Source organism: Marseilla massiliensis, assembly GCF_023336985.1.
Classification (GTDB): Bacteria; Bacteroidota; Bacteroidia; order Bacteroidales; family Bacteroidaceae; genus Prevotella; species Prevotella intestinigallinarum.
Window position 1 is genome coordinate 1 of the sequence record NZ_JAMBLP010000023.1, and the last position, 52,157, is coordinate 52,157.

General features: G+C 55.2%; 34 protein-coding genes and 5 tRNA genes. 11 read left to right on the plus strand and 28 right to left on the minus strand.

All coding sequences use genetic code 11. The features are described from left to right. Positions 1 to 49: 49 nt before the first annotated feature. Positions 50 to 232, minus strand: a complete 183-nt coding sequence (locus M3089_RS12990; protein WP_249084527.1) for a hypothetical protein — start codon at positions 230 to 232, stop codon at positions 50 to 52. A 188-nt stretch (positions 233 to 420) separates the two neighbouring features. Here M3089_RS12990 and M3089_RS12995 point away from each other — a divergent pair, with 188 nt between their 5' ends. From M3089_RS12995 to M3089_RS13010, 4 genes are all read left to right on the plus strand, one after another. Beyond that, entirely contained in the window at positions 421 to 1,734 is a 1,314-nt protein-coding gene (locus tag M3089_RS12995; RefSeq protein ID WP_249084528.1) for a TolC family protein, read from the plus strand. Positions 1,735 to 2,144: 410 nt separating this feature from the next. Further along, the gene (locus M3089_RS13000) at positions 2,145 to 3,176 is read left to right on the plus strand and encodes an HlyD family secretion protein (protein ID WP_249084529.1); all 1,032 of its coding nucleotides are present in this window, start codon (positions 2,145 to 2,147) and stop codon (positions 3,174 to 3,176) included. Between the two features lies 1 nt (position 3,177). After that, positions 3,178 to 4,830: an efflux MFS transporter permease gene (locus M3089_RS13005; RefSeq protein WP_249084530.1), complete on the plus strand. Its 1,653-nt coding sequence runs from the start codon at positions 3,178 to 3,180 to the stop codon at positions 4,828 to 4,830. 216 nt (positions 4,831 to 5,046) lie between these two features. Further along, positions 5,047 to 6,192 (plus strand): DUF362 domain-containing protein, encoded by a 1,146-nt coding sequence (locus M3089_RS13010; RefSeq protein WP_249084531.1) that lies wholly within the window; start codon positions 5,047 to 5,049, stop codon positions 6,190 to 6,192. Positions 6,193 to 6,429: 237 nt separating this feature from the next. On the opposite strand, the gene M3089_RS13015 is transcribed toward M3089_RS13010, so the two are convergent. Beyond that, complete coding sequence (locus tag M3089_RS13015; RefSeq protein WP_205109532.1) at positions 6,430 to 6,759, minus strand: DUF3467 domain-containing protein; 330 nt, start codon at positions 6,757 to 6,759, stop codon at positions 6,430 to 6,432. A gap of 273 nt (positions 6,760 to 7,032) precedes the next feature. After that, positions 7,033 to 9,870, minus strand: a complete 2,838-nt coding sequence (locus M3089_RS13020) for a hypothetical protein (protein ID WP_249084533.1) — start codon at positions 9,868 to 9,870, stop codon at positions 7,033 to 7,035. 899 nt (positions 9,871 to 10,769) lie between these two features. Between M3089_RS13020 and M3089_RS13025 the strand changes: the two genes are divergently transcribed. Further along, entirely contained in the window at positions 10,770 to 11,312 is a 543-nt protein-coding gene (locus M3089_RS13025; RefSeq protein WP_205109528.1) for a hypothetical protein, read from the plus strand. 546 nt (positions 11,313 to 11,858) lie between these two features. Next, positions 11,859 to 12,302 (plus strand): tellurite resistance TerB family protein, encoded by a 444-nt coding sequence (locus M3089_RS13030; RefSeq protein ID WP_205109526.1) that lies wholly within the window; start codon positions 11,859 to 11,861, stop codon positions 12,300 to 12,302. Positions 12,303 to 12,490: 188 nt separating this feature from the next. On the opposite strand, the gene M3089_RS13035 is transcribed toward M3089_RS13030, so the two are convergent. Further along, positions 12,491 to 14,533: a leucine-rich repeat domain-containing protein gene (locus M3089_RS13035; RefSeq protein ID WP_249084534.1), complete on the minus strand. Its 2,043-nt coding sequence runs from the start codon at positions 14,531 to 14,533 to the stop codon at positions 12,491 to 12,493. 719 nt (positions 14,534 to 15,252) lie between these two features. Further along, entirely contained in the window at positions 15,253 to 16,869 is a 1,617-nt protein-coding gene (locus tag M3089_RS13040) for a leucine-rich repeat domain-containing protein (protein WP_249084536.1), read from the minus strand. Between the two features lie 806 nt (positions 16,870 to 17,675). Here M3089_RS13040 and M3089_RS13045 point away from each other — a divergent pair. The 3 genes from M3089_RS13045 to M3089_RS13055 all read left to right on the plus strand — a co-directional run bounded on the left by M3089_RS13045 (position 17,676) and on the right by M3089_RS13055 (position 20,100). Continuing rightward, positions 17,676 to 17,987 carry a hypothetical protein gene (locus tag M3089_RS13045; protein ID WP_249084537.1) on the plus strand — a complete coding sequence of 104 codons (312 nt, stop codon included), beginning with the start codon at positions 17,676 to 17,678 and terminating at the stop codon, positions 17,985 to 17,987. A 22-nt stretch (positions 17,988 to 18,009) separates the two neighbouring features. Then, the gene (locus M3089_RS13050) at positions 18,010 to 19,200 is read left to right on the plus strand and encodes a leucine-rich repeat domain-containing protein (RefSeq protein WP_249084539.1); all 1,191 of its coding nucleotides are present in this window, start codon (positions 18,010 to 18,012) and stop codon (positions 19,198 to 19,200) included. Between the two features lie 72 nt (positions 19,201 to 19,272). Beyond that, entirely contained in the window at positions 19,273 to 20,100 is an 828-nt protein-coding gene (locus M3089_RS13055; protein WP_249084541.1) for a DUF2971 domain-containing protein, read from the plus strand. A 209-nt stretch (positions 20,101 to 20,309) separates the two neighbouring features. Here the strand turns inward: M3089_RS13055 and rpoC are convergent, their stop codons facing one another. The 17 genes from rpoC to rpsU all read right to left on the minus strand — a co-directional run bounded on the left by rpoC (position 20,310) and on the right by rpsU (position 35,030). Continuing rightward, positions 20,310 to 24,680 carry a DNA-directed RNA polymerase subunit beta' gene (gene rpoC / locus M3089_RS13060; protein ID WP_249084543.1) on the minus strand — a complete coding sequence of 1,457 codons (4,371 nt, stop codon included), beginning with the start codon at positions 24,678 to 24,680 and terminating at the stop codon, positions 20,310 to 20,312. Between the two features lie 40 nt (positions 24,681 to 24,720). Further along, entirely contained in the window at positions 24,721 to 28,533 is a 3,813-nt protein-coding gene (rpoB, locus tag M3089_RS13065; RefSeq protein WP_249084545.1) for a DNA-directed RNA polymerase subunit beta, read from the minus strand. Between the two features lie 124 nt (positions 28,534 to 28,657). Then, complete coding sequence (gene rplL / locus M3089_RS13070; RefSeq protein WP_205109516.1) at positions 28,658 to 29,038, minus strand: 50S ribosomal protein L7/L12; 381 nt, start codon at positions 29,036 to 29,038, stop codon at positions 28,658 to 28,660. A 50-nt stretch (positions 29,039 to 29,088) separates the two neighbouring features. Then, the gene (gene rplJ, locus M3089_RS13075; protein ID WP_249084547.1) at positions 29,089 to 29,607 is read right to left on the minus strand and encodes a 50S ribosomal protein L10; all 519 of its coding nucleotides are present in this window, start codon (positions 29,605 to 29,607) and stop codon (positions 29,089 to 29,091) included. Positions 29,608 to 29,627: 20 nt separating this feature from the next. Continuing rightward, positions 29,628 to 30,320 (minus strand): 50S ribosomal protein L1, encoded by a 693-nt coding sequence (gene rplA / locus M3089_RS13080; protein ID WP_205109512.1) that lies wholly within the window; start codon positions 30,318 to 30,320, stop codon positions 29,628 to 29,630. A gap of 21 nt (positions 30,321 to 30,341) precedes the next feature. Beyond that, a complete protein-coding gene (gene rplK, locus M3089_RS13085) occupies positions 30,342 to 30,782 on the minus strand; it encodes a 50S ribosomal protein L11 (RefSeq protein ID WP_205109510.1) in 441 nt (146 codons plus the stop codon). Positions 30,783 to 30,876: 94 nt separating this feature from the next. After that, positions 30,877 to 31,422 (minus strand): transcription termination/antitermination protein NusG, encoded by a 546-nt coding sequence (gene nusG, locus M3089_RS13090; protein ID WP_205109508.1) that lies wholly within the window; start codon positions 31,420 to 31,422, stop codon positions 30,877 to 30,879. A gap of 23 nt (positions 31,423 to 31,445) precedes the next feature. Further along, positions 31,446 to 31,637 carry a preprotein translocase subunit SecE gene (gene secE / locus M3089_RS13095; RefSeq protein ID WP_205109506.1) on the minus strand — a complete coding sequence of 64 codons (192 nt, stop codon included), beginning with the start codon at positions 31,635 to 31,637 and terminating at the stop codon, positions 31,446 to 31,448. 18 nt (positions 31,638 to 31,655) lie between these two features. Beyond that, a tRNA-Trp gene (locus M3089_RS13100) sits at positions 31,656 to 31,728 on the minus strand. A gap of 56 nt (positions 31,729 to 31,784) precedes the next feature. Continuing rightward, the gene (gene tuf, locus M3089_RS13105) at positions 31,785 to 32,981 is read right to left on the minus strand and encodes an elongation factor Tu (RefSeq protein ID WP_249084549.1); all 1,197 of its coding nucleotides are present in this window, start codon (positions 32,979 to 32,981) and stop codon (positions 31,785 to 31,787) included. A 50-nt stretch (positions 32,982 to 33,031) separates the two neighbouring features. Then, positions 33,032 to 33,103: transfer RNA gene (locus tag M3089_RS13110), tRNA-Thr, on the minus strand. Positions 33,104 to 33,109: 6 nt separating this feature from the next. Then, a tRNA-Gly gene (locus M3089_RS13115) sits at positions 33,110 to 33,182 on the minus strand. Positions 33,183 to 33,200: 18 nt separating this feature from the next. Beyond that, positions 33,201 to 33,283: transfer RNA gene (locus M3089_RS13120), tRNA-Tyr, on the minus strand. An 88-nt stretch (positions 33,284 to 33,371) separates the two neighbouring features. Then, positions 33,372 to 33,445, minus strand: a tRNA-Thr gene (locus M3089_RS13125). Positions 33,446 to 33,545: 100 nt separating this feature from the next. Continuing rightward, a complete protein-coding gene (gene hpf / locus M3089_RS13130; RefSeq protein ID WP_205109502.1) occupies positions 33,546 to 33,845 on the minus strand; it encodes a ribosome hibernation-promoting factor, HPF/YfiA family in 300 nt (99 codons plus the stop codon). Between the two features lie 31 nt (positions 33,846 to 33,876). Then, positions 33,877 to 34,761, minus strand: a complete 885-nt coding sequence (locus M3089_RS13135; RefSeq protein WP_249084551.1) for a tyrosine-type recombinase/integrase — start codon at positions 34,759 to 34,761, stop codon at positions 33,877 to 33,879. 77 nt (positions 34,762 to 34,838) lie between these two features. Further along, positions 34,839 to 35,030: a 30S ribosomal protein S21 gene (rpsU, locus tag M3089_RS13140; protein ID WP_205109498.1), complete on the minus strand. Its 192-nt coding sequence runs from the start codon at positions 35,028 to 35,030 to the stop codon at positions 34,839 to 34,841. Between the two features lie 697 nt (positions 35,031 to 35,727). On the opposite strand from rpsU, the gene M3089_RS13145 reads away from it, so the two are divergent. Further along, a complete protein-coding gene (locus tag M3089_RS13145) occupies positions 35,728 to 36,177 on the plus strand; it encodes a cupin domain-containing protein (protein ID WP_249084552.1) in 450 nt (149 codons plus the stop codon). A gap of 681 nt (positions 36,178 to 36,858) precedes the next feature. Here M3089_RS13145 and M3089_RS13150 read toward each other — a convergent pair. Beyond that, positions 36,859 to 37,200, minus strand: a complete 342-nt coding sequence (locus M3089_RS13150; RefSeq protein ID WP_249084553.1) for a heavy-metal-associated domain-containing protein — start codon at positions 37,198 to 37,200, stop codon at positions 36,859 to 36,861. Positions 37,201 to 37,225: 25 nt separating this feature from the next. Continuing rightward, the gene (locus M3089_RS13155) at positions 37,226 to 39,442 is read right to left on the minus strand and encodes a TonB-dependent receptor (RefSeq protein WP_249084554.1); all 2,217 of its coding nucleotides are present in this window, start codon (positions 39,440 to 39,442) and stop codon (positions 37,226 to 37,228) included. A gap of 463 nt (positions 39,443 to 39,905) precedes the next feature. Here M3089_RS13155 and M3089_RS13160 point away from each other — a divergent pair, with 463 nt between their 5' ends. Then, positions 39,906 to 40,421 (plus strand): GNAT family N-acetyltransferase, encoded by a 516-nt coding sequence (locus M3089_RS13160; protein ID WP_249084555.1) that lies wholly within the window; start codon positions 39,906 to 39,908, stop codon positions 40,419 to 40,421. A 259-nt stretch (positions 40,422 to 40,680) separates the two neighbouring features. On the opposite strand, the gene M3089_RS13165 is transcribed toward M3089_RS13160, so the two are convergent. From M3089_RS13165 to M3089_RS13180, 4 genes are read right to left on the minus strand one after another with little or no spacing between them, the layout of a single operon-like run. After that, a complete protein-coding gene (locus M3089_RS13165; RefSeq protein WP_249084556.1) occupies positions 40,681 to 42,426 on the minus strand; it encodes a RagB/SusD family nutrient uptake outer membrane protein in 1,746 nt (581 codons plus the stop codon). A gap of 21 nt (positions 42,427 to 42,447) precedes the next feature. Next, positions 42,448 to 45,315 carry a SusC/RagA family TonB-linked outer membrane protein gene (locus M3089_RS13170; RefSeq protein ID WP_205109488.1) on the minus strand — a complete coding sequence of 956 codons (2,868 nt, stop codon included), beginning with the start codon at positions 45,313 to 45,315 and terminating at the stop codon, positions 42,448 to 42,450. Positions 45,316 to 45,374: 59 nt separating this feature from the next. Further along, on the minus strand, positions 45,375 to 47,393 hold the full coding sequence (locus tag M3089_RS13175; RefSeq protein ID WP_249084557.1) for a RagB/SusD family nutrient uptake outer membrane protein: 2,019 nt from the start codon (positions 47,391 to 47,393) through the stop codon (positions 45,375 to 45,377). Between the two features lie 36 nt (positions 47,394 to 47,429). Next, positions 47,430 to 50,585 (minus strand): SusC/RagA family TonB-linked outer membrane protein, encoded by a 3,156-nt coding sequence (locus M3089_RS13180; RefSeq protein WP_249084558.1) that lies wholly within the window; start codon positions 50,583 to 50,585, stop codon positions 47,430 to 47,432. Between the last annotated feature and the right edge of the window lie 1,572 nt (positions 50,586 to 52,157).

The window sequence follows — 52,157 nt, forward strand, 5'->3', positions numbered from 1 at the left end:
ATTACGTGAAAACAAGAAATCCGGAAGTTACGTCCTATCCTTATTTTTATTATTTTTGCAGCCTGAAAAATGGAATGACCGGCAAATGAGTGCTTATAAAATCATTTACAGAAACAAGATTCACAGTTTCCACTTCTGGGGCGTCGCCGCTCTGATTTAGCGACGCCGCACGGTCTTTCCAAACCATATCCACACCGTAAACATTAAGTAGGTGTTCAAAATTAATTGCCATCAAATTGTGCGCTATTTCGGAGATGCATGCCAAAGTCCGAAGAGAGAGCGTAGCGGGCTACGCGACCGATGAGACTTGGGTATGCGGCCCGAAAGAGCACACAAGATGGTGGCAAAGACATGGAAGACACCTGCTAGGTCAATTATCTCGGTTAATTTTGAACAGATACTTAACCAACATCTTTATTTATGAGCAAAACAAAAGGGCTCATAGTGCTGCTATGCTCTGCAGCACTGTGCAGCCATGACCTTCATGCCCAGCCGCGCACGATGGGCATCGACGAACTGTTGAGCCTGGCCGATGCCAACAGCCAAAGCATCAGGGCCTATACCACCGGAACGGAAGCGGCCGGCGAGGCCCTCAAAGCGGCCAAGGCAAACCGCCTGCCCGACATCAGCGCATCGGCATCGGCCAGCTACCTGGGCAACGGCAGGCTGTGGGACAGAGACTTCGGCAACGCGCTGACCATTGGCATGCCTCACTTCGGCAACAACTTCGCCATAGAGGCCCGCCAGACCATATATGCCGGAGGGGCCATCGACGGCAGCATACGCCTGGCAGAGCTGGGCCGGAGGCAGGCCGAACTGGACCGGGAGAAGAACCGGCAGGACACGCGCTTCGAACTGCTGGGATGCTACCTCGACCTGTACAAGCTGAACAACCAGGCCCGGGTGCTGGAAAACAACATTGAACTGGCCCAACGGGTGATTGCCGACATGAGGGCGAGGCGCGAGCAGGGCACGGCCCTGAAAAACGACATCACGCGCTACGAACTGCAGGTGGAGTGCCTAAGGCTGCAACTGACCAAGGTGACCGACGCCGCAACCATAGCAAACCACAAGCTGACCACCACGCTGCACCTGCCCGTGAGCACGCTGATTGTGCCGGACACGGCCATGGCAGGGGCTGAAGTGGCGGCAGAGGGCGAAGCCTACTGGCAGGCCATGGCCGACATGGGCAACATAGACATCAAACAGGCCGCCAACGACATAGAGGCCAACAGTCAGAAAGCCCGGCTCGAGAGGGCCGGGCGGCTGCCAAAGGTGGCCATGGTGGCTGCCGACCATCTGGACGGGCCCATAACAATCGAGGTGCCCGCGCTCGACAACAACTTCAACTACTGGTTTGTGGGGCTGAGCGTCAGCTATGACATTTCGTCGCTGTTCAAAAACACGGGCAGGCTGAAGCAGGCCCGGCTCAAGGTGAGGCAGGCGGCCGAAATGCACAGCCTGGCCCGCGAACGGGTGGAAAACGCCGTGCAGGCGGGATACACCAACTTCATGACGGCATTCAAGGAGGTGGACACCCATGAGAAGAATGTGCAACTGGCCGACGAAAACTACCATGTGACTAACAACAGATACCGCAACGGCCTGGCCTTGCTCACCGACTTGCTCGATGCGGCCAACGCTAAGCTGGGCGCCGACCTGGCACTGGCAGACGCCCGCATCAACGTGATTTTCAACTATTACCGCATGAGGTATCTTACGCATACGCTATGAGCCGAGGGAGGGATGGATTGGGAGGTAGAGGGAGTTATGAGAAGGCAAGAAGGAGTTAGAGGACATTTGACACGGACGGATGCCCGGGAGGTAGAGGGAGTTATGAGAAGGAAAGAAGGAGTTAGAGGACATTTGCCACGGCTGGATGCCCGGGAGGCAGAGGGAGTTATGAGAAGGCAAGGGGGAGTTAGAGGACATTTGCCACGGACGGGGGCCCGGGAGGCAGAGGGAGTTATGAGAAGGCAAGAAGGAGTTAGAGGACATTTGCCACGGACGGATGACCGGGAGGTAGAGGAGCTGGAAGAGCTGGCAGACAACTGCCTTAGCCGGATGCCTTGGGAAGACTGTAGAGGCGGAAAGCATATACTGAGCAATAACAAACATTAAACAACAATACAAATTGCATGACTATGATTTCAAGAAATACTAAAAAGAGAATATACAACACTGTGGTGATAGCACTCATTGTGGCAGGACTGGCGTATGTCTGCTCCCGGTTTGTGCACCCGGGAGTGGAATACACCGACAACGCGCAGGTGGGACGACACATCACACCGGTGAACTCGAGGGTGCAGGGCTTTGTCAAGAAGGTTTGCTTCGAGGAGTACCAAACTGTGCACAAGGGCGACACGCTGGTGATAATAGAAGACGCTGAGTTCCGCCTACGGCTGGCGCAGGCCGAGGCCGACCTGGCCAACGCCACCTCGGGCAGAAGGGCCACGACAACGGGCATTGCCACAACACGGAACAACCTGTGGGTGAGCGACGCCGGAATAGACGAGGCCAAGGTGCAGATGGACAACGCCGAGCGCGAATGGAAGCGGTACAGGCTGCTGCTGGCACACGACGCTGTGACGCAGCAGCAACATGACAATGTGAAGACGGCATACGAGTCGGCCAAGGCCCGCTACGAGGGGCTGACGAGGGCCAGGCACTCTACGGCCCTGGCCAAAGACGAACAGGGCCACAGGCTGGAACAGAACGAGGCGGCGGTGAGGGTGGCCGAGGCTGCCGTCGACCTGGCACGGCTAAACCTTTCGTACACGGTGATAGTGGCCAGCTGCGACGGAACGACCGGACGCAAGGGCATACACGAGGGCCAGCTGGTGCAACCGGGACAGACGATGGTTGAGATTGTGGACGATTCCGACCTGTGGGTGACGGCCAACTACCGCGAGACGCAACTCAACAACATCAGCGTGGGCGACGAGGCGGTGCTGACGGCCGACGCCGTGCCGGGCGTGACATACACAGGAAAGGTGGAGGCCATATCCGGCGCCACCGGCGCCGCCTACTCGCTCATACCGCAAGACAACGCCACGGGCAACTTTGTAAAGGTGGAGCAGCGCGTGCCGGTAAGGATAACCCTTGCGGGCAACGACGCCGACAAGCTGAAGCGGTTGCGCGCCGGCCTCAACGTGGAATGTAAAGTGAAGCACTGACATGGGAGCACCGGTAACCAACGGGCCGTTCGCCATGCCCATGATGCGCCGCGCTGTGCCGCGCAGGCTGCAACCGTGGCTTTACGTATTCATGGCCGTGACGTTCCAGCTGTCGGGCGGACTGTACCTCGGCACCATGGCCGAGATGATGGGCGAGACGGCCATGATGCGCGAAGACTTGCTCATGTGCCTCTACGCCAACCTGGCGGGAATGGCCGTCTACTTCCCTATTCTGTTCAGGATGAAGTTCAGGTTTACCAACAAGACGCTGCTCGCAGCGGCCGCCACGGGCGTGATGGCCTGCAACCTGGCCGCCCCGCACATATCGTTTCTGCCGCTGCTGTGGGCAGTGTGCTTCGTCGAGGGCGTGTGCAAGATACAGGGAACGTTTGAGTGCATGTCGACCATACAGCTGTGGATGACGCCCAACCGCGACTTCACTGTGTTTTTCCCCATGCTGCATATCGTGATATTGGGCAGCATGCAGGTGGCCGACATAGCCGCAACCACGCTGATGCACCACTACCACTGGACGGCGATGCACTGGCTGGTGGCAGGACTGATGATGGCCGACCTGCTCATAATAACGCTGTGCACCCGCCACTTCCGCATAGTGAAGAAGTTTCCGCTGGTAGGCATCGACTGGCTGGGGGCTCTGCTCTGGGCCCTGTTGCTGCTCGAAGTGGCCTACATGCTGGCCTACGGCGACTACCACGACTGGTGGGCCAGCCATGTGATGATGGCGGTGGCGGCCGCGGCGGCTGCGACCCTGGCGGCATGCGTGGGCCGTATGCTCCACATTCGCCACCCGTACATAGAGCCGCAGATGTGGACTTACAGGCACTTGGCGGCCATACTGCTGCTCATCACAGTGGTAGAGATGCTCATGGCGGCAGAGCGCTCGCTCGAGGAAGTGTTCTATGAGGGCGTCATGCACTACGACGCCACGGTGAGCATGAGGCTCGACTGGCCTGCGATGGGCGGCATAGTGGCAGGCTGCCTCTTCGCCTTCCGGTGGATGCACGTATGGCGGCTGGGCTACCTCAGGCTGCTGGCTGTGGGCATAGCCGTGCTGGCCTGCTACCTGGCGGGGTTCTATTTCACCCTGTCTGCCGACATCCACATATCACAGCTCTACCTGCCCGTGGCCTGCCGCGGATTTGCCTACGCCGTGCTCAGTGCCACATTCATGGTTTGCCTGGAGGAAACCATGACGTTCCGCCACTTCTTCCAGGCTCTGAGCGTGTTCAACATGCTGCACATGGTTGTTGGCGGCGTGACGGGGTCGGCCATTTACACCGAGGCCCTGCAGTATCTAACGGCCGACAACACGGCCCGCTACGGGGCGGCGATAGACCGAGTGGCGATGCCCGGAGGCACTGGGGCCGTGGCCCGGATGATGGCGGAGTTTGTGCCACGCACGCTGGAGGTGGGCCTGAAACAGATTTACGGCTGGTGCACCTACGCTTGCCTGGCGCTGCTGTTGCTCTTCATGCTATACGACGCACCCATGCGCCGTGAGCTGAAAAAGATGCCGAGCTGGAGGCGGCTGCGCCGTGAGGTGGCCGCCGAGGTGGCCGAATGTCACGGTGGCAACGCCCACGACGGCCACGCGGAAAGCAGGTCGCAAGCTAAGCCCATGGCCGGCGAATGAACAGGCGGACGCAGGGCCGCAGGCAAAATACCGACGGGATGGGGCAAGAAAAAGTAATGCGTCTACACAGATAACCACAGAAAAAGGTTAACTTTGCATTGTCTTTGAATAAGATTGGCGGCACCCGGGCAACAGGCGGGCAAGCCCGCAGTGGGCCCGTTTGCATTATCTCTGAACAAAATACTTTATGAACGAAAACGACAAGGAGCAAACACTATGAACGAAACTCTGACGAAAGACACATCAAAGGTGTTCTTCACCGACTTCCGCTGCCGCCCCGACGAAGGGCCGGCCGACAAGCTGAAAAGGCTAATCAAGGCCGCCGGCATTGGCAACATCGACATGGACGGCAAGTTTGTGGCAATAAAGATGCACTTCGGCGAGCTGGGCAACATGAGCTTCCTCAGGCCGAACTACGCCCGGGCGGTGGTCGACGTGGTGAAGGGCCTGGGCGGGAAACCGTTTCTCACCGACTGCAACACGCTGTATCCCGGCAGCCGCAAGAATGCCATCGAGCACCTGTACTGTGCGTGGGAGAACGGATTTACACCGCTCACCGTGGGCTGTCCGGTGATAATTGGCGACGGGCTGAAAGGCACCGACGACGTGGACGTGACTGTCAATGGCGGCGAATATGTCAAGGCGGCCAAGATTGGGCGCGCGGTGATGGATGCCGATGTGTTCATATCGCTGACCCACTTCAAGGGCCACGAGATGACGGGCTTCGGCGGAACCATCAAGAACATTGGCATGGGATGCGGCTCGCGGGCAGGAAAGAAGGAGCAACACTGCAACGGAAAGCCGCAGATTGACCCCGGAAAATGCAGGGGATGCAAGCGATGCATGGCGGAATGCGCCAACGACGGACTGCACTTTGACGGGCAGACGCGCAAGATGAGCGTGGTGACAGACAACTGCGTGGGCTGCGGAAGGTGCGTGGGGGCATGCAACTTCGACGCCATATCGTTTTCTAACGACGCTGCCGTGAAGGAGCTCAACTGCCGTATGGCTGAATACACCAAGGCGGTGGTGGACGGAAGGCCAAACTTCCACATATCCATTGTGTGCGACGTATCGCCAACGTGCGACTGCCATGCCGGCAACGACGCGCCCATACTGCCCGACGTTGGCATGTTTGCATCATTCGACCCCCTGGCCCTCGACCAGGCCTGCGCCGACGCTTGCCTCAGGCAGACGCCACTGCCAAACACTCAACTGACCGAAGCCATGGCGTCACCACACTTCCACGACCATCACGACCACTTCGACAACGCCAACCCCAACACTGAATACAAGACGTGCCTGGCGCATGCCGAGAAGATTGGACTGGGAAACAGGAAGTACGAAATAATCAAGAGGTAATAATTAAGAGTCAAAAACGGCTCACCAGATAAATCCAGGGTTTATCGGGTGGCCCTTAAAAATTAAGGGGTAAGAATTAAAAAATAAGAGTCAAGAGTTAATAGAAATAGTTTTGTGGTCTGCATTGCAGCATTCGTTAAGATATCTCTTTAAACTCTTAACTCTTATTTTTTAATTCTTAATTCGTCTCTCTTTCGCTGTTAATTCTCAATTTTTCAATTCTTAATCCTTAATTCTTCACGCTTCTCCCTTGCCCACGTTGAAGGGTGCAATGGTGCGTGGGCCGGCCTCCTGCTGTGAAGGTATCTTTATCTGTCCGAACTCGCGCTCGTAGCGAACGATGTTCTCCTGCAGGGCCATGAGCAGACGCTTTGCGTGCTCGGGGGCCAGGATGACGCGGCTCTTCACCTGTGCCTTGGGCACACCGGGAAGGATGCGCGCAAAGTCGAGCACGAAGTCGCTGCTTGAGTGGGTAATTATGGCAAAGTTGGCATATTCGCCCTGTGCCTTGTCTTGCGGCAGTTCAATCTGCAACTGCCCTTGCTGCTTGTTTTCGTTTTCGTTCATTGTTGTTCTGTTATTGTTTAAAGTTAAGTGTGTCAGTCTGTCGCATAAAGCAAGGCCATGCGGCTGGCATATAGAAAAAGCCTCCATAAAGCAAGCCCACCTTGCGTATGCATTGCAAAGGTAGCGATTTTTATCCATAAAGCCAAAGGCCAGCGGGTGTTTTTTTACACCATCCTACGCCGGGCACGACCAGCCATGCCTGGCTGGCCCTTTCCCCCCGACATCACGCAGGCCCTTGCTCGGGGGCACGGCAGCCGACAATGCACAGCCCCGTCATTCACCGACAACCATGGTCCCCGCAGGCGTGATGCCCTCGGCAGACACCGCAAGGCGCCTGCTGAAACCATTGTTGTGGAAGTGAAGCGTGGCCCGTCTGTCGCGGCCCACAACCACATTCGGGTTCCAGTATACAGTGCGGCGGCAATCGGTATGCTCCGGCAGCGGCGCATGGCTGTAGTCCGGGCAGTAGAACTCTACGGGGCGGTTGAACCCCGCGAAGTTGATGCGGTAACCCATGAACTCGGGCAGCGAACTGCCGTCGGCATAACGCCCATCGGTTATGAAGTCGAAAATGGAGGTTACCGGGTGGTCGTTCTCTTTGGGCATTGATGAGCCATGCTCCGGCAAACGTATGCGCCTGTAGGCCGACACGCGCTCTCCGAACCGGCCGGGGCTGTAGGCCAGGCGCCTGTTGTCGTTGTCGGCATAGATGCGCAGCAGCCTGAAATTCTCGTCATGAGGGAAGAACCGGTATCCCTCGGGCAGGTTGCCGGCAGAGCCAACGACCGCCCTGTAGCCCCTGTCGGGAGAGAGTCCGTTGACAAAAGCCCTGTGAGTGCCGTCAAGGCCGAAGATGTAGAGCAGCTCGTAGAGGCCGCTATAGAAAGGCGCGCTGAAGCTGTTGCTGTTGACCGACCTGCACTCGAGCCCGCCGAGGCCCCTGTACTGATTCCAGCGAAATGGCTGTATGTCGCCGAAGATGCCCGACAGCCACGCCATAAGGCCGTCGATGTCGGCCACGCACACCGGGCGCGCATCAAGGAAGTTTGTCCACCGGCGCCTTCTCACCTTGTCGATGCCAGCCATGACATAGCTCCCGCTCAGGCTGTCGTAAGCCACATACTTGCCGGGACGGCCGGTTGTGGCCATGAACGCCCGGCCGAATATGTTCTCGTCCCACGGGTCGGCCATTGCCGCCGTCTCGTAATAGCCGTAGTCCTTGGGCAGCGGCGACCATTGATTAAGCGGCTCTACATGCCTGCCCAACAGGTGGCCCGGACGCCTGTTGCGCCGCTTTGGGTAATTATGACCGGCTATGTCGCCCTTGTCTCCACCTGCGCTGTCTCGGTTGAGAGCCAACGACAGTCGGCCACTGCCGAAGAAAGGAGGGAACGACAGGGTAAACACGCCGTCGCTGCCCACACGGCACTCACCGCCGAAAATGCTGTCGGGCGAGAGCACCATCTCCGAAAACACCCACAGTTTCTTGCCGCCCACCGGCTTCCACAGCGTGCGGTCGCGCCACCCGCCGTCGTCGAGCACCCGCCCGCGGAACACGAGCGAGCGCTCGGCCATGGGCATTGGGCAAAGGCTGTCGCCCGACATCATGAGCTCGAAGTCGTAGCGCGTCCACCCCTGCACCATCATCAGCAGGTCGAGGGCCGAGCGGTGTTCGGCATCGTCGGCCTCGAAATAATATGCCGGATGGGGCACAAAGCCCTTTATCTCTGACGACAGCAACAGGTAGGTAAGCACGTTGCCAGTGTCGTAGGTGGCCTCACGGCTGTCGGCATCGGTCACAGCGAGCGAGAAAGTGAGCGAGTCGGGCAGCCCGCGGCCACCCACCGGCGCGACAGTGCAATCGAGCGTCACGGGAGCGTAGGGCAAAACGCCGGCCGAATCGCCCCGCACGGCCACGCGTAGTCGGCATCCGGCCATGTCGTGCTTGTTGACAAAGGCCATGCGCTGGGCCACCACACGTCCCGCGGAAGTATAGAGTGTGACCACGTTGACGCCCGTACGGAGCAGGGCGGTGTCTACAGACAGCACCGTGCCAAGCGACGAACGCAGGTCTACCACACCGGCATAGCCAGTCTGTCCGCGGCATGTCACGCTGAGCCCAAGCACCATGCCCTCTGTGCGGGCGTTGCGGGCAACGCTGATGCGCAACCCCTTTGCCGACGGGAACACAGCGAGCGAATAGCCGCGGCGGCGGGCCTTGGGCAGCGGGAAACGGTAATCGCGCCCGCCATAGGCCAGTTTCAGCTCAAGGCCGCTGACAAGCAGGTCGGCACTGTCGGCATCAGCCGTTGCCGAAAACATGCCCCGCCCGGCATAGTCGGTCTTGAAGCACCCTATGGAGTCGCCCCCACGCATCAGCGCCCCGGCCACATTGAGCGTGCGCCCAGCTTCGGTACGGGCCTGAAAGGCTATCCGCGTGGGCACACCGCTTACGAAATTGCCGCCCTCGGGATAGAAATCAACGTGCAACCCGTCGCCCGCCGTACGTGCAAGCGCCGACGTGGCCTTGGGCTGGCGCAACATGCGCCTCACTGAATAGCGGCAACTGTCTACCGGCTCGTATATGGGGAACACCCGACTGAACACACCGGCATTGCCGTTGAGATAGCGTTGGAAACGCTCACCGTAGTGTATGCGCGAATCGCGGCTGCGCAGGCGGCTCCACCCATGGCTGTCGCCGGGGGTGAAGTTGAGCATCCATGCCGTATATGCCCTTACCTCATAGAACCCGGCATTGATGGTATCCGACAGCTCAAACGACCCGTCGGCCTGACCGCCTCGCAGTGGCAGTTTCTGGGTCTCCACGGGATAGCCCATCGGGTTGAGCAACTCGACGTAAAGGATGCGGCTGAGCGGCGCGGCACGGAAGTCGCTCCCGCCAACCACGTATGCCTTGTACCAGATGCGCTCGCCCTTGTAATATGATGTGTTGTCGAAGTGGAGATATACGCGCTCCTGCGGATAGGCAGCGGCAAAGCGGTCGAAATTGGCCTGGCACACGGCCAACTTGAGCGAGTCAGCACCGCCGGCCCACGCTACCCCGGCTGATGTCAGGGCGAAGAGAAATACAAACAGAACTCGTAACGTCATAAGGCAAACACCGATTGGCAGGCGCCACATACAGCCATACCTGCATCGCAGAAAGCATGCAGGCCTGCCCGGGGGCTGTGGCAATGGCCATTTCTGCCATCGACGCACACCCGACACAAGGCAAGCTGCACGCCCGGCAGCAATGGCAAAGATACGTATTTTTGACGAAAGATGCAACTCCGTGGGGGCCTCAGTGTAGCCATCTGTCGGTTATTTTATCAATATCGGCTCATCGTTCCGCCGTATGCTTGCCCTGGCACCGACACAACACGTGGCAGACACCGCCCACCTATTGCCGCCGCGGCCATTTGCCGCCCCAGCCGTAACAACCTTTTGCTGCGGAATGATGGGGTCGGCATGCCGTCTTTTCAACTCAAGGCCGCTCGATGGCAGCACCCTGTCAAGGCACAGAATAAGCCCACACAACACTTGCAACGGCAACTAAAGCCATTCGACGGACATCAAACAGGGAAACTAATTATTCGGTTTCACGGCAGATTCTTGCGTTTAACAATTTTTGTACCGCATGAACAAACCGTGCTGTTTTAATGAATTACTTTTGTGAATGACATACAGACAGACATCAGCACACACTGCAAGGGGCAAGCCCATGGCGCTTAATACCATGGTGCTGAAGCCACAACGATAATGACCAATACCAACATTCAAGCCCAACAGGCAGGCGGCACCCTATACAAACCCATTGAATTGCCGTGCAGATTGGCCTGTGTCGCGGCCTAAGGGGCAACAGGTTCGGCTGCATCAGATGCACCCCCAAAAGGCACTGACGGGTATGGGGGAATCCGGAATAGAAGATATAAACGCAAACAACAACCCTTGTCGGCCTGACTACCGGCCGGGGGGCAATGCATAACAACAATAACTAAAAACTTCTTCGTATGAAAACCTACATTTGCACACTGCTGCTGAGCATGGCATTTGCCTTTGCACATGCACAGACTGAACCGGAATTTGAGTTGGAACCGTATGTGTTCAACCTGGCAGATTCGACACTGGCGTCGCCCCTACCCTGCGAAAGCGCCTACAGCAAGGCCAAGGCCGCTGCGTCATTGTATCTTACCGGCATCGGCAAGGTAAAGTCGTACTACTACATCAAAGGCGAAAGCTCGCCACTAACGATAGACAAAAAGAAAAGCAACATAATAATCAACACCGGGGGCACGTCGCCGCAACAGACGCTGAGCATCATCAAGCTTAGCAACATGGGCACAAAGAGAAGATGGAAGACAGGAGAGGCCGGCACGTTTACCGGAGCATCTGCAAACGAAGACGACGCCGTGGTGCTGAAATACAAGAGATACGGCAGCGAGTCTGTCATCATCAGCACGGCCGGCCTTGAGCCCGGCGAATATTGCCTGGCCATAACAAACATGATGACAAACACCAAGTCGGCCAAGGTGTATACATTCAGGATTGAATAAGAAACAGCTCATTGAACGATGGCTGCTTACCGCCAAGCCAACAGGATGGCGGCCATGGCTGCGCCAACGCCACATGGCGGCCGGGCCACAAAAAAAGCAAGACCGCCGGGCATGGCTTAAGCGCCCGTGTGATGACTGGCAAACGGCCCACCCTTTTTTACGCTCTTCATGCCTGCCGCCTTGTCTCTGAGCTACCCGTTACACAGAGACAAGGCGGCAGGTCAACCAACCCGACAACAAAACCAAACCGCTTTTGGCATATAAATGCCTAAGGCTGCTGCCATTGCAACAAAGGCAAAGGCAGCACAACTACACGTATATCTACAGCAAACCTACGCAATGCCACCGAAAGTGACACGCAAGCCATTGACGGAAAAAACCGATGAACGCATTGTTCAATACCATCCAAGCCCTTATTCTGTGTCACCGCAATATCCGTAAGTTAACGTTTTTTATCAATGGGGGGGGGGAATTATACAGAATATAACTAACTTGCAGCCGAATATTTGAATAAACATTATTACAAACACCTAAACATTTATCATCATGGGACTATTTGATAAACTTTTCCAGGCTGCGCCTGAACAGACAAAGCTGACGCAACAAGAAGCCTTCGCCGGTATAGCCGTAGCCATAGCCGGGGCCGACGGAAGCATAGCATCGAGCGAATGGGACGGAATAGTGAACTACATCCAGAGGTTGCGCATATACGACAACTTCTCAGACCAGGCTTTCAACAAGCTGTTTGACAAACTGTTCAGGATATTGAAGTCGCAAGGGGCGGGAGCGCTGGTGAAAGCTTCGGCCGAGGAGCTTTCAGAAGAACTCAGGCTTACGGCATTTGCCTGTGCGGTAGACATAGCACTGGCCGACGGCGTGCTCGAAGACAGCGAGAAAGACATCATCAACCAGCTGGCGTCAGCACTGGCCATCCCCGAGAATACGGCAGTGTCCATCATCGAGGTGATGCTGATAAAAAACAAGGTATAGCAAGGCTGTCCGGCAGCTGCACTCGGCAGCCACCAACAGTACTGGCTGCCGCTGCGCCAAGCCGGCGCCAAGCCAAGGTGGCAGAAATCATACGCAAGACAAAGACATCCATCCCGCCTGCTTTAGCCGGGATGGATGCCGCTTTTTAAAGACCATATACCAACGGAGGGGCGAGCCCTGCGCCACGGTTACCAGACCACCTTCTTGCCACGGCTGATTACAATGCCCTTGTAGCCGTTGCCAACCCTCACGCCGCCGAGGTTGTAAACGCCGTCGGGCTCATCCCGTTTCACATCGGTGGCTTTTATGCCGTCGGCCACATCGGCGGTGACCTCCCAGCCCTTGGCCACGGCAGAGGCCACATCTGCCGACGACGTGCCGGGCATGTCGCTGATGTTGAGCTTTCGGGCATAGGCCTTGTTGAACTCGTGTATTGTTACGCCTGTCACGTCGGGCAGCGAAAGTATCACAGCGTCTATCTGCTCTTTGCCCATAAGGTTGCCTTGCATTGACAGTCCTGTCAGCCCGGCGTTGCCGGTGATGTCGAGGTCGGCAAGCCTGTTGTTTTCAACCGCCAGCCACTCTATTTCGGAGTTTTGGGATATGTCGAGCACCGATAGCTCATTGCTTGCCAACTCCAGCTGGAAAAGATAAGGATAGCCGGCAAGGTCGATTGATGAAAGGCGGTTGCCGGAAAGCCCCAACTGCATCAGGTCGCTTGCGCCGATGGGCGGAAACTGTGCCAGCTTGTTGTTGTTGAGCGACAGAATGACGAGAGCATTGTTGTTAGACAGGTCTATCGACTCCAACTCATTGCCTGCGGCATGCAGTTCTTCGAGCGAGCCACAGTATGAAACGTCGAGCGAAGCCAGTTTGTTGCCATCGAGAGTGAGCCACGTGAGCAACGGCTGTATGCCCATTTCAACCGTGGCCAACTCGTTGCCGTCGGCATGCACCTCTTCCAGCGAGCCACAACCCGACATGTCTATCGACCTCAGCTTGTTGCCACGGACAGAAAGCAGCACCAGCGAGGGCTTGCCTTTAAGGTCCAAAGCCTGCAGCTCATTGTTGTCGGCATTAAGCTTTCTCAGTGCCCTGCAGCCCGACACGTCGAGCGCGCCGAGATTGTTGTTGTGCACATACAGCACCTCGAGCCCCGAAATGCCGCCCAAGTCGACCTGCGTCAACTCGTTGTTGTCGGTTATCAACGTCGTTAGCGCCCCACACCCGGACAAGTCTACGCTACGCAGCCTGTTGCCGGCAACATGGAGCGTGGACATCGCCGACTTGATGCCAAGCACCATCGACGACAGTTCGTTGTCGTAGGCAAACAGTGATTTAAGCGCTCCGCAATCCGACACGTCGAGCGTTTGCAACTTGTTGCCGTTCAGTCGAAGTGACTCGAGTGCCAATTTGGTGCCAAGGCTTATAGACGACAGCTCGTTGTTGGCGGCGTTCAGCTCCTTCAGGCCCGCGCTGGCCGACACGTCGAGCGAACTCAGACGGTTGTGCTCGACGAGAAGCGTCTCGAGCGCAGGGTTACCGCTCAAGTCTATCGACGACAACTCGTTGTCTTCGGCGCTCAGCACCTTAAGCGCCTCGCATCCAGACAAGTCGAGCCCGCCGATTTTGTTTTTCTCGACATAAATGCCCGTAAGCTTCGAGTTATTGCCGAGGCCAACCGAAGTCAGTTCGTTGTCAAAAGCAATCAGCATGTCAAGCGAACCACAGCCGGACACATCGATTGCAGACAGTTTGTTGCTGCCCACGGAAAGCACTTCGAGCAACATCTTGCTGCCCAACACAAGCGACCTCAGCCCGTTGTTGGCCACGTCGAGTATGCTAAGCGACGGACACATGGAAACGTCAAGGTCTGCCAGGTTGTTGTTGGGAACTTTTATCACGTCCATGTCGGGCTCGTTGTTGATGACAACACTGGTGAGGCTGCGTTTGTCGGCATGCAGCATCCTGATGTTGCTGCCATACACCCTCAGTGTGTCGTCCATTAGCGTGTTCGACAAATAGCCACCGTAGTCATAATCTCTCCTGACGCCATCTCCCCAATCCAACTGGAATGTCGAGGTGGAGGCTATGCCTATTTCAACATTATCGCCTACAAGGGTTTCTGGAAACACGAGCAACATATCGGGCTTATCCCTTTCTTGTGCATGAACCGAAAGGCATGCGGATGCCAAGGCACCAAGCAACACTGATTTAAACATTCTTTTCATAATTAGTATAATTTTAAATGAACATTGCAAATATATACAAAATAATGATTGACACATATATTATATAGGTGCTTTTATCGTCGAACAGAGTCTTTTTTATGTTTTTAACAATAATAAGACAAATGCCATAAGTAGGTGGTCAAAATTAATTGCCATCAAATTGTGCGCTATTTCGTAGATGCATGCCAAAGTCTGAAGAGAGAGCGCGGCGGGCTTCGCCACCGATGAGACTTTGGCATGAGGCCCGAAAGAGCACACAAGATGGTGGCAAAGACATAGATGACACCTGCAAGGTCAATTGTATCGGTCAATTTTGAACAGCTACCTATAAACCTGCAACGGCCTACATGCCGCATGAGGCGAGGCTTTTCGCTTTCATCATGCAGCAACGACGATTAGGCACAACCGCCGCCACCGGGGCAGCAAACCGGCCCCGGCGCTACCCGCCACGCCACGGCCACAGCCAGCAAGCCACAGGCCGGGCAACACCCCGAAAGCGCCCACCTGCGCAACAGACCCTCGAGGTGCCTGCGGAATTGCATCGGGCCACGGCTGCAGGAATGGCACTGAACGGCAGCGCCCCCCGTCTCATCTGTTCGATGATACGGGGGGCGCCCATAATCCAAAGCGTGGAACAGCCCGGCACGTAATGCCCTGCCGGGGGATAATGGCGCTGGCACCATGCACCGACGCACCGACGCCAAAGGCATGCAGCCCGATTACCTTACCACTTTCTTGCCGTTGCTGACCACAACTCCCTTGTAGTCGTCGCCAACCTTCATGCCGCGCAGGTCGTAGGCGTCGGCAGAAACCTCCGGCCGGACTCCGGCCGGGCGTATGCCGTCGGCCACATCGGCGGTGACCTCCCAGCCCTTGGCCAGGGCAGAGGCTACGTCGGCCGACGACGTGCCGGGCATGTTACTGATGTTCAGCTTACGGGCAAACGCCTTGTTGTTGTAGTTTATTTCCACACCGCTGACATCGGGAAGGGCAGATATGACCCCGTCTATCTGCTGCTTGTCCAAAAGGTTGCCCTGCACCGACAGTCCTTGCAGGCCCGCATTTCGGGTTATGTCAAGACTGCCAAGCCTGTTGTCTTCTACAGCCAGCCACTGCAGGTTGGTGTTCTTTGTGACGTCAATGGCAGAAAGGCTGTTGTTGCCCAGCTCCAGCCAATACAGATATGGATATCCCTCGAGAGAGATTGATGTGAGCCCGTTGTTGTCGAGCTTAAGCCAACTGAGGTATTCGGCCCCAAAGGGCGGGAATTCGGTAATGCGGTTGCTGCCCAACTTCACCTGCTGCAGACGGGTGTTGGCCGACAGGTCGACAGACTCGAGTTCATTGTTGCTTGCAAGCAGTAGGGAGAGGTCGCGCAGACTGCCGGTGTCCAAGGCCCTGAGCCGGTTGTTCTCAACGTTCAACCACCTAACCTTCTTGTTGTTGCCCAAATCGAGCCCGGCCAGTTGGTTGTCGTAGAGATACACACCCTCAAGATACAGGTTGGCGGCAAGGTCGATGGCTGTCAGATAGTTTCCGTTGGCCGTCAACGTCTTCAGCGACTGGCATGCCGACACGTCGAGCGTGGCCAGCCTGTTGTCTCCCACAAATATCTCGGTAACACTGTTGTCGCCTTCAAGGTTTATCGCTGTCAACTCGTTGGCGTTGGCACTCACGTAGTCGAGTTTTGTGCATCCGTGCAGGTCTAACTCCGAAATACGGTTGGAGTCGCATATCACCTTATAAAGCACGTCGTTGTCGGTGGGAAGGTCCAGCCGGGTAAGCTCATTGCATGAGACGTCAATCTGGGATATGTTTGTCCACTTGCTCACATCGAGCGCGCCCGAGAGCCGGTTGCGGCTCAGGTCGACAACCACTGCCCCCGCTTTGTTTTCATCGCCCAATGTCACTTGCGTCAGTTCATTGCCGCTAAGGTAAAGACCGCGGAGCAAGGGGCACATGGAAACGTCGATGGTCGACAGATGGTTGTTGTTGGCAAGAATCTTGCTCATTGACGGCTCATTGTTGATGACAATCCCGGTGACATCGCAATTGTCGGCAAGCAAAATCATGATGCCGTCGCCGTAGACCTTGAGTGTGGTCGACTGAAGCGTGCCTGAGAAATAGTCGGCACCGTCGTAATCTTTCATCACGCCGTCGCCCCAGTCCATCTTGAACGACGATGTGCCGCCAATGCCTATCTCCACTGTCTTGCCCACGAGAGAGTCGGCGAAAGTTATCAACATGTCGGGCACCGCCGTGCTTTCCGCATGAAGCGAAAGACAACTAAGGGCCATAACGCAAAGCGATGTAATTTTTAACATAACCTTTTTCATATCGCATAATTTTAGTATTCAGCGCAAATATACATAAAAGATGGCCAAGTTGTCTTTCCAACCGGCAAATTCTGTCGACAAAGACCCATTTTTTCATGTTTGTTTCGCCAATGCCGGCAACCGGGCCATGCCGGGCTGCCCCCACACTGCCACGGCCGCAGCCGCCTTGCTTTGACGCCGACGCACCGTGCTCCACGAAACAGGCCCCGGCGCCCCGCGAAACGGCCCGTTTCGGCCTGCAAGACGGCCCATACGGGAAGCCCATACGGCACGTTTTTGCAACGCGCTGCATGGCATATTCATAAAAAACGTGCGTTACCTACTGTACTCACATCGGCAAAGTTCTTGCACAAGAACTATCGAAAAGAAAAAAATAGGACTTTTCTGCATCTACTTAAGAAATAAATCACTATCTTTGCAGTGTTATCCCCAAACAGAAGCCACGCAATGGGCAAGATGGGAGGGGAGGCATATATATGGATAAGGCGTTTACTGCGCTTTGTGCTTGACGTTCTGAAATCTCGCAAATTACAGGTACAGTCAGGAACATGGCAACAGTGATGCCCTACGGGATGTGCATGTTCATGTCCTCTTGGTCGGTGTGGCCTCGTCCACATCGGCAGAGTTGGATTGCATTCATATCTGGCGTGGGCTTCTGTGTTGCTCGTTCAACTGTACCGGGCAATGCGAGAGCCTCAGAACGTGGGACGAGTGACGGCAAGAACTCCCACGCTTTCTTCGTATATATAACCCCTTGTATTTATTATCCCGGTTGGGGAGGTTACGGGAACAACATTTATATATATATGGAGAAAGATTTAGTTCCTAACCAGGACTATCTGCGCTTGATTTATGAGCATCTTATGAGCGATGCGTTTAATTGCAAGCGGGGCGACTATCCTTTTGCCGATGCCAACCACTATGACAACGTAATGAACCACGTTGACAAAACGGCGGCGTATATTGAAACGGCCCTGATTGTGCTGTCTGACAAAATGTCGGCCAAAAAAGAAGAGATTGCCAAACAGATAAAGCGCATCGAAGATGCCACAACACCTACGCCCGAACTGCTTGACGAAGTGCTAAGCGACTTATACAAGAGCGGCATTGCATTCTAACATCAACAAAAACATCTTTACAATGACGATTAAGAGATTTATGATTTGCCTTTCGCTTGCGATAGCAACGATGGGCTTCACTGCGTGCAACAGCGGAGATGACGATGAGCCTGGGAATATTCCCGGACAAGGCAACGGCCAAGGCGGAAACATAGGATTCACGCCTGAACGAATCGTCGATGTAAGTCAAGCCGGCACACTGCCAGAAAAAATCAGTGAAGTCGACATGTACAAAATCAAGAGCCTGCGCCTGACTGGCGTGCTCAACGGAACGGATATCCTGTTTTTGCGTAAGATGGCCGGCAGAGATGAACAGGGCTATGCAACCGGCGGCATCTTAGAGAACCTCGACATCTCTGACACAAAGATTGTCAGCGGCGGGGAAGCGTATTATCAGGGATACAAAACCAATTATGATGAGATTGGTGATTATATGTTTTGCGAGTTGCCATCACTCAAGATTGTTTTGCTGCCGAATGAGGCAACAGAAACAGGCACTCACGCGTTTTATAATTGTGCAAACTTGACATCTGTAAAGATACCGGAAAAAATCACAAATATTGGGGACTATACTTTTAATAATTGCTACAGTTTAACATCCATAAACCTCCCCAAAGCACTAACCGATATAGGAGAAGATGCTTTTAGTGGATGCTCTTCTATCGTTTCCATCACAATACCAGAACACATCAAATACATCAAGCAGGGAACGTTCAAAGATTGTACCAGTCTGGCATCCGTCATTTTGCCCGAAAACCTAAAAAGCATTGCCTCAGGATCACACCCAAATCCCGATGGGTATGGAGAGGTTGATGGCTATAACGGTGCTTTCACGAATTGCAAATCGATAAAAGAAATCAATATTCCCAACAGTGTAACCAACATTGGAAGCTTTGCTTTTATGGGATGCTCCGCATTGGAATCAATAAAACTTCCTGACGGCATTATATGGCTCAGAAAAGCTTGTTTTAAAGATTGCTATAACTTAAAATCAATAACAATTCCACAGGGGGTAAGGTATATTCTTGCACCCTTTATTGGATGCAAGTTAAATAGCGTTTATATCAAAAACAGCACCCCACCATATACACGGGCCAAAATTATAGATTGCGAATCAACAATCCTATATGTGCCACGCGGTTCGTTGGACAAATACAAGAACGACAAATACTGGGGAACCTCATTCGCCGACATCTTGGAATATGACTTATAATCAATAACAACGTAAGACATGCAGGGTGCTTTCGCGCCCCTGTATATCCATATCGCAATAAAACAGAAGATAATGGAAACAGAAAACATTAAGAAAAATTTCTGTGGGATGGAACGCCTATACCATTTCACAGAGTTTGAAACGGTTCTGAAAATCATTGAAAGCAATAGACAACATTTCGGCAAGCTAAAAGGCACGAACGACATCTGCGAGAACAGCAAAGTAATTTACACCAAGATCAAAGCAGGAAGTATTCCTGAGTGGTATGACCAAAGAATGGCAAGCGAGCTTAGCCACTACCAGCAGATGAGCTTAACCTCTGACGGAAAAAGAAGGAAAGGCTTCGACCTACAACAGATGTGGGGGATGTATGCCGATAACGGCAAAGGGGTATGCCTCGTTTATGACAAGAAAGAGATTGTAAAAGCACTCTCCACTGAAGACTTTAAAGGCCCTGTAACCTATGAAATGGAAGTCACCCCGGACACAACAATAGAAAATGTTGAAGACAAAGACCTCACGGCATACATAAAAAAGAACAAGAATTTCCTGTTTTTCCGCAAACGAAAAGAATGGGAGTGGGAGCAAGAATACAGAATAATAAGGCGAAGCGATAACCCCGAAGCCACGGAAGAAATAGACATATCCAAGGCATTGAAGTTCATTATCGTATGCAAAGCGGAATCGTTAGATCCAACATACAGCGTGTTAGGCAGCAAAGAATACAAGACCTTAAAAAAGGTGGCCGGAGGAATCCCTATCCTGACATACTCTCACTTCTGCGATGACATGATATTGGCATCAGACACAGACTGCACAATATGGAGTTACCGCTATGGATGCAACCAAGAGTTTACCCCGGACGACAGTAAACTAAACATAGGAATGACTGAGGTCTGAAGAACTTTGAAAGCCTTTGCTTCGCAAGATCATATACATGAGCTTTGTATTGTGTAAGCTCTTCCAAAATTGCACTGCCAGACAAAGGCAAAACAATGGATAATATAAACCCGTCGAGGGGTGCAGCCTCTTCAGGCCGCACCCCTCGACGGATTTATTGGTAGGTGCACCGCGCAAAGGCGGCGCACCATTGATAAGCATTATGTGGGTTATGCCTGCGGCTCGGTGGCCACGGCCTCGGCAGGCTTCTCCTCGGCAGCTGCGGGCTCGCTCTCTTCGTCGCCGAAGTCGAGCACGTTTTTGCGGTTGGCCTGCATGCGGTCGTATTCCTCCTTGGAACCGACGATGAGCTTCTCAAACTCGCGAAGGCCTGTGCCGGCAGGTATGAGGTGACCGCAGATGACGTTCTCCTTCATTCCTTCCAGATAGTCGACCTTGCCGCGGATGGCTGCCTCGTTGAGCACCTTGGTCGTCTCCTGGAACGAAGCGGCCGACATGAAGCTCTTGGTTTGCAGGGCGGCACGGGTGATGCCCTGGAGTATCTGGGTAGACGTTGCCGGGACGGCATCACGCACCTGAACGAGCTTGAGGTCGCGGCGCTTGAGCATTGAGTTCTCGTCGCGCAGCTTGCGCACGGTGACAATCTGGCCCTTCTGCAGGTTGTCGCTGTCGCCGGCGTCAGTAACCACCTTCTTGCCCCAGATGCGGTCATTCTCCTCTGCGAAGTCGAGCTTGTCGACAATCTCCTGCTCAAGGAACGACGTGTCGCCCGGGTCGTTGATTTGCACCTTGCGCATCATCTGGCGCACAATGATCTCGAAGTGCTTGTCGTTTATCTTCACACCTTGCAGGCGGTAAACGTCCTGCACCTCGTTGACGATGTACTCCTGCACGGCCGTCGGGCCCTTGATGGCCAGGATGTCGGCCGGGGTGACAACGCCGTCGGACAGCGGTGTGCCGGCACGCACGGCATCGTGCTCCTGAACCAGAATCTGCTTGGAGAGCGACACGAGGTACTTGCGCTGCTCGCCGGTCTTGGATGTAACGATAATCTCACGGTTGCCACGCTTTACCTTGCCCATGGTGACCTCGCCGTCGATTTCGCTGACAACGGCCGGGTTGGACGGGTTGCGGGCCTCGAAGAGCTCGGTGACACGGGGAAGACCTCCGGTGATGTCACCGGCCTTGCCCACGGCACGAGGTATCTTGACGAGGGTCTCACCGGTCTTTACGGTCTGTCCGTCCTCAACCACCACGTGGCCTCCCACAGGGAAGTTGTAGGTGCCGACCTTGTCGCCGTTGGCATCGATGATGTCGCAGGTTGGAACCTTCGACTTGTCTTTCGACTCGGTGATAATCTTCTCGGTGAGTCCGGTGGTCTCGTCGGTCTCGGCACGGTAAGTAACACCCTCGATGACGTCGTTGAACTTAAGCGTACCGGCGTACTCGGTGACAATCACGGCGTTGAACGGGTCCCACTGGGCAATCTTCTCGCCCTTGGCCACGATGTCGCCCGTCTTGTGGTAGAGTGACGAACCGTAGGGCACGTTCATCGTAGAGAGCACTATCTTGGTGTTGGGGTCTACGAAGCGAACCTCACCCAGACGGCTGACCACCATCTCACACTTGCGCCCGTCTTCATCGAACGGCACCGTGCGCAACTCCTCGAACTCCAGACGGCTGTCGTTCTTGGCGAAGATGGCGGCGTTGGCAGCGGCGTTGGCAGCCACACCACCGGCGTGGAACGTACGCAGCGTAAGCTGAGTACCGGGCTCACCGATGGCCTGTGCGGCTATGACGCCTACAGCCTCGCCCTTCTGCACCATGCGGCGTGTGGCCAGGTTGCGGCCGTAGCACTTCATGCAGACGCCGTGCTTGCTCTCGCAAGTGAGCACCGAACGAATCTCGACGCTCTCGATGGGCGAGTCTTCAATCTTCTGGGCAACGGCCTCAGTAATCTCCTCGCCGGCAGCCACGATGAGCTCGCCAGTGGTGGGATGTATGATGTCGTGCACAGACACACGGCCGAGTATGCGCTCGTAGAGGGTTGATATCACCTCGTCGCCGTTTTTCAATGCGGTGCATACGAGTCCGCGTAGTGTGCCGCAGTCTTCCTCGGTGATGATGACATCGTGAGACACGTCGACCAGACGGCGTGTGAGGTATCCGGCGTCGGCCGTCTTCATGGCGGTGTCGGCAAGACCCTTGCGCGCACCGTGGGTAGAGATGAAGTACTCGAGCACCGACATTCCCTCCTTGAAGTTGGAGAGGATAGGGTTCTCAATAATCTGTGCGCCCTCGGCACCGGCCTTCTGGGGCTTGGCCATAAGTCCGCGCATACCCGAAAGCTGGCGTATCTGGTCCTTAGAACCACGGGCACCCGAGTCGAGCATCATGAACACGGCGTTGAAGCCCTGGTCGGCCTCGGTCATCTCCTTCATGAGCACGTTGCCCAGGTCGTTGTTGATGTGGGTCCAGGTGTCGATGACCTGGTTGTAACGCTCGGTGTCGGTGATGAATCCCATGTTGTAGTTCTCGGTGATCTGGCGCACCTCTTCGTTGCCCTTCTCCACGAGTGCTGCCTTTTCTGGCGGTATGATGATATCGTCGAGGTTGAACGACAGTCCGGCGAGGTAGGCCATGCGGTAACCGAGGTTCTTGATACCGTCGAGGAACTCGCACGCCTCGGCGAATCCCACGGTCTTGATGACGTCGGCGATGATGTCGCGGAGGCTCTTCTTCGAGATGACCTTGTTGACATAACCAACCTCCTCGGGAATGATGCCGTTGACAATGACACGGCCGACAGACGTCTCAACCATCCTGTCGACGAGCTTCCCGCCCTCGTCAAGGTCTTTGACAACGACCTTCACCTGGGCGTGCAAGTCACACTTGCCCTCGTTGTGGGCAATGATGGCCTCCTCGGGGCCGTAGAACGTAAGGCCCTCGCCCTTGGCTCCGGGACGTATCTTTGTGATGTAATAAAGTCCGAGCACCATGTCCTGCGACGGCACGGTGATAGGTGCGCCGTTGGCAGGGTTGAGTATGTTGTGGCTCTGGAGCATCAGTATCTGTGCCTCGAGTATGGCCTCGTTGCTCAACGGGAGGTGGACAGCCATCTGGTCGCCGTCGAAGTCGGCGTTGAACGCCGTACAGGCGAGCGGGTGGAGCTGTATGGCCTTGCCCTCAATGAGCTTTGGCTGGAAGGCCTGTATGCCAAGACGGTGAAGCGTAGGGGCTCGGTTGAGGAGCACGGGGTGACCCTTCATCACATTTTCGAGAATGTCCCAGATAACCGGTTCGCGGCGGTCGACAATCTTCTTTGCGCTCTTTACGGTCTTCACTATGCCGCGCTCTATGAGCTTGCGTATGATGAACGGCTTGTAGAGCTCGGCAGCCATCAGCTTAGGCAAGCCGCACTCGCCCATCTTGAGCTCGGGGCCTACGACGATTACCGAACGGGCAGAGTAGTCGACACGCTTACCGAGAAGGTTCTGGCGGAAACGTCCCTGCTTGCCCTTGAGTGAATCGGAAAGCGACTTCAGCGGGCGGTTGCTGTCGCTCTTTACGGCACTGCTCTTGCGCGAGTTGTCAAAAAGGCTGTCGACGGCCTCCTGAAGCATACGCTTCTCGTTGCGGAGGATGACCTCGGGAGCCTTGATCTCGATGAGTCGCTTCAGTCGGTTGTTACGTATGATGACACGACGGTAGAGGTCGTTGAGGTCGGACGTGGCGAAACGGCCACCGTCGAGCGGCACCAGCGGACGCAGCTCGGGCGGGATGACGGGTATGATCTTCATTATCATCCACTCGGGGCGGTTGATGTTCTTGCTGCCACGGAAAGCCTCGACCACCTGCAGGCGCTTGAGGGCCTCGTTCTTGCGCTGCACCGAAGAGTCGCTGTTGGCGCGGTCGCGGAGCTCATAGGATAGAGAGTCGAGGTCTATGCGCACGAGCAGGTCGTAGATGGCCTCGGCACCCATCTTGGCAATGAACTTGTTGGGGTCGCTGTCGTCGAGGTAGTCGTTCTCGGGCGAGATGTGGTTGTCGAGCAAGTCGTTGTACTCTTCCTCGGAGAGCAGGTCAAACTTGTTTGAGCCAAGCAAGTCGTTGCCCTCAGAGTCTTTCTTGCCGGCCAGCAAGCCCGGCTGTATGACCACATAACGCTCATAATATATGATGGCATCGAGCTTCTTGGTAGGCAAGCCGAGCAGGTAGCCAATCTTGTTGGGCAGCGAGCGGAAATACCAGATGTGGGCCACGGGAACCACCAGCTCGATGTGGCCGGTGCGCTCGCGGCGCACTTTCTTCTCCGTAACCTCGACGCCACAACGGTCGCAGACAATGCCCTTGTAACGTATGCGCTTGTATTTGCCGCAGGCACACTCGTAGTCCTTGGTTGGGCCGAAGATGCGCTCGCAGAACAGTCCGTCGCGCTCGGGCTTGTAGGTGCGGTAGTTGATGGTCTCAGGCTTGGTAACCTCGCCGAAAGAGCTCTCCAGTATCTCCTCGGGAGAAGCCAGTCCGATGGTTATCTTGGTGAAATTACTCTTTATCTTGGAATCTTTCTTGAAAGCCATATTTACTTTTTTGTATGTTGTTATGTAAAGAGTTACTTGTTTAATCGAGAGTGACGCTAAGGCCAAGACCCTTCAACTCGTGCAAGAGCACGTTGAGCGACTCTGGTATGCCCGGCGTAGGCATGGGCTCGCCTTTGACGATGGCTTCGTAAGCCTTGCTTCGCCCTACGACGTCGTCAGACTTGATGGTAAGAATCTCTTGCAGGACATGGCTGGCGCCGAATGCCTCGAGAGCCCAGACCTCCATCTCTCCGAAACGCTGGCCACCGAACTGTGCCTTACCTCCGAGCGGCTGCTGGGTGATGAGCGAGTACGGGCCGATGGAGCGCGCGTGCATCTTGTCTTCCACCATGTGGCCGAGCTTCAGGAAGTATGTTATTCCCACTGTAGCCGGCTGGTCGAACTGCTCGCCTGTCTCACCGTCGTAGAGGTGGGTGGAGCACAAGTGGGGCAGGCCGGCCTTGTCGGTCCACTCTGCCAGGTCGTCGAGCTTGGCACCATCGAAGATCGGGGTTGCGAACTTGACGCCGAGACGCTTGCCGGCAGCACCGAGGATGGCCTCGAAAATCTGGCCGAGGTTCATACGCGAAGGCACACCCAGCGGGTTGAGCACGAGGTCGACAGGACGACCGTCCTCAAGGAACGGCATGTCTTCCTGGCGAACCACCTTCGACACGATGCCCTTGTTACCGTGGCGTCCGGCCAGCTTGTCGCCTACGCCAATCTTGCGCTTCTTGGCCACATAGACCTTGGCCATCTGGAGTATGCCCGAAGGCAGCTCGTCGCCAATGGTTATGGCAAACTTCTTGCGCTTCATCTCGGCATCAAGCAGCTTGTACTTCTTCATGAAGTTGATGATGAGCTTGCCTATGAGCTCGTTCTTGTGCTCGTCGTTGGTCCAGTTGCTTATCTGGATGTCGCCGTACTCAAGGTTCTTGAGGTTGGTGACTGTAAACTTGCTGCCCTTGGTAATTATCTCGGCACCGGTGTAGTCTTTGATGCCCTGCGATGTCTTGCCTTCGGTGAGGGTGAGCAACTTGTCGACGAGAATGTCCTTCAGGTCGTCGACCTTTGCCTCATACTCCTCGTCAATCTTTGCCAGCAGAACCTTGTCTTGCTGCTTGGTCTGGCGTGTCTTGATGGCACGGGCAAAGAGTTTCTTGTCGATGACGACACCCGTGAGCGACGGGTTGGCCTTGAGCGACGAGTCTTTCACATCGCCGGCCTTGTCGCCGAAAATGGCGCGGAGCAACTTCTCCTCGGGCGACGGGTCGCTCTCGCCCTTAGGCGAAATCTTGCCGATGAGGATGTCGCCCGGCTCGACACGCGCTCCGACGCGTATGATTCCGTTGTCGTCGAGGTCTTTTGTGGCCTCCTCGCTGACATTGGGGATGTCGCTTGTAAATTCCTCAACGCCACGCTTCGTCTCACGGACGTCGAGCGAATACTCGTCTACGTGGACAGAGGTGAGCACGTCCTCGCGCACGATGCGCTCGTTGAGCACGATGGCGTCCTCGTAGTTGTAACCCTTCCACGGCATGTATGCCACAAGCAGGTTGCGGCCCAATGCGAGCTCACCGTTCTCTGTGGCATAGCCCTCGGTAAGGATGTCGCCTTTCTTCACGCGCTGTCCCTTGTCGCAGATAGGACGCAGGTCGATGGTCATGTTCTGGTTGGTGCGGCGGAACTTCGGTATGCGGTATTCCTTCAATGCCGGCTCGAAGCTCACAAACTCCTCGTCTTCCGTACGGTCGTAGAGTATGCGTATGGTAGTGGCGTCGACATACTCGACCACGCCATCGCCCTCGGCGGTAATCATCGTACGGGAGTTCTCGCACACCTGCTTCTCGATGCCGGTACCCACGATAGGGGCCTCGTTGTGGAGCAAGGGCACTGCCTGGCGCATCATGTTAGAACCCATGAGCGCACGGTGGGCGTCGTCGTGCTCGAGGAAGGGGATGAGCGATGCGGCGATAGAGGCTATCTGCTGCGGCGACACATCCATGAGGTCTACCTGCTCGGGCGGCACTACGGGGAAGTCGGCGTCCTGACGGCACTTCACCACGTCGCGGATAAACGTGCCATCATCATTCAGCGGGGCATTGCCCTGGCCTATGATGTTGTTCTCTTCTTCCTCGGCCGTGAGATAAACAACGTCTTCGTTCTTGAGGTCGGCCACGCCATTCTCTACCTTGCGGTAAGGTGTCTCTATGAAGCCGAGCTCGTTGATCTTGGCGTAGACGCAAAGTGAAGAGATAAGTCCGATGTTCGGGCCTTCAGGGCTTTCGATAGGACACAGGCGGCCGTAGTGGGTGTAGTGTACGTCACGTACCTCAAAGCCTGCACGCTCACGCGACAAACCGCCGGGGCCAAGGGCAGACAGGCGGCGCTTGTGGGTTACCTCTGCAAGCGGGTTGGTCTGGTCCATGAACTGCGACAGGGGGTTGGTGCCGAAGAACGAGTTGATGACGCTAGATATTGTCTTGGCATTGATAAGGTCGGTCGGGGTGAACACCTCGTTGTCGCGAACGTTCATGCGCTCCCTGATGGTGCGGCTCATACGGGCCAAGCCAATGGAGAACTGGTTGCTCAGCTGCTCACCAACGGTGCGCACACGGCGGTTTGACAGGTGGTCGATATCGTCAACCGTGGCCTTCGAGTTGATAAGCTGTATAAGGTATTTGATAATTTCAATTATGTCTTCCTTCGTCAGCACACGCACGCTCATGTCGGTGTCGAGGCCGAGCTTGCGGTTGATGCGGTAGCGGCCCACGTCGCCGAGGTCGTAACGCTTGTCGGAGAAGAACAGGTTCTGGATGACTTCACGCGCACTGGCATCATCGGCCGGGTCGGCATTGCGCAACTGGCGGTAGATGTAAAGCACTGCTTCCTTCTCAGAGTTGCTGGGGTCTTTCTGGAGGGTATTGAAGATAATGGAGTAATCCTGGGCAACGGTCTCGTCCTTGTGCACGAGTATCGTCTGGGCTCCGCTCTCAAGAATCTCGAGCATATTGTCTTCGGTGATTTCTGTCTCACGCTCCATGATGACCTCATTACGCTCAATGGAAACAACCTCGCCGGTGTCCTCGTCAACGAAGTCCTCGTTCCAGCTCTTCAGCACGCGGGCTGCGAGCTTGGAGCCGATGGCCTTCTTGAGGTTGGCCTTGTTGACCTTTATCTCTTCTGCCAGGTCGAATATCTTGAGAATGTCCTTGTCGGTCTCGAAGCCTATGGCACGCAGCAAAGTAGTAACAGGCAACTTCTTCTTACGGTCAATGTAAGCGTACATCACATTGTTGATGTCGGTGGCAAACTCTATCCACGAACCCTTGAAAGGAATGATACGGGCAGAATAAAGCAATGTGCCGTTGGCATGCACGCTCTGGCCGAAGAACACGCCCGGCGAACGGTGCAGCTGTGACACGACAACGCGCTCGGCTCCGTTGATGACAAACGTTCCGTTGTCTGTCATGTAAGGGATGGGGCCGAGGAACACGTCTTGAATCACCGTGCCGAAGTCCTCGTGGTCGGGGTCAGTGCAATACAGTTTCAGCTTAGCCTTCAAAGGTACGCTATAAGTCAGGCCGCGCTCCAGGCACTCATCAATGGTGTAACGGGGCGGGTCGATATAGTAATCCAGGAACTCAAGAACGAAGTTGTTGCGCGTGTCTGTAATAGGGAAATTCTCGGAGAACACCTTATACAGGCCGTCATTCTTGCGTTCCTCAGGCGGAGTGTCCAACTGTAGGAAGTCCTTGAAGGACTTTAATTGCACATCGAGAAAATCCGGGAACGGCATCGGATTCTTCACGCTGCCAAAGTTGATTCTGTTATCTACTAATTTTGAAGCCATAAATAATGATTAATCTTGATTGGACTAACGCGTCCTATTAGTCGGGTTTGTCTTTATAAGACACAAAAGGTTAAGAATCTCCTACTTAGAGATTCTTAACCATAAATTATCGTAGTAAGCAAAATTACTTGAGCTCAACAACAGCGCCGGCTGCCTCGATGGTCTTCTTCAGGTTCTCGGCCTCGTCCTTAGCCAGACCTTCCTTCAGAGTAGAAGGAGCACCGTCTACGAGATCCTTAGCTTCCTTCAGACCAAGGCCGCAAGCCTCCTTGACAGCCTTAACAACCTGCAGCTTGGCAGCGCCTACCTCTTTCAACACTACGTCGAAAGAAGTCTTCTCCTCAGCTGCCTCAGCAGCACCACCTGCAGCAGGACCAGCAGCAACAGCAACAGCTGCAGCGGCGGGCTCAATTCCATACTCGTCCTTCAGGACTGTTGCCAACTCATTAACTTCTTTTACTGTAAGGTTTACCAACTCTTCAGCAATAGCTTTGATATCTGCCATTTTATTCTAAAATTTATTGTTTTTTTAATGTTTATTTATGACTTTGTAGGTTATTCAGGACGCTCGCCTAAAGTCTTCAGCACACCGTGTATGGTGATTGCGCCTGATTGCAGAGCAGAAACAACGTTCTTTGCAGGAGACTGCAGCAAAGCAACAACCTCTGCGATGAGCTCGTTCTTGCTCTTGAGAGATGCCAGCTCTTCAAGCTTGTCGGCACCTACGAAGAAGCTCTCCTCAGCATAAGCGCCCTTGAGCGAAGGAACGCCTTCCTTTGTGTACTCCTTGAGCAACTTTGCAGGCATATTTGCCGTGTTGGTAAACATAACGGCAGTGGTGCCCTTAAGGCAGCCATAAAGCGGCTCGTAGTTAATATCTGAATTCTCGAAGGCCTTGTGCAGAAGGGTGTTCTTCACAACAACCATCTTGATTTCATTCTTGAAACACTTGCGGCGGAGTGCGCTTGTCTTCTCGGCATTCATTCCGGTTGTGTCAACCAGATAGAAATGAGGATACGACTTGAGCTTCTCTCCAAGTTCTACGATGATAGTATCTTTTGCTTCCTTTTTCATTTCATTAAACTTTTAACGAGTTACTCAACTGATTTAGGATCAACCTTGATACCCTTGCTCATAGTGCTTGAGATAAAGATACTCTTGATGTACGTACCCTTTGCAGCAGAAGGCTTGAGCTTGATGATAGTCTGAACGAATTCCTTAGCGTTCTCATACAGCTTGTCTGACGGGAAAGACACCTTGCCAATCGAAGCGTGTACGATGCCGGCCTTGTCGACCTTGAAATCTATCTTACCAGCCTTCACCTCCTTGACAGCCTTGGCTACATCCATGGTCACAGTGCCGCTCTTGGGGTTAGGCATCAAGCCACGGGGACCGAGCACACGGCCCAGAGGTCCGATCTTGCCCATGCAAGAAGGCATTGTGATGATGACATCAACGTCAGTCCATCCGCCCTTTATCTTCTCGATATACTCATCGAGACCAACATAGTCGGCACCGGCTTCCTTAGCAGCAGCCTCGGCGTCAGGGGTGCAGAGACAAAGCACGCGCACGGTCTTACCAGTACCGTTCGGCAGCGTAACGACGCCGCGAACCATCTGGTTGGCCTTGCGGGGATCCACGCCCAAGCGAATGTCGATGTCACAAGATGCATCGAACTTAGTTGTGGTTATATCCTTAACGAGCTCTGTAGCTTCCTTCAAAGAATAAGCCTTCCCTGCTTCAACCTTATCAGCCACCAACTTTTGATTTTTTGTCAGTTTACTCATTGTCCTAATTGAAGTTATAAATTATTTACCAGGGAAGTCCCCTTCAACGGTGATACCCATGCTTCGTGCCGTACCGGCAACAAGCTTCATAGCGGCCTCAACCGTAAAGCAGTTCAAGTCGTTCATCTTGTCCTCGGCGATGGCCTTTACCTGCTCCCATGTCACGGTGGCTACTTTCTTGCGGTTAGGCTGGGCAGAACCAGACTTTACCTTGGCAGCCTCTTTCAGCTGAACGGCTGCAGGAGGAGTCTTGATGATGAAACTGAATGACTTGTCAGTGTAGTAGGTGATAACGACAGGAAGAATCTTGCCTGCCTTATCCTGGGTCCTGGCGTTGAACTCCTTGCAGAATCCCATAATGTTGATTCCCTTTGAACCGAGAGCCGGTCCTACTGGAGGTGAGGGATTCGCAGCGCCACCTTTAATCTGCAATTTGATTAATCCAGCAACTTCTTTAGCCATTTCTAATAATGATTTATTGATTGGGTATAAGCATTGCGGGGCAAGCCCGCTCTGCCATGTATAAAGAACTCAGCGTACCGTAACAATATACGCCTTATTCTTTCTCGACTTGCATAAAACCAAGTTCCAACGGGGTTTTACGCCCGAAGATCTTGACCATGACCTTCAGCTTGCGCTTTTCGGCGTTCACCTCTTCGATGACGCCGCTGAAGCCGCTGAAAGGCCCTTCCGTCACTTTCACTGTCTCGTCGACGCTATAGGGTATGTTGAGCTCAACATTCTCGATAGCGGTCTCCTCGGCATTTCCAAGGATACGGTTCACATCAGCCTGTCGGAGTGGAGTCGGATTATCCAGACCACCGAGGAAGCCCAGAACGTTTGGCATGAATCGCAAGGTGTGAGCCACCTCGCCCTGAAGGTTTGCCTCAACGAGCACATAGCCCGGAAGGAACAGTTTCTCCTTGATGACACGCTTGCCATTACGAAGCATTGCATACTTCTCAGTGGGCAGCAAAACCTGCCCAACATGAGACGACAATGTCTCATCATGCTTTATTGCAGCCTCAAGATACTCCTTTACCTTTGCCTCCTTCCCACTGACGGCACGCAGGACATACCATTTCATTCCAGTTTCAGACATCTCGGATAAATCAAAATAAATGATTAATTTGGATAAATAGAACTCATGACAAACTTAAAGACCAAATCCATGACCCACACCATAAGCGCAATGACAAGGGAAGCAGATAAAACAACCACTGCGCTATGTGTAAGCTCTGAACGGCTTGGCCAAGTAGTCTTATGCGCAAGTTCGTCGTAGCATGCTTTACAATAGTTTACAAATCTCTTCAACATGACGTTTTTTCTTTTTAGCACGGGATGAGAGGCTCGAACTCCCGACACCTGGTTTTGGAGACCAGTGCTCTACCAACTGAGCTAATCCCGTAAAATAGGTTCCCGTCAGTTGCCCAGCGGGAACCCCTGTATATTTTTAGATTACGATTAATCCTCGATAATCTCGGTAATCTGACCGGCACCTACCGTACGGCCACCCTCGCGGATAGCGAAGCGCAGACCAACGTTCAGGGCCACAGCGTAGATGAGCTCAACGGTGATGGTTACGTTATCACCAGGCATTACCATCTCTACGCCCTCGGGGAGAGTAATCTCACCGGTGCAGTCCATGGTGCGGAGATAGAACTGAGGACGATACTTGTTGCCGAACGGAGTGTGACGGCCACCTTCCTCTTTCTTCAGAACATAAATCTGAGCCTTGAACTTCTTGTAAGGCTTGATCTGTCCCGGATGGCAGAGCACCATACCGCGCTTGATCTCCTTCTTGTCGATACCGCGGAGCAGCAGACCTACGTTGTCGCCGGCCTCACCCTCGTCAAGGAGCTTGCGGAACATCTCAACGCCGGTAACAACCGACTTCTTGTCCTCGCCAAGACCAAGCAGCTCAACCTCGTCGCCAACCTTGATCTTACCTGTCTCGATACGACCTGTAGCAACAGTACCACGGCCAGTGATTGAGAACACGTCCTCAACAGGCATCAAGAAAGGCTTGTCGGTGTCGCGCGGAGGAAGTGGAATCCACTCGTCAACAGCCTTCATAAGCTCAAGAACCTTGTCCTCCCACTTTGCAACGCCGTTCAGGGCACCAAGAGCAGAGCCACGGATGATAGGAGTATTGTCGCCATCATACTCGTACTGGTCGAGCAGTTCGCGCATTTCCATCTCAACGAGCTCAAGCATCTCTTCGTCCTCAACCATGTCGCACTTGTTCAGGAATACAACCAAGCGGGGAACGTTCACCTGACGGGCGAGCAGCACGTGCTCACGTGTCTGAGGCATAGGACCGTCGGTAGCAGCAACTACGATGATTGCACCATCCATCTGGGCAGCACCAGTAACCATGTTCTTCACATAGTCAGCGTGGCCCGGGCAGTCTACGTGAGCATAGTGACGTGTCTCAGTCTCATACTCAACGTGAGAAGTATTGATGGTAATACCACGCTCCTTCTCCTCAGGTGCGTTGTCAATCTGATCGAAAGACTTAACCTTGTCTGCGTTGCCGGCTATCTTCTCTGCGAGCACCTTGGTGATGGCGGCAGTAAGAGTAGTCTTGCCGTGGTCAACGTGACCAATTGTACCAATGTTAACATGCGGTTTGGTACGGACGAATGTCTCTTTAGCCATAGCTTTTCTTGTTTATTTTACTTTAATGAATAATTCTGATTTAATGCTTGAGCTGTAACTGAGAGTTGAACTCAGGACCTCTTCCTTACCAAGGAAGTGCTCTACCACTGAGCTATTACAGCGAGGTGAGCGGAAAACGGGGCTCAAACCCGCGACCCCCAGCTTGGAAGGCTAGTGCTCTATCAACTGAGCTATTTCCGCAAAAACGTTGTCTGAGAGTGGGTGGTGATGGATTCGAACCACCGAAGTCGAAAGACAGCAGATTTACAGTCTGCCCCATTTGGCCACTCTGGTAACCACCCATATTTTGTTTTTTCATTCCCATCAGGCAAACTCCTTTGCCCTTGGTTTCCCTTTTGCTTCTTCCTGGCTCTTGCCCGGCCTTGGTCGAGCCTCTTGTCGGATTCGAACCAACGACCCCGAGATTACAAATCACGTGCTCTGGCCAACTGAGCTAAAGAGGCGTTTCTCTGCAGCCGTCATCGTGAAGATTTCGAACCTGCTTGAAAACGGCTGCAAAGATACGCATTATTTTTCAACCGCCAAAACTTTTCGCGACTTTTTTTAATATTTCCTCAATTTTTCTTTGAATTTCTGCAGTTGAACCCTCATTGAGTCCACTCCAAGGTCGATTGACTCCTCAAAAGTGTCGCTCACTTTTTCGACGAACAAAGTGCTTCCGGGAACGGTCACCGTAAGGCTTGCTTCCTTGTTATTTGCTGTCGCGGGCTTCACCACTTTCAGTTGCACCTCTACTTTCTGTATGTCTTCGTATGTTTTTTCCAACTTGGCGACTTTCTTCTCAACAAACGCCTGAAGCTTCTCGGTAGCGTCAAAGTGAATTGACTGAATTTTAACTTCCATAATTACCTCCTATTTTTTAAAAGGTTAAAGATTATGCCCTGTCGAGGGCTTTGTTATAAACTCGTTTCAACTGCTCGAACGTGGTATGCGTATACACCTTGGTTGTTTCAAGGCTCTGGTGCCCGAGCAATTTCTGTACGCTTTCTATCCCTGCGCCGTGGTTGATCATGGCCGTGGCAAACGTGTGCCGCAGCACGTGAGGCGTGCGCTTATGCAATGTCGAGACGCGCGAGATGTTCTTCTTCACCTCATAGCGCACCTGGTCGGCATTCATCCTCGCCCCCTTCGTGGTGACAAACAGTGCGGCCGTCGCCCGGGCAACACTCTTGTCGCGCACATTAATATAATGGCGGATGGTTTTCTCCAGCCCGGGGCCAAACGGAACCAGGCGCTGCTTGTTGCGCTTGCCCGTCACACGGAGCTGCAGCCCCGCCAGGTCGACATCCACGTCGTCTAGGCCTATCAGCTCTGCAAGGCGGATGCCCGTCTCATAGAACACCGCCAGCACCGTGCGCGCCCTTACGTCCTTGAAGCTGTCGCCCCACATGCCTTCGCCGTCCAACAGCACGTCCAGATCCTCTTCCCTGAGAAACTGCGGCAGCGGGCGCCCCACCTTCGGGTTTTTCACCACCCGGGCGGGGTCAGACTTGACAAGACCTCTGGAAACGGCAAAACGATAAAAGGAACGCAATGCACTCAACCGTCTGCAGATTGAAGTAGCAGTGTTCCCTCTATCCATCATGCTCTCCATCCAGTCACGGATCACGTCAGAGTCTGCCGACTCCAAAGAGAGATGATTATCCAAATTTTCGACGTACGACTTAAAGGCCCTCAGGTCTTTGCCGTAGTTTTGCACCGTCAGTGCGGAAAATCCGCGCTCATAGCGCAAGTAGTCCAAAAATTGTTCTATCATCATAAAAACGCTGCACCTTACGGTTTCGGCAACGAATTTACGGAATTAAATTCAAACTACCAAATTTTCCAAGGATTTTTTTAATCCTCTGCGGCTCTGAGCTTCTGTACGTAAATGGCGTGCTCCATCTTAAGCCTCTTGATGACAGACGGCTTGTCGTACTGCTGACGCGCACGGAGTTCTTTTACGACGCCTGTCTTCTCAAACTTTCTCTTAAACTTCTTGAGGGCTTTCTCGATGTTCTCGCCTTCTTTTACTGGTACAATGATCATTTGCTTTGGTTTTAAATTTTTAATTTACACATAATTAATAAATTGCTCACCGCAAGCACCATGCCCACGATTAGCGGGTGCAAAATTACTGCTTATTTACCAATAAACCAACTTTTTAGCCATTTTTTTTCAATTTATTTTCGCCGAATTGTCCGATGCATATCGTTGGGGCGTGTTTATGGCCCCAACAGCAGCCGGACAGGCTACCCGAAGCCCCGCCATGTGGGGTTGGTTCAACCGGCAATGGCGATGGTTTGGGCGGGACTGGCCATCAGGCTTCAAAACGATTACACTCCGTTGCCATGCAGGTTGTTCGCCGCCTTTGCGGCAGGCAAAACGGGCCACGGCGCCACGATGCGGCAAACGGGGCGCCAAGGGGGCATAGCCGCCAAGGGGCAAAAGCGAAAAATAGATAAATTTTTGGCAACAACATCAGCGCAACCCGCTGTGTACCAACGATGTTAGCGTGGAGGTGACCAGGTTACCGCATGGTTACCTCTTGCACAAACGCAAGAAACTGCATAACTTTGCAGTCGGAAAGTGATGGCCAAAACAAAGGGGCGGGCTCTTGCCAATGCCATTTGGCAAGCAAGGCAAAGCTGACGGAGCAAAACTCCGGCAACGCCCCGGCAACAGCCCCGGCCAGACTGTAAAGCAAACGAAAACGAAACAACAAACCAACTAAAATGAAACAAACATGAAAAGGATTGAGACTATTGCAAAAGCAGACAATTTCTGCGCAATCAACATCGGCAAGATGAGCGAACTTGGTGAATATGTGCTGGAGCTCGGACCTGAGGTGATTATTCCGGGCAAGGTGTTTTGCGGGGCGACCCTGGGGGCTACCGGGGCCCAGTTCTCCATGCAGTCGTTTGCCCCGGGCACGGAGACGGGGTTCCTGCACACCCACAAGGAGCACGAGGAACTCTACTTCTTCCTCGGCGGCAAGGGCGAGTTCCAAGTCGACGGGCAGGTCGTCCCCGTTTGCGAGGGCAGCGTGGTGCGCGTGGCCCCGGCCGGACGCCGCTCGGTACGCAACAACGGCAAAAAGCCGCTGGTGATGCTCTGCGTGCAATACCGCCAAGGCACGTTCACTGCCGACGACCTCGACGACGCCACCATATTGCCCGACAAGGTTGAATGGTGAACTCTGCCGCCGAGGGGCCTTTGCGGCAACAAATATTTACAAAGCCGCCCCGCCCCACCGGCCGGTGACAACATGTGATGCGAAAAGTGCCGTTTTGGATTGCAAAACGGCACTTTTCGCGTTGCAAAACGGGCCGTTCAGCAACGCGATTCGGGCCTTCCGACAGGAAGGGGGCCCCGCACCGGGGCAGAAGGCCCGCAGGCCTGCCCGAACACTGCGCCGCTGCAGGTTTTCGGCGAGCCGCCTTATGGCCTGGAAACACATGCAGGCGGCATTCTCTTTTCTTGCCTTTTACATTGAAACAAGGGATGCGCCGCGCTGTGGCCGCCTTGCCCCAACCCTATTGAACCGAAAGCAAAGAAAAGCCAAACGCGGCCGCAACCACCGCCTTTAGGCCCAACCATTTGCGGGCACAGGCCCCATGCCGCCGACGAGCCATCACGACAGTATCGCCCTGAATGCCATCCGGCAAGGCAAGTCGGGCGCATGGCGGACATACGCGCAATGGCCGGCAAGCCCCGGGCGGCAAGGGGCACGGCACAACCGCAACCAAGGGGTGGCCGGCGGCCGGGCACAAGGGTCGGCCCCACAGAGAGCCCCGGCCATGGAAACAAAAACCCCGCCAAGGGCTCTTGGCGGGGTTTACTGTCACATACTACCGTGGACTTGCGCCCGGAGGGGTCACTTCATCTTATCCCCGGCCTTATCCTTCTTGCCGGCCTTGAGCGGAGTCACCGTATACCCCATCTTCTGGATGGCGCTCTTCAGCAGCTCGGGCGACGTCTTGTCTTTGCGGTATTCAATTGTCACCGTCTTTTTGGGCAGGTCTACATCGAGCCCCGTCACGCCTTTCTCAAACGAAACGTTGTCTTCGATGCGCTTCTGGCAACTCTCGCATGTCATCGACACGAGGAAGGTAACCTTTGCCTTGTCTTTCTGGCCGCCGTTGGGCTCCTTGGCAGAAGCGGCCGACGAAGTGGCCAACAACATGATGGCCGAAATGATTAATGTCTTTGTTGTCATTCTATTGAGTTTATTAAGTTGAACATCATAGTGGCTTGGGTATGTTATACCGTATGCCACAATATAGCTTGTAGCCCATGGTAGGCCCCCAGACCATGGTAGCGTCGAAGTCGGGGCCGTAAGGGTTGGCGGCAGCCACCACGGGGTTCTTTTGCCTGTAATCGGTCAGGTTCTCGCCGCCGGCATATATGCTCCACCGGCGGAAGCGGCGCGTCAGCTGCGCGTTGAGTATGACATACGACGGGAAGGTGGTGGCCCACAGCGGCTTGGCTGCGTCGGGCGACGGCATGCGCCCGCCCCCGTTGAACTGCACCGTCAGGTCAAACTGCCACTTCTTCAGCCGAGTCTCGTATGAGGCCGTGGCCAGGGCCTTGTACCGGCTCGTCAGCGGCTTGCGCATCAGCGTGCCGTTGTATGTCGACTTCACGTCCATCCAGCGGTAAGCGCCGAGCAGCGTCAGTCCGCGCAACAGCTCGTAGCTGGCGTCTACCTGCACAACGCTCGATGTCGACCGCCCGTCCAAGTCGTGGAAATATATGCCGTGGGCATCCTTGTCGAGGTCGACCACGACCTGCCGCTCGAAGTCGGTGTAGAACCATTCGGCGTTGACATTGAGGTCTCTGCCGCCCACGGGTATGCGCACCGAGGCGCCCACGCCGTAGTTCCATGCCGCCTCCCGGCCCAGGTCGCTGTCTATGTGCCATGTGCGGCTGCTTGCCAGCAGGTAGCTGTTTTCGGGAAAGACAAACGCGCTGCGGTAGCCCTTGCCCGCCGACGCGCGAAAGTCGACCCACTTTGCAGGCGTATATTTAATGTGCGTGCGCGGCGTCACGAACCATCCGTAACGCGAGCTGCGGTCGCCGCGCAAGCCGGCCATCCACGTCAACTTGTCCGAAGGGCGCCATGTATACTCGGCATAAGCCCCGCCAACGCTCTCGCTCACGTCGGCCCACTGCGGCCTGTAGGTGCTTACTACGTTGCCGCGCTGCGAGTATTTGTCCCAATTGTAGTTTAGCCCGGCCGCCAGCTTGTGGTGCCGGCCGAAGTCGCGCTCGTAAAGCAACGATGCGTAGACGTTGGACTCGTAGACGTTGTACGACTTGTCGGCGTAGCCCGACTGCTGGCCGTGGTACGACCCCGACACTATGATGGCCACGCTCTCGTTGCGGTCTTGGTTTATTATGAGCCCGTTTTTCGCGAAAGCCTCCACCCTGTTGGCGTCGTTGGATATGGCATAGGGGGTCATGGCCATGTCGCCGTGCAGTGTATGTGCCGTCTGCCCGCTCTCCCTCCTGTCGGCCAGCAGCTTGAAGCCCCACTGCGACACCAGGCGCGGCGTCTGGTAGTGCCAGCGGTTCATCAGGCTCAGCGCCTGCATCTTGGGCATGTCAAGGAATGTGTCGCCGTCGCGGTCGTGGGCCTGCTCTTCGTTGTAATAATTCAGGAACAGGGCCGTCGACAATCTTTTGTTCAGCTCTACGGCCCCAACCACATTGCCCTCATAGCGCCCTGCGCTGCTCGCAAACAGGTTGACAAACAGCGGGTCGGCCACCTTGGGCTTCTTGTATTCTATGTTTATCTGCCCCGTCACCGACTCATAGCCGTTCTTCACCGAGGCGGCGCCCTTCGACACCTGTATGCTCTGCATCCACGGCCCGGGCACATAGTCGAGCCCGTAGACCGAAGCCGCGCCGCGCAGGTTGGGAAAGTTCTCGGTGAGCATCTGCACATAGGTGCCCGCAAGCCCCAGCAACTGTATCTGCTTGGCCCCGGTCACGGCGTCGCTGTAAGCCACGTCGACCGACGGGTTGCTGACGAAACTCTCTGAAAGGTTGCAGCATGCTGCCCGCGTGAGGGCCTGCGAGGTGATGCTCTCCATCTGCATCACGCTGCTGCGGCTCCTGATGTTGCCCAGCCCGCCTGTCGAGACAACCACCTCCTTGAGCTCGGTGGCAGGCGAGAGCACCAGCACCTGGACGTCGTCGGGGCGCTCCATGGGGTGGGTAAGCGTGGCAAAGCCCACATAGCCGGCCTTGAGCTGGCGGACATCGTCGGGCACTGTAAGCTCAAAATAGCCGTCGCCATCGGCAACGGCCTTGTGGTTGCCATCGTCGTAGACCACAGCCCCGGGCAACGGAGTGCCCTCCTTGTCGAGCACATAGCCCTTGACGGTCCTGTCGGCTGCCCATACACCGGCCCCGACCATATTGAGAAAGATTATCAATGCTAAAATCTTTGTCATAAAAAAAACCTTCTAAATGTTGTTGTCCTGAATTTTCTGCATTACAAAACCCAAATCGCCCAATGCCTGCAGCGCCACGCCATATCGTCCGTCAGGCCTGTGGCGCCATGCCCGGCGGGCCTGTGCCCATTGAGACTGCCGGCTTTTGTGCGGCACCAAACAATGGGGTGTGGGGCGCAAAGATACGGAAAAATCAGCAAACTGTATCCGTTTCGCCACAAAAAATAGTAGTCGGTATGTCGCCATCATTCTCATCTATCCATCTGAAATAAGCTCACGGCCACCCTCTTTCCGCCTCACGGCCATGATTGGCCTGCCTGAAGCGGCAATGCGCGGGCATGGTCGGCGGCCATGTCATAGGTATGGCAGAAATGGTTTCAGGCGGATTTTTTTCAGTAACTTTGCAGCGGCAAAAGCGCCGTTGGCGCTACACAGCGGTGCCAACAAACAAGAAGACAAGACAATGGAGCATATAATAAGGAAAGCCGGCCACGCCGACAGCGAGAGGATATGGCAGATAATAACCGACGCCAAGCGGCTGATGGCCGAACGGGGCAGCACGCAGTGGACAGAGAGCTACCCCTCGGCAGACACCATTGAAGCCGACATCTGCTCTGGCCACGCCTTTGTGGCGTGCGACCGGAGGCAAGTGGCGGTGGCCTACGCCGTGATAACAACCGAGCCCGAGGCTGCCTATGCCGACATCTGCGGACGGTGGCTCACGCCCGGGCCCTATGTCACTGTGCACAGGCTGGCCGTGGCCGACGGATGGCGGGGCCTCGGACTGGCCCGGGCGCTGATGGCTCGGGCCGAACGCGAGGCGCGGTCGGCTGGGGCTACAGGCGTGCGCGTAGACACCAACCACGACAACGCCGCCATGCTGGCCCTGCTCCCGGCCATGGGCTATGAGCTGTGCGGCACCGTCAGCTACGGCCCGCGGGGCGAGCGCATAGCCTTCGAGAAGGCCGTGGCCCACTGACAGCAGCCACACGCCGGGCCTATGCCGCCCCACCACCACCATCAAACCCATATCAGGCACCATACCGCCGGGGGCGCTGTTTGCTTGCCGTCAACGGCCTTCACTGAGGGTTCGCCATGTTGCCGGCATCGTGGCGGCCGCCTTGCCTCGGCGCAGCCACCAACACCATGGCCTACTCTAATGACGATTTGTGCTAAAACCAACGAGGAGGCAACGGACATCCGTTGCCTCCTCGCCATATCATGGGGTCACCCCTTGGTTACCAACCGGGATTCTGCGAGAGGTTGGGGTTCTTCATCCTCTCTGTCTGCGGTATGGGGAAGAGGTACATGCGGTCGTTCCACTGGCGCGACACGCTTGTGCGGTTGCCGGTCACGGTGCCGTCGGCGTTGAGCGTCAGCTTCATCTCGTCTATAGAGGTGAAGTATTCTGAAGCCTCCCTCCAGCGGCGCACGTCCCAGAAGCGGTGGCCCTCAAAGGCCAGTTCAACCATGCGCTCGTTCTTGTACTTGGCCCAGAAAGCGTCTGCACTGAGGTCGCCGGGCACATTGGGCATGCCCACACGGTTGCGGGTGTAGTTCAAAGCCTCGGCGGCGCTCATCGGCAGGTCGCTCGTTGTGGTGTAGGCACTTCCGGTGTAGCGGAACATAGCCTCGGCATAGTTGAGGTAGAACTCACCCAGGCGGAATGTGAGCCAGGTGTGGCGGTCGGCCGTATACCTGCTGTTCGAAGACAGGTCGATGGCCGTGTGGCACAGCTTCTTCACATAGTAGCCCGTAGGCGTGCCACCCGTCAGAGGCTCAGCGTGCAGTCCGCCGTAGTATGTCTGCAGCGGGTTGGTGTTGTAGCTCGGCCACTGCACGTCGCCGTTCTTGGCAATCGTCACATAGAAGCGCGGGTCGCGGTTGTCGTAATACAGGCTGTCGGGGTCGAAGTTGTCGAGCTGGTCGGGGCGCATGCCGGCGTTGGCGCCTGATGCAAACTCGTAAGCGTCGACAAGGTTCTGCGTCGGGCAGTTGCCGCCAACGCCACCTTCAATTCCCACGGGATAGTTGTAAGACTCGAATGTGTTCGACGTTCCGCCGGACTCGGTGCCGTAAATGCGGCGACCGAAGATAATCTCGCACATGATGTCGGGGTTGTTGAAGTTGTCGGTTGCCCACAGCGACTCATAGTCGGCAGCGAGGTGCTTGCCGCGGGCCGTAGCCTCGTCGATGAGCTGCTTTGAGTAGAGGGCTGCCATGTGGTAGCGCTCCTGGTCGCCATCGGGGTTGAACAGCGGGCTTGCCCAGTAGAGGGCGGCACGCGCCTTGAGGGCTATGACAGCCAGACGGTCGGCACGCCCGGTCTCGTTGGCACCCATGTCCATTGCTCCCATGTCTGAATAGTCAACGATGATAGAGTCTTCGATGAAGTTGCACTCGTCGATGATGAACTGGAAAATGCTGTCGCTCGACTCCCTGGGCAGCGAGTTGGTGATGTCATAGCTCTGGTTGTGGGTCACGAGTGGCACACCGCCATACTGGCGGGCCAGCACAAAATAGAAGTAGGCGCGAGCGTAGCGGGCCTCCCACTTGTAGTTGTTGTAACGGTAGAGCTGCTGCAGGTAGTCGCTGTTGAGCTCAAGGTCGTCGAAAGTGAGGTTCTGGAAGTCGTCGAGCACCACGTTGCAGACGGCTATTCCCTCATACATGTCGTTCCAGATTGCGCTCTTCGCGTTGGTAGGGCTCCACGAGCCGTTGTAGAAGTCTTCTATTACGTTACCCATGGTGGCATACTGCGACTCATCACTGGCCGAGCCGAGCAACGCGCCAGAGTAATACTGACCATAGTCATAGTCGAAATGGTTGTATATGTCGGTCATGAAGCCGCCCACCCTTTCGAATGTCTGGATGATTTCCTCTCTGTCCCGGAGAACGTACTCATTGTAGTCCATGCGGTCGGAGCAAGCCGTAAGAGCCATCACCCCGGCTATGCAGCCAACAAATATCTTACTCTTTTTCATGATTCTGTAGTTTAATGTTGGTTAGAATGTTAATGCCAGGCCGGCCACTATGCTCCTTGTGAGCGGGGCGCTGACGCCATAAGACTCAGGATCTGACACCTCGAGGTTGTCGATGCTGAACAGGTCGGTGCCGCGGACATAGAGTTTTGCGCCACCCAGTATGCCTGTAGCGTCCATCAACTTCTGCGGGAAGTTGTAGTAAAGCTCGATGTAGCGCAACTTCAAGAACGAGCGGTCCTCCACCCATACGGTGTTGGTCTGGTAGTTGTTGGCGTTGCTCTGCGAGCTCAGGCGCGGATACTTGGCATTGGGGTTGTCGGCCGTCCAGCGGTTGTCGTAAGCATACTGAGAGATTGTGGTGTTGTTGATGAGCGGCCAGTACATGCTCTTTGTGTTGAGCACTGCAGAGTAGCGGGCCGTTCCCTGGAACATTGCGTCGAAGCCGAGGCCGCGCCATGCTGCTCCCAGATGGAACGAGTAGTAAATCTCGGGCGCTGCATCGCTGAAGCCAATGGCCACCTGGTCGTTGGCGTCGATGACGTCGTCACCGTTCACATCCTCATACTTGATGTCGCCGGGACGCACAGTGCTGAAAGTCTGGGTGGGGCTGTTGGCGATGTCTTGCTCATCCCTGAAGAAGCCGATGGCCTTGAGTCCGTAGATCTGGTTGAGCGGACGGCCCGTCTGCACGAGGTTGCCGTAGAGGCGCGGCTCTTCCATCTGCTCCACTATGCGGTTATGGTTGAGCGCGAAGTTGGCGCCAACGTTCACCGTCCAGTCGCCGAAACGCTTTGCATAGTCGGCGCCGGCCTCAAATCCCCATGTCTCAACGATACCGCCGTTCTCATAAGGCGCGTCAAGTCCGATTACCTCGGTATATGCTCCCGATGCCTCCACCCAGATGTCGGTGCGCCTCTGGTAGTATGCGTCGAACGTCAGGTTAAGGCTGCCGAAGAGCGAGGCGTCAAGACCTACGTTATACTTGTAAGCCTTCTCGTGGCTCGGGTTCTCGGTGGCGAGGCGGTCGAGGTAAGTGCGTCCGAACTGCGACGTCCACGAACCCTGGAACGGATAGGTGCCTCCGCTGGTGACATACTGCTGCGTGTAGTATGTCCACACGTTGTCACCCGGCAGGTAGTCGGCATTGATTATGCCGAACGAAGCGCGCAGCTTGAGCAGGTTGACCCACTCGACATCCTTGAGGAAGTTCTCGCGCGACATTACCCATGCTGCAGAAACGGTGGGCGAGAACGACCACTTGGTGCCCGGTGCAAGGCGGCTTGAGCCGGAGCCCACGAGGGCGAGGTCGAGCCAGTAGCGGTTCTTGTAGCCATAGTGGCTCCACCACGACACATCCTGGCGGTAGATGGTGTTGTTGAGCCCGGTGGTCTCCTGATACTCATAGTCATATTTGAGCTGAGTGTAGATGGAGTGGTCGCCGAAGGTGTTGCCATAGTTCAAGCCCACGTCGAAGTGGAAGCGTGCAGCATAGGTGTTGGTCTCGGCGGCTGTACCCATGGTCGACTCGGCAATAACGCGGTAATCGTCGGCAATGGTGGGCGCGCCGTTCTCCCATGCGCCCGGTATCTGGCTTCCGTAGTCGTATCCCTTGCTGTGGTTCTCGAATATGTTCGACGTGTTGTCGTAGCCCACACGTACCGTTCCGCCCAGTCCTTCGAGTATCGCTGACAGGTCTTGCGTAAGGGTTATGTCGGAGAATATGCTCCGCGTGTGGTTCTTGGAGTAGGCAGCGCCCACCGACTGGGCCACGGGGTTGACCGTTCCGCTCCATGTCGGGTTGCCGCCCCACAGCCCGCTCTCTGCCCTTACGGGGAAAGCAGCCGAAGGGAGCGAGTAAACCATGTCCCAGATGTTGGCCGGCCCGGCAGCGGCATTGCCCGCATCGCTGGCGGCCTCGGCGTTTGCGCCTGGCGAGCTCGACTCGCTCAGCACACCGAGCAAGTTGACACGCATCTTGGTCTTGGGCGTGAGGTCGGCGTCGAGGTTAACCCTCATGCTTCCCTTTGTATACTTGTCCTGTGTGGAATAGCCGTCGTTCTCGTTCGGGTTGGCTATGAATCCCTTGTCGGTGATGAGGTTGACCATGGTGTAGTAGCGGAAGTTCTTGCCTCCTCCGGTAAACTCCACGTTGTATTTGTTGGTCACCCCGTGGTGGCGATAGGTCTCGTCGACCCAGTTCACGTTAGGATAGAGGTAAGGGTATGTGCCGTCGCGGAATGCGCCAATCTCGTCGGCGGTGTAGCGTGCGCCCAGCCCGTCGTTGGCACGGGCCTCGTTCACGGCACTGGCATACGTGGCAGCGTCGACGAACTGAGGCCTCTTCACCATATAATTATATATATGGTCGTAGCTGAACTTCACCTCCTTGGAGTTGTACTTGCCGCGCTTTGTGGTGACGAGAATCACGCCGTTGGCCCCTTTGTAGCCATAGAGAGCCACGGCAGCGGCATCTTTCAGAATCTGCACCGACTCCACCTCGCCCGGCGACACGTTGTCGATGTCGCGCTCAATGCCGTCGACGAGAATCAGCGGGGTGCTTGTTGACAGGCTCTGCAGGCCGCGGACGTAGAACGTCGGGTCGGCAGCCGAGTAAGTGCCGGAGTTCTGCAGCGACACAAGTCCAAGGCCCTGGCCGATGATGGAGTTGCCAATGTTGCGTGCGCTACGGCGGTCGGTGGTCTCAGAGGTTATCACCGACACTGCGGCTGTAGCCTCCTCGCGCGTGAAAGTCCTGTCGGCTCCCACGTCAATCTTCTGCCCGGCAAACTTTTCAGCCGCCGACAGCTCTTTTATAGAGTCGTTCTGAGCTGCCGCCGGCATGCTTGCACAGGCCAGCAACGACAGCACCAATATCTTGTTTCGTTTCATATTACTCAATTTATCTATTGAACTTCGTTAGTTGTCACATAAGTCCTTGAGTTCCCCGATTACCATCCGGGGTTCTGGATAAGCCCATAGCCCTTGTTGATTTCAGTCTGCGGGAACGGGAACAGATACCACTTGGCATCGAAGCCGGACGTCCAGGCCAACCGCACCCAGTCATCATTGAACGGGAAGCGCTCGTATTCAAAGTCGGTGGGCTCATAGAAGCCGGGGGCTGTCGGGTCGTCGGCCGATGTACGCTTGTCGCCGTTTGTCCACATCGTGGTCACCGTATCGCGCACGCCTGTCGTCGGGTCGGTCTGCATACGCCATATACGCAGTCCGTGCAGATGCTTCTCGAAGATGTCTGCCCTCTTGTAGCGGATGAGGTCAAAGTAGCGCTCGTTCTCGAATCCGAGCTCGCAGGCGCGCTCACGGAGCAGCTCCTCAAGCAGGGCGTTCTTGTCGCCGGTCAGGTTCTTGTCGGGGTTGCACTCCACCAGTCCCCTCATACCAACGCGCGAACGCACGAGGTCTATGTAGCGCAGGGCGCCGTCGAAGTCGTTGTCGGCCTGCAGCAGTGCCTCGGCGTATGTGAGGTACATGTCAGACATGCGGATGACATCCCACTGCGGGAACTGGCGGTCGTAGCACGATCCAACCACATACTTCTTGTTGCCGAAGCCCGTGGCAAAGAATCCTTGCTCGGTTGCGGGCTGCTGGTTGGCGTCGGTTCCGCCCACCCAGTTTTCGCAAATGTCGCCCGTGGCGTTGCCGTCGGTCCAGTTGGTCTGCTGCGGCACGCCGTTGACATAAACAGTCTCATAGAGGCGCGGGTCGCGTGTGAGCACGCGGTTCTGCAGGTCTTGCAGACCCTCTACGCGGTCGCCCTTGACGAACATAGTGTCGAGGCGTCCGGCCACACTGTCAGTGTGCCAGTCGAACGGTGTACCGTCGCGCCACGGGAACATCTCGACATACTCGGCCGTCGGGGTGTAGGCATAGCGTTCGTTGCGCCCGTACATGAGCGTATAGCCCTGATACTTGGAGTCGTGAGTACTGTTGGTGACACGCACCGAGTATACAACCTCGGGGCTGGCCTGGTTGACATAGCCGTAGCGGAAGGCATAGCGGTAAGCCTCCTGGGTGTTGGCCGTTGGCATAACCATGCGGTAATAGCCGTTGGCAGCCACCTCGTTGAAGAACTGGCGGCAGGCCGTGCGGCACGAATCCCACAGGTCCTGGCGATAGCTGCCATACCAAACGAGGCTGTCGCGCTCAGCTTCGGTAGAGCCGCCATAGTAAGGCTGGTCGCTGTTGAAGAGCGGAGAGGCCGCAAACTGGAATATCTTGCACTTCAGTGCCATGGCGGCAGCCCTTGTCCATCGGCCGGTCTCTGTCTGAGCAGCCGTGCCGGTGTATGCCCAGGGCAACACGCTCGACGCCTCGTCGAGCAAGCCGGTCATGAAGCGCACAGTACGGTCAACCGACGCGCGCGGAAGGCTGTACGACCCATCAAGGCCCGAGAACGTGCCTGTTACGATAGGCAGTCCGCCGTAGCACTTGAACATATTAAAGTATGTAGAGGCTATGAGGCACTTGCACTCGGCCGAGAGGCGGTCTTTCTCGCTCTGCTCCATGCCGGGCACACCGTCGATATTCTCGAGCAGCATGTATGCCGAGCGTATCAGCTCCCAGAAGTTCTCGGTGGTGAAGCCGTAGATGGGGCCGTCGGTGCTGGCCGTCAGCGAACCGCTATAATAACTGCCATAAAGCATAGAACCGCTAAAGTGGAGATGATAGATGTCGGTAAGGGCATCGAGTTTGCCTTTCCAGTAGCTGGCCGACAGCGGAGAGTCGTTGGAGCTGCGGTAAGGTATGCCGTAATACTGCAGTGAGTATATGCCGGCCACGAACTGGCGGGTGTACTCAGCGTTGTGGAACACAGAGTCTTTGGTGGTGCCACCGCTCGGAGCCTTGTCGAGGAACTCGCTGCCCACGGCAATCTCGTCGGTGCACGAGCTGACGCCCGCTGCAGCAGCCACGGCTACCAATCCGCCAAATAACAACTTATGTATTTTCATAATTAAATTCCGATTTTAATGATGTTCTGCTGTGAATTAGAATCCTAACTTAAGCGACACTGTGTATGTGCGCTGCAACGGGTATGACGGAGAAGCGCTTGCCCTGGTCTCCGGGTCGCCCCAGATGTAGGGAGAAATGGTGAAGAGGTTGTAGCCGCTCAGAGCCAGCTGGAACTGGTTGAGGCCAATGCTCCTCATGAACGGGAAGTGGAAGTCGTAAGCCACCTCGAGGGTCTTGAGGCGCAGGTACTTGGCGTCCTTCTCGTAAAGTGTCGACGTTGCGTAGTTCTGGGTACCGTTGAGATTTGTCACACGGGGATACTCGGCATCCTGCGAAGGATTGTCCACTGTCCATGTGTGGTCAAGGTGATATTTCAACAGACCACCTTGAACTTCGGTTGTACGACCATGGAACGGGCGCATGAACACATCGGAGAGATAACGCGACACGTTCCACGCGCCGGTGAACTGCATGTTCACGCTCAGGTCTTTCCACTTGAAGCCGAGGTTCAATCCGGCGATGTACTCCGGGTCGTCGGTATAGCCGTAGTCGCGGCTCATGTCGTTCTCGTTTATCACGCCGTTGCCGTCGAGGTCTACGTAAATGGCATCACCGGGCTTCAGGTTCTCGTTGGCAATGATCTGCTGCGGGAACGGCTGCCCGAACTCGCGCTCATAGTCGGCCTCGGCTCCGTCGTAATAGTATTTCCAGAAGAGATACTGGCTGCGCGAGCCAATGCGGTGGCCCTTCTGATACTGATACTCGTTGTTTAGCGGGGCTTCCTTCATCTCCTTGATTTCGTTCTGGTTGTACGAGAGGTTTACGCCAACCCAGTAACGGAAGTCCTTGCCTATCTCGTCCTGCCACTTGAGCGAGAGTTCCCAGCCCCAGCTGTCCACCTCGCCTTGGTTGGTGTAAGGCACGTCGAAGCCGATGATGCTCGGTGCCGTGCCGTCGCGGAGCAGAATGTTGGTACGATGCTCCTTATAGTAGTCGAACACGGTGCGCAGGCGGTTGTCGAACAGGTTGAGGTCGAAGCCATAGTCCTGCTTGAAGGCCTTCTCCCAAGTCACCTCAGGGTTGTTGCGCGACGACTCGAATGCGCCGGGATAGATGGTGCTGTTCTCTATACCGAACGAGTAGCCGCGTCCGCCACGGGCCCAGATGGCGCCGTTGTTTACTGTGTATGGGTCGTCGAGGTACATGAAGCGCGAGCCGCCAATCTTGTCGTTACCCACAAGACCCCACGATGCACGCAGCTTGAAGAAACTGACAACCTTAGACAGTGGCTTGAAGAACTTCTCCTCGCTCATAACCCATCCGATAGATCCTGCGGGGAAAGTACCGAAGCGGTTCTCGGGCGCAAAGTTCTCCGAACCGTTGTAACCGATGTTGAACTCGGCCAGGTAGCGGTTGTTCCAGTCGTAGGTGACACGGCCCACAAGGCCCACATATCCGCGGGCGAGGTCGGGATACTCGGTCGAAGAATAATAGTATTGCTTGCTCTGGTTGTACAGCAACAGGGCGCCGATGGTGTGCATGCCGAACGAACGGTTGTAGTTGAGCGAAGCCTCGGCATACCAGTCGCGCGCCTTGCCGGTGTCGGTCGAGTAGCTCACCGGCTCGTCGCTGCCAATCTTCCTGTAGGCAATGGTGCCGTCGTCCTGCAGCACGGGGTTGTAGGTGGCCACGGCAGCCGAACCGTTCTTGAGCACGTTGTACTGGCTGTTGTACGAGCCCTTTATCTTGAACGACAGACCTTTGGTTATCATGTCGAGCTTCTGTTCGAGCTGGAGGTCCATCTGGAGCTTGTTGACCTGCGTGTTCATGAATCCGGTGCCATAGTAGCCCATGCCCGAACTGCCGGTGAACGGCAGCTGCACGTCGGAATAGTCGGTCGTGGTGGCCACAAGGCGGTCATCCACGATACCGGGGCTCGAGAACGGCGTGGCCTGGTAGGCCAGCATGATCATTCCCGATGCACCCTGGCCCGTGTAAGGCTTGTGGGCGTTGCTCATGTTTCCGGCAATGTTGAACGACAGTGTGGTTGTGTTTGTCACGTCCATGTCAAGGTTGGCACGGTAGTTAAAACGGTTATAGGCGTAGCTGTTGTCGTATTCCTGGTTGAACTGCTGGAACAGACCGCCCTGGGTGAACACACCGGCCGAGATGAAGTAGCGCACCTTCTCGCTTCCTCCGCTGATGTTCACGTTGTGCTGTGTCTGCAGCGTGGCGTCTTTCATGATGTAGTCGGCCCACTCCGTGCTCGGGAACCTGATGGGGTCGGAGCCGGTGCGGAACATCTCGAGCACCTCGTCGGAGAACTCCGGAGTACCTCCGTCGTACTCTCTCATCATGTTGTGGAAGAGGGCGTATTCGTAGCTCGATGCCTGCTCAACCATCTTTGTAGGCATCAGGAGGCTGAACGAGGTCGAACCGCTGATGCGCGCCTTTCCCTCCTTGCCTCGCTTGGTAGTGATGAGCACCACGCCGTTGGCGCCTCGCACACCGAACACAGCCGTTGCCGATGCGTCCTTGAGCACGGTGATGCTCTCGATTTCGTTGGGGTCGATGTCGCTCATCGAGCGCTCCACACCGTCAACCTGTATGAGCGGGGCGGAGTCTTCCCATGTAGCCTGTCCGCGCACGAACACCGTGGCGGCGTCCGAGCCCGGCTCACCTGAGTACTGCACCGTGGTCACACCCGAAAGCTGTCCGGCAAGCACGTTGTTTACCGAGCTGACCGGCGTGCGCACGATTTCTTCGCCCTTGATGCTGGAGAGCGCTCCCGTCACGGTCACTTTCTTCTGGGTACCGTAGGCAACGACCTCAACGCCCTGCAAGACGTTTGAGTTCTCCTCGAGCACCACCTTCATGCCGTTCTTCGCGCTCACCACCGCGGGCTTGTATCCCACGAAAGTGATTCTCAACTTCGTGCCGGGAGCCACTTTCAGTGAAAACTTTCCGTCGAAGTCTGTAACTGTTCCCTGGGTGGTCTTGCCGCCCTCAATGATGACACTGGCGCCGATAACGGTCTCGCCATTCTGGTCGACTACCGTGCCGCTAATCATACCCTGCCGTTGCACGGCCTGCACTTCGGCCGAGGCGGGAGCAAGGCCCGACGGATGGAATCCGCACAATAGGGCGACAGGCAGCAGCCACCATCTTTTCAGTAACTTATTGTCAGCCATCTTAGTAGTATAAATTTAGTAAAACAAAGATTTTATTTCATTCTTTTTGTGAGATGCGCCATATAGCCCCCCAGGCATCGACGGCCGGCACTCACAGCCCGCGAAACGGGCATAACGCATTCAAGCATAACTCTTACGGCGGCTCGGCGGCTTTGGCCGCAGTCCGCATATTCATTTTCGTATAACCGATAAGCATTGCATTTATCATCTTAGGCGTTTGTTACATTTCAGGCGTTGGCACTCCGGGTGCCGGTTTTCTGACAGTGCGTAGTCAAACAGCTGTCTGCAAAGTTAAACATTCCGTTCACATATCTTAGTAGATAAATCATCGAAAAAGCTACCTTCATTACAGTTTTTAGTCATTACAGTCAAACCGGAGCAGCATCAACCTCCCAACCCACGGGTTGCCGACATTGAGAACTGCAACAACGGCATTTCCGACACAATACGGAACATGGCCTGCAGGCTGCCCCGACGCGCAATGTTTCACTGCAAAGTGGCCGGTGCACACACCTGCTCTTTTCGCAAACAAAGGTAGAAAAATAATAAAAGTTATTTTTGCCGCTACCGTTAAAAAAGCCTAACAAGTCATGGTTTTAACATACCAACGAAACATCTGTGCAACAGTGATTGCATTGCTGCTGCAGGATACGGGCGCTGCAGCACACCGGCAAAGTGAGAGCATAATAACAAAAATAATGAAACGGAGACAGCAATTCACGCCATTTAACATCAATTGTTTACAACAACAGCCCGCCCAATGACTCTTGGCAACAGTAACGCGGCCAATTTAAGCTACAGGCGGCAACGCCCCTACCCCGGCCCAACTGGACCACAGGCAGGGGATACGGCCCGGTGAAGCCCGAAAAACAGGATAAAATAAAAGCAACAGCCATAAAACCGACAGTCCGACCGAAGCCATACTGTGGCACAGCCCATCCATGACATTATCTGTAGCTGTTGAATAATTGATTGTCATCAGGTTGTGGGCAGTTCGGAGAATGTTTCTTGGAGCCCGAAGAGAGAGGGGATCTGGCTACACGAGCGCAGGGTCACAAGGAGTCAACACGGAAGGGCGTGAAAGATGATGGAAAAGATAATATACCACAATAAGTAGGTGTTCAAAATTAATTGCCATCATTTTGTGCGCTATTTCGGTGATGCATGCCAAAGTATGAAGAGGGAGCGTAGCGGGCTACGCGACCGATGAGACTTTGGCATGCATCACCGAAATAGCACACAAGATGGCGGCAAAGATATAGAGGACACATGCAAGGGCAATTGTATCGGTTAATCTTGAACAGCTGCTTAATATGGTTTGGCATCGGTTGACTTGCAACAGCTACTTTTATTAATGAACATGCGCATCCTGCAAAATGCGGGGGTTGGCTGTTGGTTGAAGCAGTTATTTGGCTGCCGGAAGCAGTTGTCTCTCGCCGCGCTCGCCCATATTGTTTGCATACATCATCCACCAAAGCAGTTGCCGGCAAACTCCCCGCCGCCGCAATGACGCCAAACTCCCGCCAACTGCCTATAACTACTTGCCAACTTGCTGACATTCATATAGTATTA

Coding starts and splice junctions, on each gene's coding strand:
- M3089_RS13160 (WP_249084555.1), top strand. CDS start 39,906: ATGGAGCATATAATAAGGAAAGCCGGCCACGCCGACAGCGAGAGGATA.
- M3089_RS13150 (WP_249084553.1), bottom strand. CDS start 37,200: ATGACAACAAAGACATTAATCATTTCGGCCATCATGTTGTTGGCCACT.
- M3089_RS13025 (WP_205109528.1), top strand. CDS start 10,770: ATGAAAACCTACATTTGCACACTGCTGCTGAGCATGGCATTTGCCTTT.
- M3089_RS12990 (WP_249084527.1), bottom strand. CDS start 232: ATGGCAATTAATTTTGAACACCTACTTAATGTTTACGGTGTGGATATG.
- M3089_RS13045 (WP_249084537.1), top strand. CDS start 17,676: ATGGAGAAAGATTTAGTTCCTAACCAGGACTATCTGCGCTTGATTTAT.
- M3089_RS13030 (WP_205109526.1), top strand. CDS start 11,859: ATGGGACTATTTGATAAACTTTTCCAGGCTGCGCCTGAACAGACAAAG.
- M3089_RS13000 (WP_249084529.1), top strand. CDS start 2,145: ATGATTTCAAGAAATACTAAAAAGAGAATATACAACACTGTGGTGATA.
- M3089_RS13010 (WP_249084531.1), top strand. CDS start 5,047: ATGAACGAAACTCTGACGAAAGACACATCAAAGGTGTTCTTCACCGAC.
- M3089_RS13035 (WP_249084534.1), bottom strand. CDS start 14,533: ATGAAAAGAATGTTTAAATCAGTGTTGCTTGGTGCCTTGGCATCCGCA.
- M3089_RS13180 (WP_249084558.1), bottom strand. CDS start 50,585: ATGGCTGACAATAAGTTACTGAAAAGATGGTGGCTGCTGCCTGTCGCC.
- M3089_RS13175 (WP_249084557.1), bottom strand. CDS start 47,393: ATGAAAATACATAAGTTGTTATTTGGCGGATTGGTAGCCGTGGCTGCT.
- M3089_RS12995 (WP_249084528.1), top strand. CDS start 421: ATGAGCAAAACAAAAGGGCTCATAGTGCTGCTATGCTCTGCAGCACTG.
- M3089_RS13165 (WP_249084556.1), bottom strand. CDS start 42,426: ATGAAAAAGAGTAAGATATTTGTTGGCTGCATAGCCGGGGTGATGGCT.
- rplJ (WP_249084547.1), bottom strand. CDS start 29,607: ATGAAAAAGGAAGCAAAAGATACTATCATCGTAGAACTTGGAGAGAAG.
- M3089_RS13005 (WP_249084530.1), top strand. CDS start 3,178: ATGGGAGCACCGGTAACCAACGGGCCGTTCGCCATGCCCATGATGCGC.
- M3089_RS13055 (WP_249084541.1), top strand. CDS start 19,273: ATGGAAACAGAAAACATTAAGAAAAATTTCTGTGGGATGGAACGCCTA.
- M3089_RS13170 (WP_205109488.1), bottom strand. CDS start 45,315: ATGAAACGAAACAAGATATTGGTGCTGTCGTTGCTGGCCTGTGCAAGC.
- rpoB (WP_249084545.1), bottom strand. CDS start 28,533: ATGGCTTCAAAATTAGTAGATAACAGAATCAACTTTGGCAGCGTGAAG.
- secE (WP_205109506.1), bottom strand. CDS start 31,637: ATGTTGAAGAGATTTGTAAACTATTGTAAAGCATGCTACGACGAACTT.
- tuf (WP_249084549.1), bottom strand. CDS start 32,981: ATGGCTAAAGAGACATTCGTCCGTACCAAACCGCATGTTAACATTGGT.
- rpsU (WP_205109498.1), bottom strand. CDS start 35,030: ATGATCATTGTACCAGTAAAAGAAGGCGAGAACATCGAGAAAGCCCTC.
- rplK (WP_205109510.1), bottom strand. CDS start 30,782: ATGGCTAAAGAAGTTGCTGGATTAATCAAATTGCAGATTAAAGGTGGC.
- M3089_RS13040 (WP_249084536.1), bottom strand. CDS start 16,869: ATGAAAAAGGTTATGTTAAAAATTACATCGCTTTGCGTTATGGCCCTT.
- M3089_RS13145 (WP_249084552.1), top strand. CDS start 35,728: ATGAAAAGGATTGAGACTATTGCAAAAGCAGACAATTTCTGCGCAATC.
- rplL (WP_205109516.1), bottom strand. CDS start 29,038: ATGGCAGATATCAAAGCTATTGCTGAAGAGTTGGTAAACCTTACAGTA.
- M3089_RS13135 (WP_249084551.1), bottom strand. CDS start 34,761: ATGATGATAGAACAATTTTTGGACTACTTGCGCTATGAGCGCGGATTT.
- rplA (WP_205109512.1), bottom strand. CDS start 30,320: ATGAGTAAACTGACAAAAAATCAAAAGTTGGTGGCTGATAAGGTTGAA.
- hpf (WP_205109502.1), bottom strand. CDS start 33,845: ATGGAAGTTAAAATTCAGTCAATTCACTTTGACGCTACCGAGAAGCTT.
- M3089_RS13020 (WP_249084533.1), bottom strand. CDS start 9,870: ATGACGTTACGAGTTCTGTTTGTATTTCTCTTCGCCCTGACATCAGCC.
- rpoC (WP_249084543.1), bottom strand. CDS start 24,680: ATGGCTTTCAAGAAAGATTCCAAGATAAAGAGTAATTTCACCAAGATA.
- M3089_RS13050 (WP_249084539.1), top strand. CDS start 18,010: ATGACGATTAAGAGATTTATGATTTGCCTTTCGCTTGCGATAGCAACG.
- nusG (WP_205109508.1), bottom strand. CDS start 31,422: ATGTCTGAAACTGGAATGAAATGGTATGTCCTGCGTGCCGTCAGTGGG.
- M3089_RS13015 (WP_205109532.1), bottom strand. CDS start 6,759: ATGAACGAAAACGAAAACAAGCAGCAAGGGCAGTTGCAGATTGAACTG.
- M3089_RS13155 (WP_249084554.1), bottom strand. CDS start 39,442: ATGACAAAGATTTTAGCATTGATAATCTTTCTCAATATGGTCGGGGCC.